Here is a 51,595-nt window from a genome sequence, read left to right on the forward strand (position 1 = left end):
CCGTGGCGAGCTTCGACGAGTCCGCCCTCGGCCGACGGAAGGTGCTGCCCGCCGAAGGGGAAGGAACGATCGAGCTGGTCGGTTGTGGACATACCGTCATGGATACCGAAATCGCCATCGTAGAACCGGAATCCGGTCGACGACTGGCCGATGACGAGATCGGCGAGATCTGGGTCAGCGGGCAGATTGTGGCACCCGGGTACTGGGATCGTCCCGAGGACAGCGAAAAGACCTTCCACGCCCGGATCACCGGCGAGAGCAGTGACCGTACTCATCTACGCACCGGCGACCTCGGTTTCCGATACGCGGGTGAACTGTACATCTGCGGCCGAGTCAAGAACCTCATGATCGTCAACGGGGTGAACTACTACCTCGAAGATATCGAGGCCACCGTGGTGTCGAGCCACGAGTCGCTGCGCGCAGGCGCGGTGATCGCATTCTCCCTGGAACGAAACGGACAGGAAAACCTGGTACTCGTCGCCGAATATCAGCCGGATCTGGCCCCGGCCGCAGAGGATCTGGTCACGGTAGTGCATCACATCGTGGCCAGGAAACACGGCATCACACCGATGGTCGTCCTGTTCATCGACCAGGGAACCATTCCGCGTACCACAAGCGGCAAACTGCGCCGCCAGCAATGCAAGATCGACTTTCTCGCGGGTTCACTCAGCGAGGTCCACCGTTGGGTGGACCTGGCTGCCAGCGAAACGTCCATCGCCGCAGACGGTTCGGCGCTTCCGGCCATGCGATCCGTGCGAGATCGCCTACAGCGGGGCCTGCTCGTGCAGGTAGACGAGTGGGTCGCGCAACACATGGCACCGGATGCACCGACAGTGGACGTCGATCGCACCCTCGCCGAGCACGGTATGGGCTCTATCGATCAGATGAATCTACATGCAAGGCTGGAAGAGTGGGTCGGAATGCGGTTCCCACCAGAACTGATGTGGGACGCGGCTTCGATAGCGGCCATGGCCTGCGCGATCGCCGAGCATCTCGAGCCCGGCGGCGGACACGCCGGCACGAACACCCAGCACGTCGGAGATTCCACCAGCATAGGGACACGATAAGATGAGAATTCGTTCCGCGGCCGCCACTCTTCCGTCTCGCACCGTCACCAACACCGATATCACCGACCTGATCGCCAAGCACAGCGCGGAAACCTTCACCGGTGACCTCGACGATACCTTGCGTAAGGTCGAATACTACTTACGCTACTCGGGTTCCGACTCGCGACAATGGCTCGATGAGGGGGAACGACCCATCGAACTGCTGCGTAGCGCCGCCGGTGTGGCCTTGACCCGAGCGGAGCTGCGACCGCGCGACATCGACCTGCTCATCTACACCGGCATCGGTCGCGGGTTCATCGAGCCCGGCGGCGCCTACCACTCGGCTGCTGCGATCGGGCTGGAGAACGCGCACTGTTTCGACATACTCGACGCCTGCATGAGCTGGACCAGGGCAGTCCAAGTCACCGAAGCATTGTTTCGTACAGGACAATTCAGCAATGCGTTGATCGTCAATGCGGAGTGCAACCTGCGGTCGGGCGGGGTCGTGTTCCCGCATCTGTTCCGCATTCCGCAACTGGACGCTCTGGAATCGATATTCCCCGCCTACACCTTGGGCGAAGCGGCCAGTGCAACCGTGCTCTCCGCCGAGGACAACGAGCCATGGGAGTTCCGGTTCGCCTCACGCCCCGATCTGGCGCCACTGTGCAATGTCACACTCGACGGCTACGAGGGCTACTGCGATCCCTCGGACAAGCTGGCTGCGAACGGTGTCGGCTTCTTCACGTCCTACGGCTTCGAGATGCACGAGGCGGGAACCGCAGAGGCCCACACGGTATTCGAACAGCTCGCGGTGCCCACCGATGAGGTCGCAGCGGTATTCACGCATGCGTCCAGTAAGCGGTACTGGCAGAGTATGGCCGACACAGTGGGTCTGGGTAAGGTCATCCACCACGTCTACGACCGCACCGGGAATATCGTCTCCGCATCGGTGCCCACCGCTATCGCCTCCGCGTACGAGCACGGTGCGTTGCGCCGCGGTGACCGCGCGGTCGGTTGGGTCGGTAGCGCCGGAATGTCTTTCGGCGCTTTCTCTTTTGTGTTCTGATGCCACATGCGGCACAGCCACACGTCTCCCGCCGGTTCCGCGATCGCCCCGACGAGCCAATAAGCCCAGCCACCACCGGACGACACTCTCGACGGAACCGTCCGGCCGGTGTGCCACACCTGCATACCCGTACGACGCCACCACCGTAGGCTCACTCTCCCGATACCACCCCGCGTCGCCGGGCACAACGGCTGGTGACCACGCCCGCGATCCTCGGGCCAGATCATCCCGGTCCGTGACAGGACATCATCCTGAATGCGGTTGGCCAGCTGGCAGGCAACGGAGTCCGATTCAACTCGGCAGCGGGGCGAGATCCCATCTCGACTCCCAGTCCGGGAATCCGCAGGCCGCCCCAACCGCCGAGCCGGTCATCGGCTCGATGTGGTCGGGGTGACAGGATTTGAACCTGCGACCACCCGCTCCCAAAGCGGGTGCGCTACCAAGCTGCGCTACACCCCGTGTTCCTTGCGGCCGGTTTGCTGCAAGGGTGGTCATCCGCCAGAGCGGGTGACGGGAATCGAACCCGCACCATCAGCTTGGAAGGCTGACATCCCGCTCATGCTTCGTGCAGTTTCACCAGGTCAGAGGGGTTTCACTGTTCCTGTGATGCCACACGGTACCTTAGCATAGGGTATAGGGATAGGGTATAGCGAATCGGGACACTGGCACTGGCGTACCACCACCTCCCGGCAAACCCTGGCATCCCACCGCTGTGTCCATGCAGCATCCAGAGTCCCCGGAGGTGACGAGGGTGGCACGTAGCCGCGAGAAGTACCGCACTCCCGGCAAGCGTCGGCGCCGCAACAAGGGATCGGGCGGGCTGTTCCAGCGTCGCGACGGCATGTGGATCGGGCGCGTGGAGATCCCGAACGAGCTCGACCCCAAGCGCTACCGCTCCGAGGTCTACTCGAGAGACAAAGCAGTCGCCTTGGAGAAGCTCGAGCAACTCAAGTTGGATATCGCCAACGGCCTCGAGCAGCTCCAGCGGGGCTGGACCGTCGAGAGCTGGACCGTGCATTGGATCGATGAGATCAAAAAACAGGAGCTGGGTCCGAATGTATGGCGGACCTATCGGTCCACGATCCGCCAGCAGATCATCCCCAGCATCGGTCCCGTCCGCCTCGCCGACCTGAATCCGGCGCACATCCGCCACCTACTGGACTACGTCCGACTGGCCACCGTGGAGAAGGAAATCGACGGACAGATCGTCGCGAAGCCGCGGTGGTCCAGCCGGACGGTACAGGTCGCCTATGACCGGATCAAAGAGGCGCTCGACGCGGCCGGACGGGAGCGCCCGCCGCTGATGCGGGAGAACGTCGCGAAACTCGTGCCGCGGCCGGCTGCCGTCTATGCCGAGATCCCGCACCACACGGCCGATCAGGCGCGCACGGTGCTCTCGACCGCGATCGAGCGCACGAACCCCTACGTGTCATTGCTCGCAGCCCGGTACCTGACTGCGATGCGCCAGGGCGAGCTGCTCGGTCTCGAGGAAGACCGGATCGACTTCGAGGCGCTCACGATCGACAAGTCCTGGCAGCTGCAGTGGCTTCCGCTACGGGAGGGCATGAAGTACAGCGATGACCCCGACCGATACGACGCGCCGAAGCACTACGAGATCCGGCCGCTGTACTTCGGAGCGGCGCTGGTTCGACCAAAGACACGCAAATCAATTCTGATTCCGATGGCGCCCGAGTTGGCGGCGATCCTGCAGGCGTACCTCGAACACCGCACCCCGAACGACTACGGCCTTATGTGGGTCTCCCCCGCCGGCAAGCCGATTCGGCCCGCCGATGACACTGCTGTGTGGACCGAGGCGTTGGAAGCCGCTGGTGTGCCGGTGATTCCAGGTCACGGCGGCCGGCACACCGCTAACAATCTGCTCGATATTCCAGAAGAGGATCGGATGCGGATTCTGGGGCAATCCTCAGTCGTCGCGAACCGCATCTACCGGAAGGTCGACCTCGAGCGCGCGCGGGAAGGCATGGGCGAATTCTCGCGGCTACTACTTCCACAAGTGATCGTGCCCACCAGGATACGCACCTAGGACGATTTGCTGTCAGAACAGTCGGAGCTTGCGTGGGAGATATCCGAGAGTTATTGTCAGCCGTCCTGCAACTTTTGAGACCACCGTGTGGGTTATACGATGGCTGATCCGCTCTTGATTCGGGGGATATTCGCCAGCCGTGGGTGTGACCCACTCATTGGGTGAATGCTGGAGGGGTGAAGCGGTGGCCCGGCGACCGTGCGCATCGGAGCACGTCAATACCAGATCACCATCCCGGACTGGCCGCACCCGATCCGGCTGTGGCCGCTGATAGAGGCCGGCCTGCCGGTGCCGCCAGCCAGCGAGGCCGCCGCCGTCCGCAACGCCGGCGGCGTGGCCCGCATCCAAACCATTACACAGGCCGACTACGACGCGGGTGTCCCGACCCCGACACCCTCTACATCATTAACGGATAGGAGACGTCATGGCAGTCGCCGCGCACTGGTACGGCCTCGGATTACGCGCGCTGGCCCGCGACGACGGCGATCAACCCCACGCCTACAGCAAATGTTCTCGGGCGCATGTCACTGGTCCCCTCATCGTGAATGAGCGGCGCAGCCGCTCGCGTGCAGCGGATCTGTTCAGTGCGCCTACAGACGCTACAGCAAGCGCCCGACCTCGGTCACAGGGTAGGGCTCTTTTCGCGTTCAACGCGGCGGCCAGTTCGCTATCGGTGCCGCGTGTGTTCACCCAGACGTTCGGCTTCTGCGAGGGCCCCGCAAGATGCCTAAAACCACACCAGCTTCGCCCACCGCCGTCGTACTCTCCTTGAGCGTGCCTACGATACCGCCGTGGTCACCGGTTCGACCCTGCCATACAGCAGCGGTCCGACCGAAGGCGTCAACACGAGGGCGAAGCTGATCAAGCTGCAAATGTATAGTCGCGCAGGCTTTCCGCCACTTCGGCACCTCCCCTCGGGTGAAACTTGATTCGCTACCACCGAATATGGGACGAACCCGGCGTGGGGCAGAGCCGCTATATGGACAGGCCCAGACTGCGCTGGTACCTTTGGGCCGAACGTACGGGGAGGGTTGCCTTGCAAGTCGACTACGGGCAAGCGCAGATCCAGGCGTTCAACGATGCCGCCGCTTCTGGGAATCTCGAGTTCGACGAGGGTGTGGTGCGGGAAGTTGTGCGACAGCTCGACACAGTGATCGACGGACTGCAGGCAGAGATCCGGACAGTGGATGCCGAATGCAGGCTCGACGGCATGGGCGGATTCCGGTCCTCACGGCAACTCGGGCAAGGATTCACATGGAAGGCCGAGCAATATCAGGAGGTATTGCAGCAGCACGTTGCGGGTGCGATGAGGCTCCAAGAAGCCTTCCTCCGCGCTGCGGGGCTGTTCGAGGAAGCCGACGGGCGGCACGCAGCCGCGTTTCGGGTGCTCGGTGATTCGATGGAGGCCACGTGAAGTGTGCGACAGTGATCATTTTCACGGTGGCGGTACTGATTTCGGCCGCCGCGTGCAGCACCGAAGAACTGGAGAGCGCAGATCCGGGAGCAGCGCCTTCGGCATCGGCGACGCTGGCGGTCTCGGTCGAACCTCCACCTCCGCAGGAAAACACGACACGTGCGGATGTCAAATTTGATCCGTGTAACGAAGTTGGCGATTCGGCAATTCTCTCAATCGGCTACGACCCGCGAACGCGTCAACGCGATGATCGAGTCGAGTGGGATCTATCGTCGATTGGCTGCACCTTCAGGATGAGGAACGAGGCGGGACGAACGGTCGAAACCCTTTCGATAACTTCGACAAACATCGGATTGGATGAATGGCGCACGAGGTATTCGGAAGTATCTCGCGAGGTTGAGATTGCCGGACGAGATGTAATCGTTTACCAGCCAGACACTCCACGGGTTTCGCAGATGTGCTTTCTGGACACGGCGTTCGATGTCGGATCACTGAGCATGTCCGTATACGTGAACGCTAACTACTCGGACTCTGATCCATGTCGCCGCGTTGTGGAGGTAGCCGAGATCCTGCTACCACAGGTCGCTGGAGCTTGAGCAGAAGCTACTCCTGAATCGATCCTGTTGTCTCGATCAGAACATTCATCAGAGCGGAGACCTGATCATCGGTGACTTGCGGGGCGCCTGCTGGCGTGGAAACGTCGATCGTTCCATGCCACCGCCCGATGATGGTCACTAATTCGACGGTGCTGAGGCCACTGTACGACAGGCGCTCTCGACGGTCCCGGATCCAGGCAGATTCCGGGTAGCCATTCAATGCTGTATATCCTGTTCGTGCCAGATCATCACCTTCGGCGTCGAGGTCGAGATCATAGTTGTACGACCACAGCCATGCACGCGCGCTGTGTTTGTTGTTCAGGCTTCCGCTGTACTTGCAGGCGACAGCATTGTCAATGGGCACATCGAGTCCACGGGTGGTGCCCTCGACGTTGCTGAGCTGGATGCCGAAATTCTTCCGCAATACTTCCTCGAAGGGGCCACAGAATATGCTGGCAGGCTGACTGCTGTGCGGCGCATCACGATCGGAAGAACCGGTATCTACAGGTACAGCTGGTCCGTCTTCAGATGCACCGCATCCAGCAATAGACCCAATGAACACTATTGCAGATGCGAAAATCCCGACCCAATACATCAGCGTTCGGCTATCGTTCCGCACTGACACGACCCGACCTCCTTCCTGTCAGGAGAGTTTTGAACTCTGGGAGCGGAAACCCTAACCTTCAACAGTCATGTCGCCGCCGTACGCCCTTCTGATACCGCTCCTCGATACTTGTCGATATCATCAACCAGCTCATCGCCGCCATATCCTTCGAGGACTGAGACGAGACTGTCAGTCAACCTGCCACCACTGGAATATGCCCCGTCGGACAACTGGTCATAACTGAGCAGTTTTCCCTCGGAGTCGAACAGTCCCGCAAAATCGCCGTCATGAGGTATCGGACCTCGGAGCATCTCAAGATTCTGGGCCATTTGATACCAACGGCGAGGATCGATGACGCTGGGTGATCCGCTGGCGTTCGGGTCCGCGCTGTCAGGGGCGTAGTAGACGCCGACGACGGCGTTTTTCACATAGGTGTTGGTAATATCGATGGCTGGGCTGGCCAGGTTGCTGGCCATATCTCCGACTGCCGGACCGATCACTGGCGTGTACTTGATTCCTGTGGTCAGGACACCTTTTATGGCATCGTATGCCGCACTCTTATCGGCATATGATTGTTTGGCATCGCTCATTTGGTCGGCAGATCTATCGTCCATTTCGATGGTTAGCCCACTGTCCACTAACCCTTCGAGGACTCCAACACTTTCGGCGAGGCTGCGCCGGGGTCCGTGTTCACCGTTCAGTGCCGAGTCGAGCCAGGCCGACTGGAGTTCGGACGCGGAAGTAAGGGCCTGCGCATTCCAGTAGGCAGCCACATCCTTGTCGGTATCCATGACCGCGAACACATTCTTCGCGTTCGTGAAATCCTGATCCCGCTTCGAGAAGTCGTCACCGAATCCCTGGGTTAATGGAGTATCGTCGTCTGGCACTGCGGCCATGTCGGGAATGTACGGGGTCAGGGATTCGGCCATGCCTTGCAAGAGAGCGGGGTTGCGTTGCCCGAGGGACTCGGTGTATTCGCCGTCGAGGTTGAGCAAGTGGTCCCTGTTACCGGCGATGTAGTCGGCGACCTCGCGCGCGGCGTGCCCGGCACGTTCGGCAGTCTCGGCATCAGGCGAGGTTGCGTCGTCACTGATCCAGGCGAACATTCCAGCGGCGGCTTGGCCATCATCATTCCACTCGTGCTCGAGCATGGGCGCGATAGTGGTGTCGAAGTCGTAGTCTTCGTTGAATTTTTGCCCGGGTTCGCCTTTGCCGAAGAGTTCGTCACCGCCCTCTCCGCTGATCAGTGCCCAGTTGGAGGTGTTGTTGCGAGTTCCGACGTCGAGCAAGTCGCGAGCAGCCTGCTCAGCGCGGCTGTCGATGATGTTGCGTTCGTTGGGGTTGACCGCGCTGCGGTACTCGCCGCTGTCGATGAGTGCGGTCTGATGGGCGGCCTGACGGGACAACTCCAGACCTAGGCGGTCGCCGGGCTGGTAGCCGTCGCCCGAGGAATTCAGGAAGTCGCCGAAGCGGTTCATGTCCCGGACGTATTCCTTGTAGGAGCCGGCCTGATTGCGGGAGTCCCAGGCGTTGTTGCGGTAGTCGTCGGGTAGCCGTGTGGTGTTGGCATCCGGGGAATCGGCACCGAGGTCTGGTCGGGTGCCGATGAGTTCTTTGACCTCGGGGCTCAGGTTATTCCAACCACCACGGTCGTCTTTGCCTGCACGATAGTCACGGCCGACGACCTGTTCGTTGGAGACGGTGAGTAGCCCATTGGCCAGACTCTCCCGCAATCGCGTGGACGTGGGGGTGTTGTCGTTGCGGAGCTGTTCGGATACGCCGATCAAGCCATCGCGGCCGGCTTTGTCGTAGAGCTCGGTGAGGTAGCTCATGGTGGATGCGGGGATGGTGACCTCTTCCCCGCGTTCGATGGCTGCAAGCTGGGTTTCAGTCAAGCCAGCAGCGGCGACGTTGGCGGCGATGCGGGCGATTTCCTCATCAGACAACTTGCCGTCGGCGATGGTTTCGCCATCCTCGCGGCCTTGCTCGGCGGTGAGCCCGGCGTCGACCTCGACCCTAGCGGAGTCGATACCGTTGCCCAGGAGGTCTCCCCGACCTCGGATCTCACCGGATGCCTCGGTGATCGCGTCGGCAGCCTCGGTGACGGCGTGAGAGAAGGAGTGGTAGGCGGAGTTGATCGCGTCTTGCCGTGCGGAGGCCTCGACCATGACCGCAGCACGCACATCCTCGGTGATCCGTCCGGCCGCACGGTAGTCGGCGGTCACGATCCATTCGTCGGACACGGTGAATACGACATCGTTCCCGTCGATCTCGAAATGCGCCTTGGCGTCGGCGACTCGATCGAGCAAGGTGGTGCGTTCCGCGGTGATCCGGTCGCCGGCGGAACGGACCGCGGCGGCGAGGTCGGCGACCTCGGCATCCAGGCGCAGGCCCTGGCCGTGTTCCTCCTCGATGCGGTCATACGCGGCGTCATGGGCAGCCCCGGCCCAAGAGCCGTGGAGGTCGGTGAAGTGGATCCGCATCCGGCCGAGTTCATGGGCGTAGGCGAGAGTGTTCGCATCAAGGACGTCAGCCCACTCACCGAGCTTCCAGGTCTGCCACTTCTGAACCTGCGGCAGAGTGACCATGAGCATGTCAATGGCCTTTCGGGAGCTGGAAGGCCATAGTGTCGAGTTGGGTCTTGAAGTCGGCGTCGGTGGCCTCGACGTCGTCGGCGCAGCGGGTAGTCAGCGTAGCGATCTGCCGAATCCGGTCGGCGACCCGCAGCCACGCGCCTTCGGTGTATTCGCCGGCGGTCAGGCACACAGCGGAGACAGGGCAGCCCGGCAGTGCCGCGGCAAGTCCCGAGGCAGCAGTACGAACATCGAGAGCATCGATCTGCTTGCCTACATCATCGAGCGTGCCGGCCAGATTGTGCATCTGCGAAATATCGGCGGACAGCATCCGCACCCCCCTGTCGTCATGATCACTTGGCTTTCCAGGATGATAGCGAGCCCGACCCCACCATCGCCACATTCTGCGCGGTGGCGGTGATCCGGAGCGCTTGGAGATCCCCTGCTGCGTGAGTAGGATTCCTCGGCAGACGAAGGGGGCATTCGACATGTACGACCGGGGCCACGACCATTCGATCGGCGCGGTGCTCATGGTGGCGGGGAGGATTCGATGACAGAGCGGCCGATCCTGTCAGGAGACGCCGCCGGACAGCGCGTCGCCGTGTCGGGGCAGCAACTGTCCCGCCACGATGCCGAGCTGATCAGCGGAGGTGTCGACGAGCCCTATGTGAACGATCCAGAAGCACCGCCGGAGACCATGACTCACCAGGACATCTGGAATTCAGCCCAAGAACTGGACCGAGCGCAGTCGGCGTTGTGGAACGCGTGCGTCTCTTGGGCGAACTCATCGATCTCGGTGACCGGCCTGTTCCAGCTGACCCGCATCGGAATACACAATGTCATGCAAGACCGGTGGGTAGGCGCCGCCGGACAAGCCGCCCTGGAAGCGACGCGCGCGTTCACCCAGAGCGGGGAACGCATGGGCGATGTGGGGAAGTCGGTGGCGATGCGCCTCGACCAAATCTACTACGCCACACAAGCCTTCGTCGCAGCTGTTCCCGAGCCTGTACATCCCGCGCCACCGGATCCAGACAACCCTGATGAATCCGTACTGCCCGGGTTGACCAACGGCGCCAAGGACCGTGCCGACTTCCAAGCTGCCGCCCGAGCTCGAGATCAAGCGATCGCCGCCGTGCGGACTACCTATCTCCCTGCTGTACCGACCTCCGGAAACGATGTTCCTGCCTTTGCACCGCCCCCGGAAACCGGTGCCGAAGCTCCCGTCATCACCAGCCCAGCAGCCTCGAGCACTCAATCGACATCGAACGAAGAACAAGGGGCAGTCGCGGACCGGGGACCGGAAGACGGATCATCGAACGACAACGGGCCACCATCCGACACGCAAGCCGCGGCAACAACAAGCACAGCCTCGACCGCGCAATCCGCGATGTCCACATCGCAGACCACCGCACCAGCCTCGACCGGCTCGGGCGCAAACCCTTCGGCCACGGCAGGCCAACCCACCGGAACACCACTGACCAGCACCGGGGCACCAGCTGGTGATCAAAACGCCAGAACCGAGGTTCGCGGAGCAGGAGGCGGTTCGGCCACTACTCCTGGCCCGCACAGACCGGTCCCCGGCTCGACCCCGGGTATCGGGCGAGTCGGCGGTCAACCCACTGCACTACGTCCGACTTCTCCAACTCTAGGAACACCAGCCACCTCTGCGGGGGCCTCAGCATCCAAGACCACAGCAAGCGGAGCAGGGCGACCAGTGGGACCAATGGCGCCCGGTAACGCACGCCGCAACGACGACACCGAACGCACCTCAGGTGTCCCCGACTACCTCAAACGCCAGCAGCCTGACCTCCTCGACCACCGCACCGTGGTATCACCGGTGGTCGGCGCGGACGACCAGCCGACCCCGACCACCACGACGAACATTCAGGCTGCACCTCCACTCGTGACGCCCCGCAACGCACTCCGGAATCTATTCTCCGAACCGGTCACCACCCCCGCACATGACAACAGCCCTCCCGACAACAGGACACCCGCCGCTCAAATAGACCAGGCTGCAAGGCATCAGGAGTCAGTATCACCAACCGGCGGTGAACGCGATACATCGCCCGCTGAGGGAAACCATCCGAATACTGGTGGTGTCGAACAAATCAGACCGGCCGCTAGGACCCACGGCGCGCCGGAACAGAATCCGCCAGCAACCGATCGGCCGTCCGTCGGCGTAGACACTGGGACTTCAACCCCGTCCGAGGCCGAACCGGCAGCATTCACCTTCTCCGGAGCCGGCCCCTGGGGCGCCAGCCCCGGTGGTACCGGACCGCGTCCGGACGATGCGCCCGAAGGGAACCGGTGAAGACTCGCAAACGATTCGCATTCACTGCCGACGAATTCTCTTGGGTTTGGGCCGAAACCGGCCTTCCCTACCCCGAACCGGTCAGTATCCGTGAAACACCCACCACTCCAACCGAGTACGCCATTCAACGCACCCGGATAGCTGACACCTATCCACACCACGGCGACCCAGACCTGTCCGGTCCTCTGAGAGTTCTCGCCAACCCTGACGTGCGGATCCTGGCTACCGGAATCGATCACCTCACCAACCACCGAATCCGCTGCCAAGCCGCAGCGATAGGCGAACTCGGTGTAATCCTTCACCAATCACCTGGTAGAACACCCGAATTCGGTGGTGACATCCGTATCGTCGTCACCCGCCGCAGCCATCTGGCTCGCTATGTCGCCGCCACGCTCCCCGAAGCGGCGCCTGGTAGCGCGGGTCCCATGACCGAATACACAGCACGAGTTCGCGGCGATGCCGAGCCCATAACCCGTATGGTGGCCCTCGACGGCCGCATCCCCGAAGACCAACGCATCCGAACCCTGCTACGTGCCCCACGTACTGCCGAAGGGCACCTCTGCATTGAACAATTCCTCCACGACCGCCGGCCTCCGCGTCCGGTCTACCTCAACTGGATCACCGTCGACCCCGCGCACCACGAGGGCGGCCGCTACCTCATCGACGTTTCCTACGACACCACCGTCACACCGGCTACCGACGACATCATCGCTGCCGAAATTACCTGCCGCGCCGAACTCGCCGATCTGGCCTAACCCGCTGGTACTCAGGTCGGTCCAGATTACGGCTCTGTCCCATATTCGGCGGTAGCGAATCAGGCAGGGGGTACCCTGTGATGCGGTGGATACCGGATCGCAGGCAAGATCTCGGACAGACCCTGCAGAGCGGAACTGCTCACCGGTACGAACGCCGATTCGGCATACTGGCGACCAGGACCCATCGCGCCACTGCACCCATCCCTGTGGCTCATCGTCCGGGGCGATCATCGGACGTACCGCTCGACGCGCTGGTCGGGCACGATCACACCCGCAGCGACAAGCGTCCCGTAGGCGTCGCGCTTGTCCGGGCAGTCACCGACGCTGCATGGGTAGTGGTATCGCATGACCTGATGGGCGATGTCGACCGTCATCCGGTCGGTGACCGGCTCTTGCGGTGGGTCTGCCTTGGCGATGACCGCCGTAGCGCGTACACGATAATGAGCAGTACGGCGACCCCGCCGGTAACAACGAGCACCGATACGTGATCCGTCATCGAAATCCCCTGCGACGTTGGATGAGTGGGCACTCACCCGGCGCCGGGGTGGTGTCACCCATCTGGCAGGTCTATTGGCCGGTAGGTGTGCCGCGTTGGGGTACGGCGTCATCCCGGCGCCGGGGTGTACTCACGGTCGCATCGGGAATGGCGGGCTGGCTGTGTCCGCTTACGGTCGTGTCACCCTGAAGGGACACAAGAATCGCTTGGGACGGGTCAGTATTCGAGGCGTATCGCGTCAGCGAGCTCGCGCATGTCGTCGGTGAGGGTGCGGCGACCGGTGATGATCTTGCCAAGGGTGTCGCGCGCGTACCGCTGTTGCGGAAGCCACTCCGGCGCTATGTCACGCACTTCGGCCAAGACCGTCATAGCCTCGGCGTACTGCCGCAGCGCGGTGTGTGCGGCGGCGACATCGAGCCGGTGTCGCAGTCGTGACGCGGCCTTGGGCGCGGTCAGCCCCGGGGGCAGGGACCTGGCTATCGCGAGAGTTCGCTCCGGGTGGCCGGCGATGACCGCGCACTCTCCGGCGACCTGCGCACACGTGACTGGGCCGAATGTGCGATTCGGGTTGGAATCACACAGCGTTTCGCGCCCGATGCGCTCGGCCGCGGCGCGGGCGAGACTCAGCGCATCCTCGGTCGCACCGGGCGCGGCGTCCCGCACGCTCGCATTGGCCACATACAGCCACAACTTTCCCCACAGTGCCAACTGGGACGATGTCGCCCTACTCAGCCGAGGTTCAATATCATCGGCCCAGCGCACAGCCAACTGGCGGGCGTTGTAGAGCTGCCCCTGCCGCAGATGTGACCAGACCAGCCCGATCACCGCCGAGGCAGCGCTACCACGGTCTGGCGCCTGATCAATCGCGCGCGCCAGAACCTCAGCAGCGGTATCGAATTGGCGATTGTGGATCAGCATGGACCCTGTGAGGCCGAGAATTTGCGCCCGGATCACCCGGCCCCCACTATCATCAAGAACCTCGGCGTCACGGATCAGATCCGGCAGATACTCGGCTATCCGCCGGTATGAGTGACCGGCGGCCAGTAAACGCAGCCCAGCGAATGCCCCGCGCACCCCGTCAATGGTCGGTGCCTCAGCGGGCTGCTCACCAGCCCCAGCCAGTGCCCGCCGCACCGGCGCCCACAGCTGCGCCGTACTGGGATCGGCCCACTCGGTGTCACTACCCCCTGAACCTTGCAGGGCAAATGTATGCACCCCGAGCGCGACAGCAAGCGTGCGTAGCGTCTCCAGCCGGCAACTCGAGCGCATACCCTGCTCGAGCTGTTTGATGAGCGAGACCGATATCCCGCTCACCTCAGCAAGATCCCGCTGCGTCAACCCACGCCGCTTGCGTACCGACGCGAGGCGCTCCCCGAGATCCGCAGCCATACCACGAGAGTACGGCCCACCGGCCGCCGACATCATGTAGATGCACCCGATTCGACACCGTTTCGGCACCCTGGCCGACAGCTGGAACGTGACGCGCGTGCAGCGCGGGGGTAGTCAGAGGTTGTTGGTGGTGGCCCGGAGAGCGGCGGCCCGCTCCTCGTCGATCAACTCCAGCTTCCCGATCGCGGCGGCGAATGTGTCGTGCTGCAACCAAGCAATTTCGATGTGCTCCTGCAACCGGCTCACAGCATTGTCGTCGGGATTGCTACCGCCGCCTACTGCTTTGTGTTCGAACTTGGTCCGGAGCGCGATTGCCGATGGCAGGCTGCCCCAGCCCGAGAGTTTTCCGAGGCGTCGGGCCTCGATCAGTAGTTGGTCCAGCCGTTCGGCATACTTCTTGGCTGCGGCACGCAGTGCTTCGCCGAGTTCAAGTTCCATGCGCAATTCGCCGGCTGTAGCCTGCTGTGCCAGGTTCGTCCAGTAGGCGTGCTGGTCCTCGATTTTCGGTGCCATTGTTCCCCCGGTTACTTCGGTAGATGCGGTTCCAGGCTCTCGGCGTAGCGAGTGATGATCTCGCACGGGTCGTCGATGTCAGGCCCATACCGGAGCGTCTGGCGCGTGTCGAGCATGAACATGCCCTGCTCTGCCTCGAACGACAGCCAACATCCTGGGTCGCCCCGCTCCTGGGAGTAGTGCCCACGGCGGCCGTTGACCGTGGTCTCCCGGAGGATGGTTACGCTCTCCTTGTTGCGTTCCTCCTCGAGCGTGTGAGAGGTAGACCAAACGCCAACCCTGTAGTTGGGTGGCCCGTATCGGTCATCCAGCGGGTCCCAGCTGCAGACGCGGAAGCTCGAGACGCCGGTCGGCGCATCGGTGAACACGCTCTTGGTGGCCGGATCCAGCCCGGCGCCCACGAGTACGTCGTCGGCAATGCCGGGGTCGCGGCAGACGTTGTAGACGATAATCTCGTCGATATTCCGCGTAGTCGGTTGCGCCGTCCCAGATGTGGAGTCACCGCACGCGGTAAGGCCCGCTACTGCCAGCCCGGCCGCCACGATCGCCGCGACGCGCTTCATCCCCGCCCCTTCCCTCGACTCAGGCGGAGCCTACCTCGAGCCAGAGCGCAACTCGCTGCCCTAGCAGTGCATTGGAATGGATGACGCATCGGATAGAAACCGCGCAGATATTGATCCTGTGGCCGTATATGCATTGCGTGGCAGGACCGCCACGCTGCCCCGCATGCGCATGGGCGTGGTCATCGCGGCGCAACGCGCCTGACACCCACTGGATCGGTGCGCTACGCGCTCAACCTGACCCAATCCAATTGGGCGGGGCAATAGTTCCGCACTCTCTGACCTGGGGTGATTCGCCGGATTTCGCGCTGGCACACTTTTCAGTACATAGGGTGCAGTTTTGGGTATAGTGCCCGAACTCCCCTGTTGTCATCGATCGCATTCGACCTGGTAGAGGCGGTATTTCATCGGAGCGGGTGACGGGAATCGAACCCGCACCATCAGCTTGGAAGGCTGAGGTTCTACCATTGAACTACACCCGCACGCAAACGACACCGATGGGATCGCCACGATGTCGCGTGCGATCCGACTCTACCGAACGTGACTCTCGAAACGCCAATCAGCCCCGTACAGCACGGTCTCGGAGGGCAACAGGTGGGCGCCGAGACCGATTGCACACGCGATGGCGACCCCGAATGCGCGACCGACTCGGTTGTTCCGACAGGAAATTTCATTGGAACTCTGGCGTGTCGGATTCCGGTGGGCGAAACTCGAGTGACAGGTTGAGGACCCCGCCGACGAGCGCGGTCCCCGCCACCGGTAACACGAGGAACGTCGCTCAGGGAGTTCCGATGAGGACCACACCGCTCGCCGGCCCGGCCCGTGCAGCGCGCCGAACGCTCGGCGGCTCGCGCGCTGTGCCGTGGGGACCCGGGAGCGCCCGACTGTCGGCATTGTTCGTCGACCGTCTTCCACCCCATCTGTCCAGCGTGTCGCCCGCGCGTCGCGGCGTCACTTTGCAGCGAACCATAATCGGGTGTATCACCGACTCAACGGATATCGACGCGTACCCGATTGCCGTTCGTGAGGTAATGAGAACCCGTTGCACAAGGCCACTTTTGGATGCCGAGTGGCTTGCTAGGATCGCTTTTGCCGGACGGGGGTATCTGGAAAGGGGGCGGTGAGCGTGCACCGAACCAGGTGGACACAGCCGCGTGGTAGTAGGAACGATCGAGGTGGCGCCGGCACCTGTGTCAGCACAGGGCACCTGGGTACCGACGTCGCCTACGCCGGGTGAGTCCGATGTCGGCCGACATCGAGCCCCCGGTCGCCGCCATGGCCCGAGCCTGGGCTCGCGCGGTGTGTGCCGAGCCCGGATCGGGCGCCGCACCCCAACAGTTGGAGCCTGCGCTGATCGAGATCATCGAGCGGCTGCTGACCTTGGCCGGATCGGAGCCGTTCCCGGTGCCGGAAGCGCGGATGCTCGGGGCCAAACTCGCCGACGCACCGTTCGAGAGGATCCGGATGCTCGCGCAGGCCACCCGTTGGTTGCTCGGTTTTCCCTCCGGAACCCCTGGTTCGCTGGTTGCCACGCGCTGGCCGTTCATCGCCAGCCAAGCCATAGACAGCTACGCGCAGGCATTGCAGGAGCGTGCACTGGCACAGCAGGAGAAGAACCTGTCGGCCAAGGTGTCGCTACGCGTCCAGGAGATTGCCGCACTCCAGCATCGGCTGCGCCATGAAGCCACCCACGACGCGCTCACCGACCTGGCCAACCGCACACTGTTGCAGGACAAAGCACGCCTGATGGCCGGCGACCCCGCCCGCGGGGTCGGGCTCCTGCTGATCGACCTGGACCGGTTCAAGCAGATCAACGACGGATACGGCCATGCCATCGGGGACGAGGTACTGGTCGAACTGGCGAGCCGGTTGCGTGAAGTCTGCCCGCCGGACACGGTGATCTGCCGGTACGGTGGCGACGAATTCGTACTCGCGACGAATCCGTACCGCAATACGCTCGGCGACCTCGCACGCCGAATCGTTGCTGCACTGCGCGATCCTGTCTGGTCCTCGGCAGGCCCTGTCCCGGTCTCGGCCAGTGTCGGCACCGCCTACAACTCGCCGGGCGCACCGTTCGATTTCATCGACCTCCTCCGCCGCGCCGACCATGCGATGTATTCGGCGAAGACGGCTGGAGGACACCGGTTCGCCATCGCGGACGAACCGGATGTGGACACCGCCGTGGCGGGTTGACAGGTACTGCCGACGCAGATCCACCCGCGCCTGCGCCATCGGCGCCGGGCGCGCTCAGTGGGCGGGGACCGCCGGCGCGACGTGGGTGGTTTCGTAGTCGGCCAGAATGTCGATGCGACGCTGGTGACGCTGCTCACCCGTCCAAGCGGCGCCGAGGAAGGCATCGACGATGGCCAACGCTTCCTCCGTCGAATGCATCCGGCCGCCGATACCGATCAATTGTGCATTGTTGTGCTCGCGGGCCAACTTCGCGGTCTCGACGCTCCAGGCCAGTGCGCACCGGGCGCCGGGCACCTTGTTCGCCGCGATCTGTTCGCCGTTGCCGCTGCCACCGAACACCAGTCCCAGACCGCGCGGATCGGCAACGGTGCGTCGGGCCGCCTCGATACAGAAGGCGGGATAGTCATCGAGCGGGTCGTATTCGAACGCGCCGCAGTCGATCACCTCGTGGCCCGACTGCTCCAAATGAGCCTTGACGTGATTCTTCAATTCGAAACCGGCATGGTCGGCACCCAGGTATACGCGCATGGCACGCATTGTGTCAGGCGACGACGCGGCGATCGGCAGCCGGGCGCACCTGGGGCCGTGACGCATCCGCCGGACACGGCGCCGGTGTTCCAGGCCACCGGACCGGAGCCGGCCGACACCGCGCCCAGCGTCCTCGACACTGAATAGAGTTCATCTCATGCAGCCGCACGAACCCCAACCGTCCTTTTCAGGATGGGATCCGGCAGCGCCCTCGAACCCCACTCCGGCGCCGAACCAGCAACACACCTATCCTGGGTACTCCAGCAGCCCGACTCCGCCCGCAACGCCACGGAACCAGCCACGCGGCCTTTCGCCGTTCGGCATGCCCGCGCGGCACAGCTGGGAGATCCCGCTGCTCGTCGTCATGGTCACGTCGACCGCATTCGCCTACTTGTTCGCACTGTTTCTGGTGGCGATGGGTAACCAGGACGTCTATGTTGTCGGGCTCGCCGCCTCCCCCGTGCTGGTGTGGTTCGGTCGCGGAATCAACTACGCCATCCAGCGGGTGAACGGTGTGAAGATGTCACCGACCCAGTTCCCCGAGGGCTATCGCATGGTGGCGGAGGCCGCCGCCCGCTTCGGAATGAGAACGGTTCCGGACGCGTACGTCGTGCTCGGCAACGGCAATATCAACGCCTTCGCCAGCGGACATGGCTTCCGACGCTATGTGGTGGTCTACAGCGATCTGTTCGAGATCGGCGGCGCCGCACGCGAACCCGACGCACTGGCATTCATCATCGGCCACGAAGTCGGGCACATCGCTGCCGGGCATACCTCGTATTGGCGGCAATTGGGGATGTTTCTCGTGCCCTTCCTGCCGATCGTGGGCAGCAGCCTGATCCGTGCGCAGGAGTACACGGCCGACAACCACGGCTACTGCAATCGGCACACCGGCGCGCCCGCCGCAATGGGCACACTGGCCGCGGGCAAATACATGAACACACTGGTCGGGTTCGATGAGATGGCCGACCGCGCGGTATTCGAGAAGGGCTTGTTCGTCTGGCTGGCCAACGCCATGTCCAGCCATCCAGTACTCACCTGGCGAATGTGGGCGTTGCGCGACCGCAGCAAGCACGGAAAACTGTTCCTGCCCCCGAGCCCGCCGTGGAGCATCGAGGCGCCACCCGGCGGCTATCCGAGCTCTTACGACCGAGCGCCGACCCCTCCGCCGAAGCCAGTGCTGTGATGCTCGCGGTGGTCGCTCCACCGCCGGTCGCGGCACACGATTCGTTCTCGCCTACCACGCCGTTTTCGGCGAGCCGCCTGCCTCGCTGCCACTAGGGTTGGCCGACAGGAGCTGGTTCCCCTCGGCGAAGGAGTCCGTGATGAGTTCTGACCAGCATTTCGTCATTGTCGGCGGCGGACTGGCCGCGGCCAAGGTCGCGGAAGCGTTGCGCAGTAGGGACTTCGACGGGCATGTGACACTGTTCGGCTCCGAGGAGTATCTGCCCTACGAGCTCCCACCCCTGTCGAAGGAGCACCTGGCCGGCAAGAAGGCACTCACCGAGTTCACCATCGCTCCGGCGCAGTGGTATCGCGATCACCATATCGAGGTGCGACTCGGTACCACTGTCACCGGGCTCGACACCGCGGCCAAAACGATCACCTTGCCCGATGGTTCCGCGGTGTCCTACGACAAACTGGCGCTCGCCACCGGCTCGACTCCGCGCACCCTGCACGTCCCGGGCGCCGACGCGTCCAATGTGTACACCTTGCGCACCATCGAAGACTCCGACGCATTGATCGCGCTGTTCGGCAATGCTCGACGGATCGTCGTCATCGGGGCGGGCTGGATCGGCCTGGAAACAGCCGCGGCAGCCCGCGCGGCAGGCGTCGAGGTAACCATCGTCGAGCTCGCGGAGCTGCCTTTGCGGACGGTGCTCGGCCCCGAGATGGGCGAGGTGTTCGCCGGTCTCCACCGGGCGAACGGAGTGAATTTCCAGTTCGGGGCACAGGTCGAGGCCATCCTCACCGAGGACGCTGTCGCGATCGCGCATGGTGTCCGGCTCGCCGACGGCAGCACGATCGACGCCGACGCCGTACTGGTCGCGGTGGGTGCGCGCCCGAATGTGCGGCTGGCCGCCGACGCCGGCCTCGCAGTGGACGATGGCGTGCTCGTCGACGAACACCTGGCCACCAGCGATCCGGATATCGTCGCGGTCGGTGACATCGCCGCCGCGCTGCACCCGACCCTGGGCCGGCGCATTCGCGTGGAGCACTGGGCGAACGCGCTCAATCAACCGGCTGTCGCGGCCGCCACCATGCTCGGAAAACCCGCCGTCTACGACCGGTTGCCCTACTTCTTCACCGACCAATACGACCTCGGCATGGAGTACATTGGACACGTCCCGACCGATGGCTATGCCAGGGTCGTGGTGCGTGGCGACGCCGCGGCGCGCGAGTTCGTCGCGTTCTGGTTGGACTCCGAGAATCGAGTGTTGGCGGGCATGAACGTGAACGTATGGGATGTCGTCGACCGGATCAAGGAACTGATCCTCGCGGGTGAACCGGTCGACCCCGATCGTCTCGCCGACACCGCAGCGTCATGGTGAGACGAACCCACCCATGAATTGTGAGGTATAACAATTCATGGGTGCCGGATCCGTGGGCTAGGTCCCGACCACAGATGTGGTCTCCGGAGGAGATCCAGGCGCACATCGACTTCCAGCGTTCGCTGGGCGCGCAGCTCGCCGAGTCGGATGAACTGGTGGATTCGCAAGGGCTGGCGGCGCCGAGCGAAGCTCGGATGGTCCATTCCGACGGCCGGTCGGCACCGGTGATCACCGATGGACCGTTTCCGGAGACCAAGTCGAGGCGGCCGTCGCGGGTCTGCACTGCCGGGCTGCTCGTTACGAGGACACGGAGTGGACCACGATCCCGGCACTGTACCACCGACTCGAGCGGGAATCGGAGCTGCTGCTCGCACCACGAACACTGCCGAACGCGACTATCTCACCATCCATATCGCACGGCTGCGGCGCAGGCGGGCGCACGATTCGCTCGAGGAGTACATGGTCGTCGACCCGAGCGAGCCGACGTCGCCGTCACGCGAGACGGACTGCACGAGTCGATGAGCCGGCCCGACCTCTCAGGGCAAACCGCCACTATTGGGAAATTCCTGCCCAAGTCCGGCCGGTGATGAGCTCGAAGGCCTCCGCATATTTCTGCCGCGTGGCCGCAACGATGTCCGCGGGAATCCGCGGGCCGGGAGGTTCCTTGTCCCAGCCGGTCGATACGGCCCAGTCGCGGACGAATTGCTTGTCGAACGAGCGCTGCGGACGCCCGGGTTCCCATTCGTCGGCGGGCCAAAAACGCGAGGAGTCCGACGTGAGGACCTCGTCGCCGAGGGTGAGGACATCACCGTCCCAGCCGAATTCGACCTTGGTGTCGGCGATGACGACACCGCGTTCTGCGGCATGAGCTGCGCCGCGCGCGTAGATCTGCAATGTCAGATCGCGCAGCCGCTCGGCGACCGCGCGGCCCTCCTGGTTCACCACGTCGGCGAATGTGATCGACTCGTCGTGTCCGACAGACGCCTTGGTGCTCGGCGTAAAGATCGGTTCGGGCAACGTGTCACCCTCGCGGAGCCCCGGGGGCAGCGCAACACCGGACACCGTGCCCGTTCGCCGATACTCGGCGAGGCCGGATCCGGTGAGGTAGCCCCGCGCGATGCACTCCACCTGCAGCATCGTCAGTGGCTTGACCCGGACACCGCGGCCGGCGAACTCGGCTGGCACATCGGTTGCCGACACCACATGATTGGGCACGTCGGTGAAGTACTCGAACCACCAGGTCGACAACTGTGTCAGCAGCGCCCCTTTGTCCGGGATCGGTGTCGGCAGCACCACGTCGTATACCGACACTCGGTCCGAGGCCACCAACAGCAGTGTGTCTGCGTCCTCGTACAGATCGCGCACCTTCCCGGCGTGCACATGCTTCAACGTCGAGCCTCCGATTCCCTGGGGTGAACCTGCGCCACAATACCGCCGGCCCGCAGGCGCGAGCGCCGCGCGTTCCGCCGATACGAGTCCACGATCCGCTCGATGGGCACGGGCCAGGTGGGTCGTGGTCGCAGTCCCGCGCCGGCCGCGCCACGATAGGTCGAGGCCGCTGGGCAAACCGCCGCGCGTCGTGCCCGCCGGAAGTGGCATTGTTGGTGGCGCCGTGCCCGTTGTTCGACCACAGAAGGAGCCTTATGTCCGCGCCCAATCTCACTCGCGACCAGGCGATCGAACGAGCCTCGACCGTGACGGTCGAGAACTATCGCATCGAGCTGGACCTCACCGATGGGGCGGGCAAACCCGGCGAGCAGACGTTCTTCTCCCGCAGCACGATGACATTCCGTGCGACCGCGGGTGCGAGCACCTTCGTCGACATCGTGGCGCGCGGCGTCCGCTCGGCGGTGCTCAACGGCGTCGCGCTGGATGTGTCCGGATACGACGAATCGACCGGAATAACCCTGACCGACCTGACCGAGCACAACGAACTGGTGGTGGAGGCCGACTGCGAATACTCGCACACCGGTGAGGGACTGCACCGATTCGTCGACCCCGCCGACGATGCGGTCTACTTGTATTCGCAGTTCGAAACCGCCGATGCCAAACGGATGTTCGCCTGCTTCGACCAACCCGACCTGAAGGCCACGTTCGACCTCGCCGTCACCGCGCCTGCCGGCTGGCGGGTGGTGTCCAACAGTCCCATCACGGAATCGGCCACGCCGACTGCGGGCACTCACATCTTCGGCACGACCCCCACCATGAGCACGTATCTGGTCGCGCTCATCGCGGGTCCGTACGCGCAGTGGACCGATGTCTACACCGACGAGCACGGCAGTATCCCGTTGGGCATCTACTGTCGCTCGTCATTGGCCGCGTACATGGATGCCGAACGTCTGTTCACCGAGACCAAGCAGGGCTTCGGCTTCTACCACCGCAACTTCGGTATCCCCTACGCCTTCGGGAAATACGATCAGCTGTTCGTACCGGAGTTCAACGCCGGCGCGATGGAAAACGCCGGCGCGGTGACCTTCCTCGAGGACTATGTCTTCCGCTCCAAGGTGACCCGCGCGGCCTACGAGCGCCGCGCCGAAACCGTGCTGCACGAGATGGCGCACATGTGGTTCGGCGACCTGGTGACCATGAAATGGTGGGATGATCTGTGGCTGAACGAGTCGTTCGCCACCTTCGCCTCGGTTCTGTGTCAATCCGAAGCCACCGAGTACACCAACGCGTGGACCACGTTCGCGAACGTGGAGAAGTCCTGGGCGTATCGACAGGACCAGCTGCCTTCCACTCACCCGATCGCTGCGGACATTCCCGATCTCGCCGCGGTGGAGGTGAATTTCGACGGCATCACCTACGCCAAGGGCGCCAGCGTCCTGAAACAGCTCGTCGCATATGTGGGGCTGGAGCCGTTCCTGGCAGGCTTGCGCGCGTACTTCCAGGAGCACGCCTACGGCAATGCCACGTTCGACGACCTGTTGTCGGCCTTGGAGGCCTCGTCCGGTCGTGACCTGTCCGGGTGGGGCGCGCAGTGGCTCAAGACCACGGGTCTGAACATCCTGCGGCCGGACTTCGAAGTGGACGCCGAGGGCAGATTCCAGTCGTTTGCAGTTGTCCAGGAAGGCGCCCGGCCGGGTGCGGGCGAGCAGCGCGTCCACCGCCTCGCAATCGGCGTCTACGACGACCAGGATGGAAAGCTGGTGCGCACCGAGCGCGTCGAGCTCGATCTCGAAGCCGCTACCCGCACCGACGTACCGGCGTTGGTCGGCGTGCCGCGCGGCCAACTCGTGTTGATCAACGACGACGATCTCACCTATTGCTCGGTTCGTCTGGATGCCCGGTCGCTCGATGTCCTGGTCGATCGCGTTGTCGACATCGCCGAGCCGCTGCCCCGTACGCTGGCTTGGTCCGCGGCCTGGGAGATGACCCGCCAAGCGGAATTCCGCGCCCGCGATTTCGTGGCTCTGGTTGCTCGTGGCGTTGGCGCCGAGACCGAAATCGGGGTCGTGCAGAGGTTGCTGATGCAGGCCAATACTGCGCTCAACAGCTACGCTGCGCCGCAGTGGGCCGAAACCACCGGCTGGCCCGATTATGCGAACCGTCTGCTGGAGCTGGCCCGCGAGGCCGAGCCGGGCTCGGACCACCAGCTGGCTTTCGTCAATGCACTGACCGGAGCGAAGTTGTCGGCCTGGCACACCGAGGTGCTGCGCGAGCTGCTCGACGGCGATCCCGCGACGGTCGGGCTGGCTGGACTGGTGGTCGACACCGACCTGCGGTGGCGGATCGTGTCCGCACTCGCGGCGGCAGGCGAGGTCGATGCCGATGGTCCGGACACTCCGGTGATCGATCAGGAGCTGGCCACCGATCCCACCGCAGCGGGCAAGCGCCACGCCGCTGCCGCGGCAGCGGCCCGACCGATCGCCGAGGTGAAGGACCGAGCATGGCGCACAGTGGTCGGCGACGATTCGGTGCCCAACATCACCGCCCGTTCGATCGTCGGCGGCTTCGCACCTGCCGGACAGGGTGAGTTGCTCGCTCCGTACCTGGAGCGGTATTTCGCGGATATTCCAGGCGTCTGGGAGCGCCGTTCCAGCGAGGTCGCGCAAACCGTAGTGGTCGGACTGTACCCCAGCTGGGCGATCAGTGAGGACGCGGTGGCCGTCGCCGACAAGTTCCTCGCCGCCGACCACCCGCCCGCCCTGCGCCGACTGGTCAGCGAAGGAAAAGCGGGCATCGAGCGCGCGCTGCGAGCGCGCGCGTTCGACACACAGCAGTAGCCTGCAACGGACCGCCATGTGGGATTGCACCACTGGTGCGCGGATCCGCGCCGCCGCGGCGCAGATCCGCGCTGCGGCGGCGCACCCGGTGTGGATGTCGGCCGGTGTGGATGTCGGCTATGCCGACCCCGCAGACTTTGGTGCCGACCGAGCGACTCCAGTCGGCGCGTGCAAGCCCACGTGGCGGTGAAGAAAATCGATCTGGTCGGCGACAACAGAGTCATGCTCTGGACCGTCGTAGATGTCGAAGTGATCGACGCCGGGGTAGGTGCGCACTTCACCACGCGGCGCATTCCTAGCGGCCCTGATCGCCGGACCGGGCGCCGCGACCCGGTCTTGTTCGCCGACGCAGACCAGCCATGGACAGTGCAGCCCCCGTGCCGCGCGTACAGGCCGGAAAGGCCGCCCAAGCAGCCACCGGGCACTGACCCGGTTGCGCCACCGAGAGTCCTCGCCGAGTGCGACGACACGTCGCCAGCCGCCCTCACTGTAGGGAGCATTGATGAATGCCGCCTCGTGCGGCTGGCCGACGGCAGGCAGATATCCGCCCCGAGCGGCGGCCACGAGCATGTGCAGGCGTACCGACAGCGGGCTTCGATACGCCTGCGAAAAGATGTCCAGAACCGGCACCTGGCTGATCGCGGCTGCGACCTGTAGGTCTTCGGCCGCAGCGGCCAGCGCATTTCCGCCTCCCAGCGAGGAGCCGAAGGTGACCACCCTGTCGGCGTCGACCTCGGGGCGCGCACGGACATACGCGATCGCCGCCCGCCAGTCTTCGAGTTGACGTGCCGGTTGGAACAGGTCCGGTTCGCCAGCACTGTCACCGAACCCCCGATGGTCGAACACCAAGGCGGCGAACCCGGCGGCGGCGAAGCGTTCGGCGAACGCCCCGAGCCGATCACGGCGGGTCCCGGTCAGACCGTGCGCCATCACCACTACGGGACCGGGTCTCGGCGCGTCGCCGGCCCGATACCACCATGCGGCGCACCGGTCCACACCCGATACGAATGTCGAGTCCTCGCGTGCTTTCATGGCATTCATCCTGGCAACGGTCACGCGACGCCGCCGGCAGGAATCGGACGTGGGGTCGAGGGAGTATCGCCCTGTCGTGTCGCCCTATCGCCCTATCGCAGCGGCCATCACCCGCACTGCCGAGACCAAGCCATCGATCAGCTGGCCCTGGCGGAACGAACTCGACGCGGCAGTGAGGCCGAGTTGGCAGACATGACCGTTCGCGCGGTCGGCGATGGCTCGACCGGACCGTACTTCGACGGCCTTCTCATTGGGCGCGACGGCGATGAGCACCGAACGCTCCGACTCGGGCATGTGCGGGAACAGCGCATCCGCACCCGCGGTCGGGTCCTGTCCCAGATCGCCGATGTAGACGGTGAAACGCACCTTGGTCGCACGAGTCGCCTCGGTGAGCACGTTGTCCATCGCGAGCCGCTCCTCGTCGTCGAACGGCGCCTCTTTGAACACGTCGCCCGCCTCGTGCACACCCGACACGCGACCACTGCTGGTGACGACGTATCCGTGCGGCAGATCGGCTTCGACCACCGCGGGCCATTCAGAACCTGCCACTTGCGCGTCCTCCGATCAGCTCCACCTGAGTGGACTCGATTGCCGCACGCTGCGGCGATGTCTCCGCGATGGGATGACCCGGAATGGTCACCTCGTCGGTGGCAGTCCAGAGCACCGGTGGTTGGGTCCACTTCTGACCGAGGGCGAAATGAACCGGCTTCTCACCAGGCAGTGGCTTACCGAGAAACGACAATCCGGCGATCACACCGTAGATCACCAGTGGTATGCCGACGAAGATCAGCACTGTCTCGAGAATGCTCACGAATCAAAGGTAGACGATCGTGTGTAGTAGCTGTGCGCCCGGTCTGCCGGACAACATCCCAATGGCCGTGAACTGCGGTTTCCACTGTCAGACCAGCCACGTCGGGTACGACCCGATGCTTCCCACACCGGGTCCCGCAGCACCTCGTTTACGTTGCTTTCAACACATCAGGCAACCCGGCAACCCCAACTCGGCGCCGTTGTAGACGAACACCACGCCGGGCAACGCCAACGCCACCAGGATCATCGCCCGAGCGAGGGCAACGCCGACGGGGTCCCCGCCATACCGGGTCACCTCGCGCTCGATGTCGTGGTTGGATAGTGTCCAGGTGGGCACGGCCGAGACCGGCTCGACGGCCGCAAGCGAGTTTCTCGATCGCGGCGCGCAGTTCCTCGGCGACGAAGCCCGCTTGGGCCAAGCGAGGTCGGGCAAGCCGTCCGGCTTGGCCATACCGTGCGCGACGAGGCGGAAGCCATCCACGCCCCGATCGAGCCAGAACCGCAGCGTCTGCTCGAAATCCACAACCACTTCGGGATGTGCCCAGTTCAGGTCGGGCTGGCCCGGCGCGAACAGGTGTAGGTACCACTGACCGGGCTTTCCGTCGGGTTCGGTGACTCTGGTCCAGGCCGGCCCGCCGAAGACACTTGGCCAAGCAGTTCGAGGTAGCCGAGTCTGTCGCACACGCCCCAGAGGTCTCCGATTCCGTCACCGCTGGCATCGGCGAAAGATCGCGGATACACCTGATAGAAGACCGCCGACCGCCACCAGGGTGGGGAGTGGTCGACCGACGCCGTCGCTGCTGGTGCTCAGATCGGAGAATTCATCAACGAGTCGGCCGCCATCGTCAGGTAGTCGAGCAGCTGCTTACGGTGCTGGTCGTCCAGGACTTCGGGTTCGATCTCCGCAACCGCGACGTGCATGCACCGCAACCATGCGTCGCGCTCGATCGGTCCGATGGTGAACGGCATGTGCCGCATCCGCAGGCGCGGATGACCACGCTGCTCGGAGTAGGTACGCGGGCCACCCCAATACTGCTCGAGAAACATCCGCAGGCGGTCCTCGGCGGGTCCGAGATCTTCCTCTGGATAGAGCGGACGCAACACCTCGTCGGCCGCCACCTCACGGTAAAAGGTTCCGATGATCCGCCGAAACGTCTCCGCCCCGCCGACCGCCGCATAGAACGACGTCGTTGTCTTCTCTCCCGAAGTCATAGACCCTCTCGATTCACCGACTGTGCCGCACGTCCATTGTGCCCTGCCGCCGGCATGCTGCTCTTGCACTGCCACTGCGCGCCCGTCGGGGGCGGCCAACGGCTCTTCAGCCGCCGTTTACCGGACATTGTTGGAAATCACCGTGCAATGCCGCACATTCCATGGTCAACTGGTTGGCAGTCTCTGCTCCGCAGATACCACATGATCCTGCCAATCATGAAATCGAGGTCGAGATGAAGCAGCGGCACGCCGGCCGGTCACACGAAACACGAGCGCACCGACAACTCCAGCCCGCCGACGTCCACAATCGTGGGTCGGGGGCTACTCCGCTGCACATCGTGTCCGAAAACCATCCGGGCGGGCATCGTGATCATCACGAATTTCGCCCCCGTCCCGCGGCACCCACCACCGGCGCGAGCTGGCTGGACGCCAGGGTGCTGCTATTGAACGCCACCTACGAGCCGCTCACCGCATTGCCCGCACGCCGAGCGATCGTCCTGCTCGTCTGCGACAAGGCCGACACGGTCCATCAGAACACCGACGAACCTGCGGTGCGCTCGGCCGAGACCTCGGTGAGGGTGCCTTCTGTGATCCGCCTGCGCAACTACGTTCGCGTGCCCTACCGCGCCCGCGTTCCCATGACCCGAGCCGCCCTCATGCACCGCGACCGCTATCGGTGCGGTTACTGCGGCGGCAAAGCCGAGACCATCGACCACGTCATCCCGCGCAGCCGGGGTGGGGAGCATTCCTGGGAGAACTGTGTCGCCAGCTGCGCGCCCTGCAACCACCGCAAGGCCGACAAACTGCTCAGCGAGCTGGGCTGGACCCTGATGTCCCCGCTGATTTCACCCAAGGGTCCGCACTGGCGCCTGCTGTCGAGCGCCACGGAGCTCGACCCGACCTGGTTGCAATATCTCGGCGAAGGCGCCGCGTGAGGGATCAGACGTATTCCATCACCAACAGCGCCCAGGTCGGCGATACCAGCGCCTCGAACACGTGCGGCTCGTCACCGCGGTAGGTGATGTAGTCGCCGGGCAGTAGTTCGACGGGCGCAGCAAGGGGACCGACCAGTGCCCTTCCCTCGGCGAGCAGCATGTGCTCCACCACTCCCGTGATATGCGGGTCCGATGTCCGGGCATGTCCGGGCTCCGCAGTGATCCGAAACAGGTCACGGCGGGTATGCGCGGGATCTGCGGCCAGCAGAGTCGCCCGATACTCCGACCGCTCGGCGGCGACCACCGGGCCGTCCCCCGCACGAATCACGTGCACGGTGGGTCGTGGTGGATCGAGCAGTCGGGAAAACGGCATGTCGAGCGCGACGCACAACGCCCACAACGTTTCCAGGCTCGGATTCCCGGTCCCGGATTCCAGCTGTGACAGCGTAGACTTCGCGATGCCCGCTCGATTGGCGACTTCGCTCAACGACAACCTGGCGCGCGTCCGCTCGCGGCGCAATGCGGCGGCAATCGCCGCCTGAGGTGTTGTCGGCGCATCTGGCTGCGTCATTCCCGCTCCCGTTCAGTCGAAGGCCGCACAACAGAAAACCATATTGACGAAGCACTGAGCGCATGTTCATTATAAGCAACATGCGTTCGATATGGCGAACACTCGACCGGGACACCGTGGCGGGCATCGTCACCGTATGCCTCGCCATCGGGATGATCGGGGTCTCCTATGGGGCGACAGCCGTCGGCGCAGGCTTCCCGATCTGGCTGCCGATCCTCCTCGGCTACGCGGTGCTCGCCGCCGGCTCGGAGTTCCTGTTCATCGGAATCATCGCCGCCGGGGGCAGTCCGGTCACTGCGGTGCTGGCCGGACTGCTGGTGAACGCCCGGCACCTGCCCTACGGGTTGTCGGCTCCCGATGTAGTGGGCAGCGGCTGGCGCCGGTGGCTCGGGGTCCATCTCATGAACGACGAGTCCGTGGCATTGGCGCTCGCACAGAGCGACGCCAGGCGGCGAACGGCGGCCTACTGGGCGGCAGGCTTGGGAGTAATGCTCGTCTGGCCCGGTGGCGCGGCCATCGGCGCACTGATCGGGACCGTGATCTCCGATACCGCAGCGCTCGGGCTGGACGCGATCTTTCCCACCGTATTGCTCACGCTGGTATTGCCGTCCCTGCGCGATCGCCTCACGCTCGCCGCCGCGGGCACGGGCGCGGTCGTCGCGCTCATCGCGACGTCGTTCCTCCCCGCTGGCGCTCCGATACTGCTCGCCCTGTTCGGAATCTTGGTCGCAGTGCGCGAACGGCCCGGACCCGTCACCACATCGGGAGGGCGGTAGTGCTGGTCGCGATCCTCGTACTCGCGGCGGGAACCTACGCCTTCCGCTGGGCAGGTCCAGCGCTACGAAACCGGATTCGTCCTCCGGCTCGCGTTGTGCGGTTGCTCGAAATCAGCACTGTCGTGCTGCTCACAGCGCTCATAGCCGTCTCCACGCTGCCACTGGGCACTGGAGCGCTCGGGCCAGCGGTGCCCGCCGGCGTTCTCGTCGGCGGGGTACTCGCATGGAAGAAGTGCCCTCTGCTGGTGGTGATCATCGCCGCCGCGGCAACAACTGCACTGGTTCGCCTGGCTGGCTTCTCCTGAGCGACGCCTCAGCGCGGCGCCAGCGGGATGCCGCCGGCGAGGCGGCGAGCAACCGAGCCGTACCGAGCGTCCAAGCGCAGCCAGGTCCTGGAGGCGCGGACCCGCACGATCTCGGTGCGCGGAATCTCACTCGGAGCGAACTTCGCTGATGGATGGGGGATGAAGTCCATCGCGGTGAGCGCGAAAAGCACCCGCATCGGCACTGGCACCTGCATGTCCGCCCCGGACACGGTCAGTACGGTCTGATCCAGCAAAGAGGCAGGGGGGCCGTGGCCGTTGCCGTACTCCTTCGCCAGGTCTGCTCCCTGTTCGGCGAGCTCGATCATCGTGCGCGCGGGCACATCGTCGATGTGCGCGAACCCGTGCGCGGGCGGCAGAGCCCCCCGCCATGCGGAGTCCATCGAGTATCCGAGGTCGATCGAATCACCGTTCGACAATCCTGCCAGGACGAACTCGGCGCCGACGGTGACGTCGTCGACCCCGAGTTCGGCGACCACGGTACGCACCGCCAGCGCCTCGAAACCGGTTGCCACCCAACTGGAGACATGTCGCTGCTCGCGCCGGCGCAGCCGGACCACTGCCGCCGGATCCAGTCGAAGCGCTCTGGTCAGGAAGGCCGCGAGATCATCGCGGTGCGCCGGGTCGGGCACCCGGAGTACTCGATGCTCAGCCATCGGGGCCACTCCGGCGCGACCGACTGCTCGGCAACGCCGCTCAGTCCATCCACTCGGACAGGTACCCGGCCTCTGGTCCGGTGAGCCGACGCAGCCGCTGAGTCTGCATATCGAACGCCGCGATCTGCGTGGATGCGATCACCGCCGGCGCCGAGTCGGGCTCGGCCGCCGCCGCACGCACCTCGTAACCGATGGTGAAGTCGACCGCACGCAGCTGCTGGATCCACATGGCGATATCGAGCGGTGTGTCCTCATGGCGCAGCTGGCCGCGGTAGCGCACCCGAAGATCGGCGAGAACGCAGCCCTCCCGCAACGCGGCGGTCGGTCGGCCGTCCTCGAACAGCCACGGGATCCGCGCCTCCTCCAGCAATGTGACCATCCGGGCGTGGTTGACGTGCTGGAACACGTCCATGTCCGACCACCTGATGTCCACCATGGCATGGAAGCGTCGAGGCAACGCCGGACCGTAAGGCGCCTTCCCGTTTGTTTTCACCGAACTCGTCAACGTGGTACCTCCGACTGTGCGCCCACGCCGCTCACCATACTGCGCACTTGACGCGCCGCCACCGACAATGTGGCGAGATCGTGGACTCCGGATTCGAACAATTCCGAAAGTGCCGCCCTGGCTCGGCCGAGGCGAGACTGATTCTTCGACTCCCAGTATGCAATCTTCTCATCCGCTGTCTCTTCGGGGTCTCCACCGGAGAGCACGTCGAGAGTGAGCGAACGCAGCGACCCGTACATGTCGTCGCGCAATGCCAGCCTGGCCAACGAATGCCAGCGGTCGCCGCGTTCGAGGTGGCCGACCGCCTGCAACAGCCAGTCGATCTTGAGGTGATCGTTGAGCGCGTAATACAGCAAACCGACCTCGTCGCCATCGCGGTCGGTGATGTCGGCGATATCGACCACGTCCAGCAGAGAGAACAGATTCAGCAAGCCGAACACCTCGGTGGCCAAGTCGATCGGTGCGCCCTGCGCAATCAACTCCGCGGACTGGTCGGTGAGCGTGGATACGTGATGTCCGCGCAACCACCCCGGCACGCTCGGCGCGAGCCGGCGCACATCGTCTCGGTATCGGTTGATTTCAGCACCGACCGCAATCGGCTGTGGCCGGTTGCTCAGCAGCCACCGCGACGCCCGGTCCAACGTTCGCTTGGTTTCCAACTCGAGCAGGTCGCGCACCGGTGTGGGCGCGTCGGCTGCCCGGATCCGCGCCCACATCTGGTGCAGATCGAAGATTCCGCTGGCGGCGGCGAATGCTCGCGCAGCGTCGGTGGTGGTGGCGCCGATCTCTTCGCTGAGCCGGTGCGCGTAGGTGATTCCGCCGTGGTCGACCATCTCGTTGACGATCATGGTGGTGACGATCTGCCTGCGCAGCCGGTGGCGCTTGATCGCGCCGCCGAAACGGTCGCGCACCGGCGTCGGGAAGTAGCTCGGCAGGCGTGCAGCGAAGTACTGGCTGTCGGGTAGGTCGGATTCGAGCAGGTCGGCCTTGAGCGCGAGCTTCACGTGCGCCATCAAGTTGGCCAGCTCGGGCGAGACCAAACCCGTGCCGTCATCGAGTCGACGCTGCATGTCCTCGTCGGAGGGCAACGCCTCGAGTTCTCGATCCAACCCGCGGCGCCGCTCGAGATCGTCGATGAGCCGCATCTGCACATTGAGCATGTGCGGCCCTTCGGTACGGGACAGGCCCATGAGGAAGTTTTGCTCCACATTGTCGTGCAAGACCATGCGACTGACTTCGTCGGTCATCGAGGCGAGTAGTGGATTGCGCTCGCCGGCGGACAACTGGTTGTTGGAGACGACGGCATCGAGCAGGATCTTGATATTGACTTCGTGGTCGGAGCAATCGACTCCGGCGGAGTTGTCGAGTGCATCGGTGTTGATCTTGCCGCCGAAGCGGGCGAACTCGATCCGACCGCGAGCGGTTGCCCCGAGGTTGCCTCCCTCGCCGATCACCGTGACGCGCAACTGGTCGGCATCGACGCGGATCACGTCGTTGGATTTGTCGCCGACGTCGGCGTTGGTCTCGGTGCTGGCCTTGACGTAAGTGCCGATACCGCCGTTCCACAGCAGATCCACCGGGGCGAGCAGGATCGCGCGGATCAACTCCGGCGGCGACAGCGATTCGACCTCGTCGGCCAGTCCGAGCGCCGCGCGGACCGGCCGAGTGATCGGTACTGCTTTCACGGTGCGGTCGTACACTCCGCCGCCGGCACTGATCAGCGCACGGTCGTAGTCGGCCCACGACGAGCGGGGCAGCGCGAACATCCGCTGTCGCTCCTGGAAGGAGCTGGCAGCATCGGGCGTCGGATCCAGGAAGACGTGGCGATGATCGAATGCTGCGACCAGCCGAATGTGTTCCGACAGCAACATTCCGTTGCCGAACACGTCACCACTCATGTCGCCGATACCGACCGCAGTGAACTCGTGTTTCTGGGTGTCGATACCCAGTTCCTGGAAATGTCGCTTCACGCTTTCCCATGCGCCCTTGGCGGTGATCCCCATCGCCTTGTGGTCATAGCCGGCCGAACCACCGGACGCGAACGCATCACCGAGCCAGAATCCATAGCTGGCGGCGACATCGTTGGCGATGTCGGAGAATGTGGCTGTGCCCTTGTCGGCGGCCACCACCAGATACGTGTCGTCCGCATCGCGGCGAATCACACGCGCCGGCGGCAACACCACCCCTGCTGCGCGGTCCACGTTGTCGGTGACATCCAACAGGCCCGAAATGAACGTGCGGTAGCAGCTGATCGCCTCGGCGTTCGCTGCTTGCCGGTCCACCGCCGGGTCTCCCGAAGCCAGTGGTGGCTGTTTGACCACGAAGCCACCCTTGGCGCCCACCGGCACGATCACCGCGTTCTTGACCGCCTGCGCCTTCACCAAACCCAACACCTCGGTGCGGAAGTCCTCCAGCCGATCCGACCAGCGCAAACCACCACGCGCCACCGAACCGAATCGCAGATGCACCCCTTCTATCCGTGGGGAGTACACGAAGATCTCGAACAACGGCCGCGGTTTCGGCAACTCCGCGATCTCGCGCGGGTTCAACTTCACCGACACGAACTCCCGCGCCGCACCGCCGGAATCGGTCACGTAGAAGTTCGTGCGCAGCGTTGCCTTGATCAACCCCATGATCGCCCGCAGAATACGGTCGGAATCCAAACTGACGACGTCATCGATCCGCCTGCGCATCTGCCGCTCCACCTCGGCAGCACGCTCACCGGAGCACGAGTCGGGATCGAAATGTGCTTCGAACAGGTCGACCAGCGCTCGCGCGATATCCGGGTAAGCGAGCAATACACGACAGATATTGGCCTGGCTGTAGGGGAAACCGGCCTGCTGTAGATATTTTGCGTAGGTACGCAGCATCGAGACCGCTCGCCAGGGCAGCAGCGCACGCAGGACCAATTCGTTCAGACCATCCGCCTCGGCGCGACCGAACCACATCGCCGCGAATGCTTCCGTGAACCGCACACGCAACCCACGCGCCTGATCGTCCGGCGCCTCGGCCGGGGCAGAGGCTTCGAGCAGATCGGCATCCAGGTCCTGGTCGAGTGAACTACGCAGCAATTCGGGGCGAACGAGCAGGCCGAAGTCGTATATCCACGATTCACCGGCGGCGGTATCGGTCGCCTTCTCCAGCCCGATGCGATACGGCCGCTCGTCGACCACCTCGATCCCGAGGCTTTGCAGGACCGGCAACACCTGGCTCAGTGAGATGCCGCTGCCACCGATATAGAGGGTGAAGCGCCATGAACCCGGAGCCGAATCGGGGGTGCGGTAGAGGTACTGATCGATGCCACCCTCGCACAGCCGCTCCAAGCGCACGATGTCGGTGAGCGCGCGGGCCGGGGAAAAGTCCTGCTTGTAGCCTTCTGGAAAGGCGTGTGCGTAGCGTCGTACCACCGCCGGAGCGACCAATGTGGACGAGTTCACCTCGTCGTTCAGGTCGTCGTCCCAGGTGCGGCTCGCTGCTGCGAGCAGGTTCTGCAAGCGCACCCGACTGGCCTCGGACGTGGCGGTGGGTGGGAGCGGATGACGGGGAACGCCGAACTCGGCTCCCGGCATGCGCACCGTGAAGTACACCCGCGCCAGGTCGCTTTCGCCGACCCTCGCGGAGTAGTCGATGGACACCCCACCCAATTCGCGGACCAGGATCTCCTGCATCTCCAACCGCACTCGGGTGGTGTAGCGGTCGCGGGGCAGGTAGACCAGACATGCGACGTAGCGGCCATAACTGTCGGCTCGCAGGAACAGCCGCACCTGACGACGCACGCTCACATTCAGGACAGCGATCGCGGTGCGTCGTAGTGCCTCGGCGTCCGAGGAGAACAATTCGGTGCGGGGAAAGGACTGGATGACCTCGAGCATCGCCTGACCGGAGAACGAATCGAGTTCGAATCCGCTCTGCTCGATCGCAGCCCGCACGCGGCGTTCGATCACCGGAATGTCCAGGACGTTCTCGTGCACCGCCGTCACGGTGAAGATTCCGATGAACACATGCTCGCCGCGGACGGTTCCGCTGGCGTCGACGTCGGCGATCCCCACGAAGTAGGGGTAGACCGAGCGGTGCACGATGGCCGGAACCAAGCCTTGTGTGAGGGTCAGCAAGGGCCGGTCACCGCCATCGACCGGAACCTGGAAGTCGGTGCCGACGTCTGGTCGCAGAACACCGAGACGCGTCCCGGGTACGACCGCGGAACTCTCGCGCCCCTGATCGGCGCCCAGCCGGTAGCGGGCATAGCCGAGGACAGTGAAGTTTCCGTGTGCCAGCCACCGCAGCAGATTCGCAGTGTCGACCAGGTCCGATGTGCTGAACCGCCCCACCCCGGATCGTGCGATCAGCTCCAGGTTCGTGGCGAGTTCGCTCTGTACCACCTTGATGGCCTCGGTGTCGCCGATCACGCGACGTACGTCGTCGACCACCGTCGGCATGGCGGCCTCGATCTCGTCCAGCCGTGCAGGCTCGGTCGCCGGGTGCAACTGCACGTGCATCCAGGATTCCCGCAGAACGGTCGTGCCGGCGCCGTTCTTCTCCTGGGCGACACCATGCGTCAACCGTCCACTCGCATCCCGCGCGACCTCGAAAATCGGGTGAATGATCTCGCTGATGCTGACACCGATGCGGCTCAGCGACGAGCTGATGGTCTCTACCAGCAACGGCATATCGTCGGTGACGATCTGGACCGCCGCGCCGATTCCGCTTCCGTCTTCCGGGTGATAGACCTGCACAGACGTCTTCCCTGGATGACGAATCAGCGCCAACTCCAGATGTCGGCGAAAGATCTGAGTCGTGGCGGTGATCGCACAGTCCACATCGCCCGCATCGACGTGGCGGAAGTATGCCTCCTCGAGGGTCGCGAGTTCGCCGCGCAACGACTGCGGCACACTCGCGACCCACGCCGCGTTGGACAATTCGGACGAGACGGTCATTTCGCCAACTCCCTCGGATATCGGTTCCGTAACAAAGTGACGCCGGTCCGACAGTAGCCGTATGCCGAAGAGTCGTGGACGTTTTCACGTGCCAGACCTGGGTGTCGCGCCCCGAACCCGGGTGTTCACCACGACCGCGATATCCCGCGGCGGCACCGGGTCGACCAGATGACCCCGAGGGCAGTACAGAATCGGACCCCGGGACGTCAGGTGAGCGCTAAAGGTCGTCTCCACGGCAACAACGGCGCCGTACCAGTACCTCGGGTCAGCTCGCCGACGGATGCGACCACCGGTTGCTCGAACTGCGCCTGCGCATTCACGCTTCCACCCTAGCGAGCTACGCACCAGTAGGTGTCGGCCTTGTTCCGTTTGTCGGACACAGTTCGGAGCAACACCGACGGCAGATCGACTCGGCTGGTGGAACTACCCTGGAGACAGCCGAATCCTTCGGCCCGCCGATCGGCAATCGAACGCGCCCGGCCGGGTCGGAAGTGGGACGGTCCGAAGTCGTTTCGTCGACACAATTTTCGCTGCACCACGTTCTGTCGGCGTCGAATGGACGCAACACCGGCGTCCGATGAGCGCAACGCCGGCGCAGGATGCCCGAGCGTCGAGCCGGGCCTCCCGTGCTGGTGGGCGCAGACCGGATCGCCCACCCTGGCAGGCGACGAATTCAGCCGCGGGTCAGCTTGCGGTGCGTAACCCGATGTGGGCGCGCGGCTTCCGGGCCGAGACGGGCGACCTTGTTCGCTTCGTACGCTTCGAAGTTGCCTTCGAACCAGAACCATTTGGCCTCGTTGTCCGCATCGCCCTCCCACGCGAGGATATGAGTGCAGGTTCGGTCGAGAAACCAGCGATCGTGGGAGATGACGACGGCGCAGCCCGGGAACTTCTCGAGCGCGTTCTCCAGCGAGCCCAGGGTCTCCACATCGAGGTCGTTGGTCGGTTCGTCCAGCAGGATGAGGTTGCCGCCCTGCTTGAGGGTCAACGCCAAGTTCAGCCGATTACGTTCACCACCGGAGAGCACACCTGCAGGTTTCTGCTGGTCGGGACCTTTGAAGCCGAAAGCGCTGACATACGCGCGCGACGGCATCTCTTGCTGGCCCACCTCGATGTAGTCCAGACCGTCGGACACTACCTGCCAGACCGTCTTCTTCGGATCGATGCCAGTTCGATTCTGGTCGACGTAGCTCAGCTGGACCGTGTCGCCGACCTTCACTTGACCGCTGTCGGGCTGCTCGAGTCCCACGATGGTCTTGAACAAGGTGGTCTTGCCGACACCATTCGGCCCGATGACGCCCACGATGCCATTGCGCGGCAGGGTGAACGACAGATCTTTGATCAGCTGCCGGTCACCGAAGCCCTTGTCCAGGTTCTCGACCTCCACCACGACACTGCCGAGGCGAGGTCCGGCGGGAATTTGGATCTCCTCGAAGTCCAGCTTGCGAGTCTTCTCCGCCTCGGCCGCCATCTCTTCGTACCGGCCCAGGCGCGCCTTGTTCTTGGCCTGCCGGGCTTTGGCCCCCGAACGTACCCAGGCGAGCTCTTCTTTGAGCCGCTTCTGCAGCTTCTGGTCCTTTTTACCCTGTACTGCCAGACGCTCGGCCTTCTTCTCCAAGTATGCGGAGTAGTTGCCTTCGTAGGCGTAGGCGCGACCGCGATCCAATTCGAGGATCCACTGCGCGACGTTGTCCAGGAAGTACCGATCGTGGGTGACCGCCAGCACGGCACCCTGGTATTGGGCCAGATGTTGTTCGAGCCAGTTCACACTTTCGGCGTCCAAATGGTTCGTCGGCTCGTCGAGCAAGAGCAGATCGGGTTTGCTCAGCAGCAGTTTGCACAGCGCGACCCGGCGGCGCTCGCCCCCGGAAAGCGTGGTGACCGGCTCTTCCGGTGGCGGGCAGCGCAGTGCGTCCATCGCTTGTTCGAGCTGCGAGTCCAGATCCCAGGCGTCGGCATGGTCCAACTCCTCCTGCAGCTTGCCCATTTCCTCCATGAGTTCGTCGGAGTAGTCGGTGGCCATCAGCTCGGCGATCTGATTGAAGCGGTCGAGCTTCACCTTGATTTCGCCGAGGCCCTCTTCGACATTGCCGCGGACGGTCTTCTCCTCGTTGAGCGGCGGCTCCTGCTGCAGAATGCCGACCGTAGCGCCGGGGGCGAGAAACGCATCACCATTGTTCGGCTGATCCAGTCCGGCCATGATCTTCAGCACGCTGGACTTTCCCGCGCCGTTCGGGCCGACGACGCCGATCTTGGCGCCGGGAAGGAAGTTCAAGGTGACATCGTCGAGCACGACTTTGTCACCGTGCGCCTTGCGAACCTTCTTCATCTGGTAAATGAACTCAGCCATAGGTAGGCAGCCTATCGGTGTCGCGAAACAGCCGACCAAGCAGCGCCACCACGACGGCATGCGCGTGGCACGGCTGTGGCTCGACCTCGAGGCCACTGAGATCAGAACACGGAAATATCGGTGTTTGCCCCGCTCAGAACTACGATCGGTCGCTCGTTCGTGGCGGGAACATATGCGCCGCTGTGGATCGCAGCCAGCGACGCGGCGCTGGACAGCTCGACCAAGAGGTGGAACTCGCGCCACAGGTATTCGCGCGCCGCACCGATCGCGTCCTCGTCGATCGGCAACGACCGCACGCCGTGGCGGCGGGCGATGTCGAAAGCGATGTCACCGACCCTGCAGGGCCCCAGAGAATCCACGATGCTCTCGCACCGGGCGACATTCACCGGACCGTCGGCTGTGAGCGCTGCTCGCAGGATGGCCACCTGCTCGGGTTCGACCCCGATCACCTGCTGACGACGTCCGATCGCGGCGGCGATCCCCGCGACCAGATTGCCCCCGCTCACCGGGGCCAACACCGGCGGGCGCCCGCGCACCTGCTCTTCGAGCTCCAACCCGACCACCCCGGCGCCGGCGATGCTGGCCGGCAGGTCATAGGCGTGCAGCAACACGGCGCCACGATCTGCGGCGAGGTCGTTCGCGTGGAGCAGAGCCGCGGAATAGGTGGCTCCATACCACAAGACCTCTGCGCCGTAGGACCACATGGCCGCGACCTTGGTGTGCGGCGCGGTCTCCGGTGCGACCACGGTGCAGGTCTTGCCGAGCCGCGCTGCGGCCAGCGCCGCGGCGATCCCCGCATTGCCGCCGGATGCGATCACCACCTCGTCGGCGTCCTGACCCGACTCGAGCAACGCATTCGCGCTACCTCGCACCTCGTAGGTCCCGCCGTGCTGAAGATGTTCCAGCTTGATGGTCACCGGCACCGGACCGGACGGGCTGGAGACCGAAGTGTGGAAGACGGGTGTCTTGCGAATGTGCCCGGCCGTTCGCCGGCGCGCGGCTCGCACAGTCGATCGTTCCACCCGGGCCACCGTGCGGTGCGGGAAGGCCGTGGTGGCGCATTCACTCACTGACGCTGTTCTCCATCTCGCTTGGCCAACTCGGCGAACATCGCGTTGTGTGCAGCGAGAGCGGCGTCGTTGTCGCGGTCGGCGGCTCGGTCGGTGCGCTTGGCGAGCCGCTGATCGCTGCGCGACCATTGGACCAGCAACGCCATCATGACCACCACCAGAGGAATCTCCCCGCTTGCCCACGCCAGGCTGCTGCCCACACGTTGATCGTCGAGCAGATCATAGTTCCAACCGAGGTCGAGGCCACGGTAGAACCAGCCGCCGAGCACCGTGGTCATGCTCATGAGGGTGACACCGAAGAATGCGTGAAACGGCAGGGAACCGAATACCATGCCGAGCTTGGTCAACGGTTCGACCGGCCGTGGTTTGGGATCGATCCCGATCACGACCCAATAGAACAGATAGCCGCTGATCAAGAAGTGCAGATTCATGAACAGGTGCGCTGCATGGGAATCGACGTATGTGTCGAAGATTCCGCCCAGGTAGAGCGCGTAGAAGCCGGCAATGAAGATCACCGAGGCGACGACCGGGTGGGTCAAGGTGCGCGACACCGGATTGTGCACCGCGACCAATAGCCACTCTCGTGGTCCCGGCGGCCCGTGACCCGCTGCTGGCAGGACTCGCAGCGCGAGAGTCACCGCGCCGCCGAGCGCGAGCAGAATCGGCACGAGCATCGACAGCGCCATGTGCGCTCCCATGTGCACGCTGAACATCGCCGGCGAATACCGACCGACCCCGGACGAGGTCGTGAACAGCAGGATCGCGCAGCCCGACAGCCAGGCGAGCGTCCGCCCCGCCGGCCAGGCGTCTCCCCGGGCCCGCAGTCGGCGCACCCCGATCACGTACAGCACCGCAAGCACGATCGCCCCCGTGCCGAAGATCAGATCGAACCGCCAGTCGAACAGTATCCGCGCGAGAGTGGGCGGTCCGGCCAGGTTGTAGCCGATCTCTACTTCGGTGATCGTCGGAATCGAGGTGGGCGCAGGCGGAGGTGTGCGCCCGAGACCCACCGCGAGACCCGCGGTCGCGGCGAAGATCAGCACCTCGACTCCGGCATAACGGATCAACGCCATCCGACTGCCGGGGTTGGCCGCGAGTGCGGGCAACGCCGACCGGCGCTGCAGATAGCCCAGCACACCGAGCACTGCCAGCGCGGCGGCCTTCGCCAGCAACAGCCTGCCGTATGTACTGTTCACCAGCTCGTAGCCCAACCGCTCGTCCAGCGGCATGCGCACCAATGAGTTGATCACGCCGCTGATCGCGATCACGACGAACGCAACGGTTGCGATCCACGAGAAGCGCCGAGCAGCCAGGCCGATATGCGCTCCACCACGCAGAGCATGCGCCAGCACGGCGAATAGACCACCGACCCAGACCGCGAAGGACACCACGTGCAAGATCAAACTGTTGGTGGCGAGATCGTGTGAGCCGCCGGAGGACGAATGCCCGGTCAATGCCAGCGGCATCATCGTCAGTATCGAGGCGCCCAGCAGCAGCGGCATCCATTCCCACCGCAGCGCGAGTCGACATCCGACCGCGACGATCAATGCGAACAACACGGTGGTCCGCCATGCGCCGGCCACTTCGATCTGGTCGACTGCCCGCCACAGGGCGCGAGGATCGAGAACATCGCCGATTGGCTGGCCTGTGGTGTCCGATACGGTCAGTGGCACGAGCAGTGCGGCACAACAGGCCCACACCAGCGCGAAATTCGACGCCCGACGCACCGCACGGTACCCGCCGACATCCACCAATCCGCTCGACTGCGGCGGTGTCAGGAATGTGGCGAACAGCAGAGAACCCACCGTCAGCGCCGCCGACAAATCGGCCAATGCCCGCACCGCGGGCAGACCGTAGGTTGTCATCGGCCCCGGATCCGGGATGCCCAGCAGAGTCAACGCTTCGGCTGCCGATAGCCCCACCACGAGCGCGGCGACCACCGCCGACGCCGCGCCGGCCAGCGCAGTGAGCATCGCGAACGCCGCCCCGTTCCGAGCGACCTCGGCATCGAGAGCTATGGGCGGGGCCTCGGTTGACGACATACGACCGAGCGTAGTTCGGCGAGTATTCCGTAGCCCGGTCGGGTTTGGGTGGATATTGTGGGCTACGAATCACCGAATGCGGGTCGATGATCGGAGGGGATGACCGAAACGGGTGGCTGGAACGCCGCCGATGCCGCGAACCGGACAACCTGGACGGTCGCTATACTTGCTCCGCTGGACAGCACGGTCGATGTCGACCATCGTGGACTCCGACCATCAGGGATCTCACTGCCTCCGTAGCTCAGTTGGATAGAGCAAGGGCCTTCTAATCCCTAGGTCGCAGGTTCGATTCCTGCCGGGGGCACAAACCCCTGTGGCCTGCATCGATAGCAGGTCACAGGGGGCTCTACACCTCCAGCGGACGATGACCGACCATGTCGACGGGATCGACGCCTCACTGCCACGAGCAATGGCCTGCGATACTGCGGCCGGGACGCGCGTGGTCGTGGGCCTCCGCAGATCTGGCATCGCCTCGTCATCGAGATGTGACGTTGCTGCAGGAATGCTGTTTCCCTGAGAAACGGGGAAGTAGTCGTAGAATCGCTGGCAGTCGAGTGAATCCGATTCGGGTTCGGACGGTATGTCGAACAGTGCAATCGAGTGGCGCCGGCCGGCCGCTGAGCGGTCGCGACCGAGGGCCACGATGACGATCGGTAGGTGTGCTGCGATGCGATCTGAAGGTGACGTGTGGGATATCGTCAGCAGCGTCGGGCGCACCGCCTTGGGGGTTGCGACGTTTCGGGCGTTGGAAACGTCCGTGCTCGACCCGCTGATCCGCGATGATTTCGCGCCGTGGTTCGTCGAGGCCGCCGGCGAGCCGTTTTTCACCGAGTTGCTGGCCGATCCTTCCGAGCTCATCGACACTCCGTTCGTCCCGGGTTTCGTGGGTGTGCGGACGAAATTCTTCGACGAGTTCTTTCTCTCGGCCGCAGCGACAGGAGTCCGACAAGCGGTGATCGTGGCCGCTGGACTGGACGCCCGCGCGTATCGCCTCGACTGGCCTCCGAACACCACAGTATTCGAGATCGATCAACCCAAGGTTCTGGAATTCAAGCAGGCGGTGCTCACCGAGCACCATGCACAACCCACGTCCGATCGGCGACCGGTGACCGCCGACCTGCGAGATGACTGGCCCACTGCACTCCGCTCGGCGGGATTCGACCCCGCCCAACCTGCTGCGTGGTCGATCGAAGGGCTACTGGGCTATCTCCCCGGCGCTGCGCAAGACGAACTGTTCGAGCGGGTCGACGAACTGTCCACGCCCGGAAGCCGACTCGGTGTGGAACTCTTCGTAACGATCGAGGATTTCAAACGCGCCACAGCCTACGCAATTCAGCTGATCGGCAAGAGCCCATTCGGCGACTCCGATCCGTCCGAGCTCTTCTATGACGACGATCGGGCCGATCCTGCGCGGTGGTTGACCGACAAAGGCTGGACTGTAGACAAGTTCACACTCGAGGGACTGACGACTGCATATGGGCGCCCGATTCCAGAGGTGCCCGATGAACTCGCCCGAATGGCGAAGCAAACCCGATACCTCGCGGCAACACGTTGAGCCAGGCCGAAGTCGACCTGGCTCACGCCGTATGGCTTCGCTGAATATCATTGGCAGATAACAATTTAGCCACCGCTATCGACATACCCTGTCGATGACGAATCTCACGGCAATACGCACCATCACACTGCGGACTGCGACAGTCGTGCTCGCCACCGCACTGTCGGTGGCGACACTCGGCGGCACGACAGCGGCAGCACCGCACAAACCCTCCACGATTTCCTCCATCACCAAGGAAGGCCGCACCTGGCACCTGAAGGTGTACTCGGCGGCAATGGACAAAGACATCACGGTCGAGGTGCAGCGACCGATCGACGAGTCCATTCCCGCGCCGAACATCTACATGCTGAACGGGCTCGACGGTGGGGAGGGCACCGCCAATTGGAAAGCGCGGACCGACGCACTGGACTGGTTGGCCGACAAGCAGGTCAACGTGGTTCAGCCGATCGGCGGTTACGGCAGCTACTACACCGACTGGCAGAAGCCGGACCCGGTACTCGGCGTCAACAAGTGGAGAACCTTCTTCACCGAAGAACTACCCCCGCTGCTCGACGAAGCATTGCAGTCGACCGGTCGCAATGCGCTGACCGGTCTGTCGACCTCGGGTACCTCGGTACTGCAGATGGCCGAGGCCAAGCCCGGGCTGTTCGAAGCCGTTGCCGCATACAGCGGATGCGCACAGATTGCCGATCCGGTGGGACAGCAGTACGTCAAACTCACCGTCGGCCGTGCCGGCGGTGACACCGCCAACATGTACGGTCCCGACGACGATCCACAGTGGGCCGAGAACGACCCCGTCATTCACGCGGAGAAACTGCGCGGCACGCTGCTCTCCATCTCCACCGGAAGTGGCGTCCCCTTGCTCGAGGACGTCCAGTACTACCTGGAGGACGCACCCGGGGTCAACGGAGCGATCAACCTCTCGCTCGGCGTCGCGATCGAGGCGGCCGTCCACGGCTGCACGGTCGATCTGAAGAACAAACTCGAATCTCTCTCCATCCCAGCGACTTACCAGTTCAATCCCGTGGGTACGCACTACTGGCCGTACTGGGATCAGGCACTACGCGACTCCTGGCCGTTGCTGGCGCAGGGCATGGGCCTACGGGGGCTGACTCCGGTGCGATCCGCTCGACCACGACAACACGCAGGGCTTCCCATGCAATCTTCCACAAGCTGCGCCGTGCAGAAACCATCCTGATAGTGCCAACATCCGGGAAACAGCGGAGCACTACTTTCCGCCGGGCAGTGATGGCATATAGCCACCGAGCAACTGCAGAGCGAGCCAGTGGGCACCATCAATGTGTTCGGGGGTGTCGGGGTCGGTATGCAAGGTGTAGGACCCAGCCCTTCGCTGGACCGATTTCCCCGCCACAGCACCGTTCTCGGTGGCTAGGACGGCGACTACCTCGGCGCTTTGATGCGGCCGCGCAGGTGTCACCCAAGTACAGACGAATTCGTGCTCTTGGTCGCCAATACGCACTGGCGGATCGAGCTTCCAGCAGCGTGCGGGCGACACATGTCCGCCGACGTTGTCTTTGTGCAAAGTTGCAGTAGCCATGTCTGGTTCCTTACTTGAAATACTCGATGAGGACGACGACGCCGTCGGCCCCGCTCGCGCCTGCACCGCCGCCACCACAGGGGTAGCCGCCGGTATTGCCCGAGTCGCCACCACCACCGGACTGGCACCACTGCCAGAAGATCGGGTGAGACGTGTTGCCAGGAACGCGGCCCGATCCACCGCCGCCGGAGCCGGACCCGCCTCCGCCACCGCCGGCGGCGAGGAGGCGAACGACTCCGGAGGTAGTGGTCGCACCGGGCTGGCCAGACACACCGCCGGCGCCACCGGGTATGAATGTCAGACCACCCGCTCCCCCGTTGATTCCCCCACTACCGCCAGGAGCGGCCAGCAGATCGCCGAACGCGGACTCTGTGCCGTCGCCGCCGCCTGATCCTCCGACCCCGACAATGACGGGGACCGTATCCGGCAGATCCGTCAGCACAATCCGAGCGGCCGTGCTGATGACCGCCGCTCCTCCTCCGCCACCACTCGATGAGCTGCCGCCACCTCCTCCTGCACGGACCATGACATCGATCGCTGTGAGGCGTTCAGGTCTATTCCACGTTGTGTTCGAGTCGAATACGAGGAGGTTCGGCAGGTCCGGCATCAGATCCCCCGCTCGATCACGTAGAGGACGCCATCAGCACCTTTGCCACCAAATGTCGCACCGACCCCGCTGCATGCGCTGCCACCGCCACCGCCACCTGGGTACCCACCGGGGCCACCACCCGCATTTCCGCTCGCACCGCCACCACCACCGCCACCGCCTGTCGCGACTATCTCCGACGGAGACTTACCAGGAGCGCCAGGAACGCCGGGCGCGCCTCCCGGAGAGATCCCCCCGCCGCCGCCGGGAGTAGCCGCGCCGTAAGCTGTCGCTGCCCCACGGCCACCACCGCCACCGCCACCATGCAAGTCGAACGGGCTACTGCTCGTGCCTGGGCCGGTAGCCGGGCTATCCCGACCGAGTCCACTTGCGCCGTCGCCACCGGGCACCATTCCGACGCCACCCAGCGCGACAGGGCCATTGTTGCCCCACATCCCTCCTTGGCCGCCTCCACCGAGTAGCCAGGACTGACCTGCCACCCCGACTTGAGGCCCGAAGTGGGTGTGCCCACCGCCTGCGCCGAAGTTGGAGTCGACACTGGCTCCAGCGCCGCCAGCGCCGATGATGATCTGGATCGGCTTGTAGCTGCCATCCGCATTCACCGGTAGCAAGCTGGCCGGAATGGAGGTGTGTGTCTCGCCGCCGCCTCCTCCGCCGCCGCCACTCCTAGTACCATGGACGAAGATATCGTAGGAGCCGGAGCTACCGCCGCCACCCGCTCCGATCAGGATCACGTCCACAGCAACGATTCCCGGGCTTGGTGTGTATGTGTCATTGTCGTAGAACACGAGCGCCGAGCCTTGGAGGACGAGTTTCTCGACTGCCTCGGTGAGATCCACAAGCTGCTGGGAATGATCATCGATCACATTGTTGTAGGTGCTGTGCGCTACACCTTGGGCGTTCTCGAACGACGACACCACTCCGCCCTTCATCATCACCTTTGCCGATTCTTCGGTGATGTCCTGGCCGAACCTGCTGCCGACCACAAATGCGCCATCAGGCGCGTTTTGTCCTGGGGTGGTCACCGTCCCTCCTCCACGTTGCCAGATTCGGGCATGGCTTGCCGCTCGGATTCAGCGCCGCGCTCGACCAGTTGGCGCAGACTCGTCGTCTGCGCGGTGCTGATATTCGGTTCGGGGTCGCGGATACGGCCGAGCTGTTTGAGCTGATTGATCACGTGTTCCTGCTCGTGCACGGTCATCGCCGACATATCGGGCAGGACTACGGGTTCCGGGTCCTCCGCGTCGGCCGGGACCCAGCGGGCGGATCCGTTCAGCGTGTGCTGTTGGCCGCGATAAGGCAATTGCAGCTTCTTCTGTTGCAATTCGGGATGATGTCGGAACCCGCACTCGTACAGGTGCTTGGAGATGACCCTGGCGATGGATTCCTGCAAGAGCATCGGCTGGTTGCGAGACATGGGAATCTGCGCGAGCGCCCAGAGCAGATGCTGTTCGGGATCTTCCGGATCACAGTGGTTTTGGGTGGGAAAGCGCACGACTACGCGACTCCTAGCTCATGAGCGATGCCGAACAGTTCTTGAATCATTTCCATGGATTGGGTTACCGGATCCTCCGGTTCGCGATACCCGAGAGTGATGGACCATATCGGATGCTGTTCACGGCTCCACGACAACGACGCTTCGGAGACGCGGTCGACGTAGATCTTGCCTTTCGGGGTGCCCGCGACCGTGGACCCGATCCGGTCCCCGACGTAGAAATGCCCCTTGCCACGTTGCCCGACCAACCATGGGGCGCCGTCGGCGATCTGCAGCCGGTGAGCGAACTGCTCTCGAGTGGCCCACAACTTGGCGCGCAGGGTGATCAATGCCGAAAGCGTGTATGCGCTATCGGATGCGCTGGCCAATCCTTCGTGGTAGTGCGACCAGCCGAGCTGTTGCGCCCGTGCGGGTGACTTCCAGGCCATCCACGCCAGGATGGTGTCGGTGTACAGCGGCTTCAGTATCGCGTCGGCCGCACCACCCACCGGCGGAATCCCGACCATGGCGGCGATCAGATCGCCAGCCATCTGAATCGAGGCGCTGATGACCTCGTTCACGCCCATCATGCTGTGGCCGCCGGTCACCACCTGCACATCGGTCGCCGGGCGGCCGATGAATCCGGAGGAGACTATGCCATTGCGTTTGGTTTCCCGGTAGACGATGGCCGGTGCGGAAGGCAACGTGCCCTTCCACCCTGGCTGGTAGTACTCGTCGGGAAACCCGGGATCCTCGATGATGTCCACGCCTTCGGTGAGACCGTCGGAGGCGATATTCGTCACTGCACGCACCAGTCCGGTGAAGAAGTTTCCGCCGAAGGAGGTTTCGGTGGTCCATCCAGACTTGTCCTCGATATCGATGACCAGGCATCCGTGCCTCAGCTGCGCACCCGGCCACGGTGGTTCGTCGCCGTCGAGATAGCGACGGAAAGTCGGCGTGAGCTGCCCATCGGCCAGGAGGCGCTTCGCGACGGTGTGGAAGTCCTTGAACCGCGAATGCACCACCGCGAAAGGAGAATTGTCGTCGGCGATTCTCAGTGGCTTCACCACCATGGACCAGGTGGACTGGTCGAAGTTGAACCACTGCTCAGGATCCAGTGGATCGTCCGGCAGCATCCACAGCGATGATTCCAGCCGCATGATGTTCGCCAGTAGGGTGAATTTCAGTGCCCACTTCGCTGGGCCGAACAGCAGCCACAGCCGCGGAAACTGGACCTCGGCGAGGAGGAATGGGTTGCTCCAGCAGATGATGTGCTTGAGTTCTTCGTAGTCGTGCTTGAACAGCACCCGTACCAGCGTATTCCCTTCGGAGGTCTTCTCGATCTCGTAGGAATCCATCCGGCCCGACCAGCGCACCCCATCCTTGTCGACCGTGACGTGGACATTCTTGGTCGGCCGACCTTCATGGTCGATGATCCACCGGGAGAGGTAGTAGTCCAACGGCATCTCGATCTTGCCGACGCCGGTCTCCGAGTCGATCTCCTGAAACGACCCGGAATACATGTGCGCGACCTGCCCACGCAGAATCCAGTCACCGTCCCACAACCGCACCTGCGGTGGGCGCAGCCGCCTGATCCGGTTCGCTTCCAACCGTTCGGCGATCGCGGAGTATTCGTAGTCGAAATCGATGGTCTCCATCATGTTCCTCGTCACCCCCCTCGGCTCATTCCAGCCCCCACGGCCGGGTCCACGGCCGTGGGCACCGCACCTGTACCCCAGCGCCGGCCGGTGCACCGGTCACCGAGACCGGCAACTGGGTCTCTGGTGTGTACGGCGGTATCGGATACAAGAACATCTTGCCGTTCATCCGCTGGTACACCGCAGTGTCCAGCGAGGAATTGACCTGGCCTTCCATTCCCATCTCATCGGTGTCCACTCGCACGTGCTCACCGACCAGCAGCGCCGGCATCGCGATCATCCGGTCGGCGTCCTGGTAGGCGCGGTCGAAACGGTCGTCGCCGAACGAGAAATCGGGCAGCGTCCACTGGATACCGTCGGCGCCCTGAATCATCCACTTCAACCAGATCTCGGTATCCGTCGGATTCGACACGGTCACCGAACCCATCTCCGAACCTCCACCAGTGGTATCGGTCGTCGTCACGAACTGGTCGGTGGCATCGGCCTCCATCCAGCGGGGATAGGCCGCCGCCAAGGGCACCAATACGAGCCCGTATTCCTGACCGTTGGGATCGAAGCCCGCTTTCAGCCGGGGGTTGGCCACCAACTGGACATCGAGCCACCGCCGCGAATCATCCACCTGCACCCACAGCTTGGAGCGCTGCTCGTAGGAGAAGGCTTTGCGCAACGCGGAATCATTGTGGCGCCATGGATTTCCTCCTGCTTCCATGACATGGAAGGCCAGAGTGAACTCGTATTTGTCCTCGCGCATACCGCCGTAACTGGCTCCGAGCTGAAAGGCCGTCGAATTCCAGATCGTCGACACCGGTGCGTCGTAGAGGCCGTCGAATTCGGTGCCGTCGCTCTCCGGAGCGAGATGGACACCGCGGTCGCCGGCGCCGGCACCGGACACGGTGAACCACTCACCGTTGTGTCCTTCCAACTGGAAAATTGTGTCAGACATTAACTTTCGTCCTTCGAGTACAAACAGTGGTCATCGACGCACGAATCCCAGCGACCGTTCCTTCTGGATGAGGTTCAGCTCACGACGCAGCTCCGCGGCCGTCATCCCGGTATGCAGGTTCTCGATAGTGATCGAGTTGTCGCTGTTGCCGCCAGGCTGGACCAGTTCCGACAACTGCTCCCACTGACGCGGGTTGAATACCGGCTCCGGGCGACCGGTCTTGTTCTCCACCAGAGTCAGCCCCGGCGCCAACCAGCCGCCGTTGTCGTAGCGCTGCGGCACCAGTCGTGCCATGAACGCATTCGCCAACCGCCCTGGTAGATCAAGGAACTGATCCGGACCGCGGTTCGGATCGTAAATGATCGGGGCATCCAAACCCGCAGGAGCCCGGCCGTGCTCTTGCTCCCAGGCCACCTGTTCGGCCTGGTAGTTCTCGAACTCCTCGACCGCCTTGTCGAAGGGTTCGTTCGCGCGGCCCAGGATGGTGTCCTCCAGTTTGGGCGCGCCGAATACTTTGCGGATGTCGTCGGCGTGTCCTGTGGCAAAGGCGTCGCCAGCGGACTGGAAATTCGACACGATGCTGTCGAACAACGCATCTTCGCGCCGTTGCATTGGAGAACGATCATCCTCGGGCGCGGCCGGGCTGGTCTCGACCGGACTCTGGTTGTCGACCGAACCGCCTCCTTCGGCCGAATCGCTGTTCGCACTCGGCGTCTGCGCGAGTGGCTGCGGGACGGGTTGGAAGACGAAGTGGGCGTGGTCGGAATACGACGCGTCTGCGGCACCGGTCGCCGTGCCGCCATATTGGCCGTTGCCTCGGGCGCCACCCATCTCGAAGTTCAGCCCGTTGGGCAAGGTCGCCGAGGTGTGGCCACCGTACGGTCCACCGTTGTACCAGCCGATCTGCAAGCTCCCCGCCGGACCGAGGCCGGTTCGGAAGCCTCGCTTGGCCAGCTCCGACCCCTCGTTTCCGGTCCAGAACCGGGTGTCGAACGGCGGGAGCCCAGCCACGAAATTTGCCAGCGCCGCCACCGCGCCCGAGCAATCGCCCCAGTTGGTGCCACCGAATACGTAGGGTGCGCCCTCGACGTCTTTGGCGAACTCGACCAGCTTGTCGGAAGTCACCAACCCCCCGTCCGCGTAGCCGGGTAGCGACCCGCTGTTGATCGACTCCAACAGGCCCCGATGCTGTCGGGTGGCCCTGGCGTTCACCACGAATTCACCATTGGACAGCCGTGCCATGATCGAGTCACTGGTCCCGCTCCCCGGTCCGGTGATGTATCCGCCGTCTGCTTTGCCCTCACCACCGAAGACACTCACGACACCGCCAGTGATGTCACCGAGGAATTCGAAAGGCTTGGAGATGATGTCCTTGACCTTGTTCCATGCCTCCAAGATCTTGTCCACGACCGAAGAGATCGTGTCGCGCAAATCCTCGAACCATTCCTTACCGGTATCGATTGCGCCCTTGATCACGTCCCAGCCGGTCTGGAAGCCGGATTGGAAGTTCTCCCATGCCGGCCTGATGAAGTTTTCCCACATGCCGCGGAACACGTCGCCGAGGGTGGTCAGAGCGTTCCTGAAGCCATCCCACACAGGCTGGATAATGGTGTTCCACACAGTAGAGATCGCATCACCGATCCACATCATCACCGGCTGAACGACACCCTCCCACAGCCACATCAACGCATTACCGGCATTGGACAGAGCGAACTGGA

Annotated in this window: 43 protein-coding genes, 3 tRNA genes and 2 pseudogenes; 17 read left to right on the forward strand and 31 right to left on the reverse strand. The window is 64.0% G+C overall.

The features are described from left to right. A partial coding sequence (locus K940_RS0117940) for a non-ribosomal peptide synthetase (RefSeq protein WP_028478667.1) occupies nt 1–1,067 on the forward strand: 1,067 nt, incomplete at its 5' end. 1 nt (nt 1,068) lies between these two features. Continuing rightward, nucleotides 1,069–2,112 (forward strand): 3-oxoacyl-[acyl-carrier-protein] synthase III C-terminal domain-containing protein, encoded by a 1,044-nt coding sequence (locus K940_RS0117945; RefSeq protein ID WP_028478668.1) that lies wholly within the window; start codon nt 1,069–1,071, stop codon nt 2,110–2,112. A 382-nt stretch (nt 2,113–2,494) separates the two neighbouring features. Here K940_RS0117945 and K940_RS0117950 read toward each other — a convergent pair. Further along, nucleotides 2,495–2,571, reverse strand: a tRNA-Pro gene (locus K940_RS0117950). 292 nt (nt 2,572–2,863) lie between these two features. On the opposite strand from K940_RS0117950, the gene K940_RS0117955 reads away from it, so the two are divergent. The 3 genes from K940_RS0117955 to K940_RS0117965 all read left to right on the forward strand — a co-directional run bounded on the left by K940_RS0117955 (nt 2,864) and on the right by K940_RS0117965 (nt 6,166). Beyond that, complete coding sequence (locus K940_RS0117955; protein ID WP_028478669.1) at nt 2,864–4,156, forward strand: site-specific integrase; 1,293 nt, start codon at nt 2,864–2,866, stop codon at nt 4,154–4,156. 979 nt (nt 4,157–5,135) lie between these two features. Continuing rightward, nucleotides 5,136–5,570 (forward strand): hypothetical protein, encoded by a 435-nt coding sequence (locus K940_RS30930; protein ID WP_155980939.1) that lies wholly within the window; start codon nt 5,136–5,138, stop codon nt 5,568–5,570. An 11-nt stretch (nt 5,571–5,581) separates the two neighbouring features. Beyond that, the gene (locus K940_RS0117965; RefSeq protein ID WP_196812255.1) at nt 5,582–6,166 is read left to right on the forward strand and encodes a DUF3558 domain-containing protein; all 585 of its coding nucleotides are present in this window, start codon (nt 5,582–5,584) and stop codon (nt 6,164–6,166) included. A 7-nt stretch (nt 6,167–6,173) separates the two neighbouring features. Here K940_RS0117965 and K940_RS0117970 read toward each other — a convergent pair whose 3' ends face one another. Further along, complete coding sequence (locus K940_RS0117970) at nt 6,174–6,791, reverse strand: hypothetical protein (protein WP_155980940.1); 618 nt, start codon at nt 6,789–6,791, stop codon at nt 6,174–6,176. 65 nt (nt 6,792–6,856) lie between these two features. After that, nucleotides 6,857–9,013, reverse strand: a complete 2,157-nt coding sequence (locus K940_RS0117975; RefSeq protein ID WP_196812256.1) for a hypothetical protein — start codon at nt 9,011–9,013, stop codon at nt 6,857–6,859. 33 nt (nt 9,014–9,046) lie between these two features. Here K940_RS0117975 and K940_RS32415 point away from each other — a divergent pair, with 33 nt between their 5' ends. After that, nucleotides 9,047–9,397 (forward strand): hypothetical protein, encoded by a 351-nt coding sequence (locus K940_RS32415; RefSeq protein ID WP_155980942.1) that lies wholly within the window; start codon nt 9,047–9,049, stop codon nt 9,395–9,397. On the opposite strand, the gene K940_RS0117980 is transcribed toward K940_RS32415, so the two are convergent. Together K940_RS0117980 and K940_RS33945 are read right to left on the reverse strand one after the other, a co-directional pair. Beyond that, nucleotides 9,366–9,674 carry a hypothetical protein gene (locus K940_RS0117980; protein ID WP_051407327.1) on the reverse strand — a complete coding sequence of 103 codons (309 nt, stop codon included), beginning with the start codon at nt 9,672–9,674 and terminating at the stop codon, nt 9,366–9,368. The two genes, K940_RS32415 and K940_RS0117980, sit on opposite strands and share 32 nt — an antisense overlap. A 240-nt stretch (nt 9,675–9,914) precedes the next feature. Then, on the reverse strand, nt 9,915–10,049 hold the full coding sequence (locus tag K940_RS33945) for a hypothetical protein (protein ID WP_255342606.1): 135 nt from the start codon (nt 10,047–10,049) through the stop codon (nt 9,915–9,917). A 1,601-nt stretch (nt 10,050–11,650) separates the two neighbouring features. Here K940_RS33945 and K940_RS0117990 point away from each other — a divergent pair. Further along, nucleotides 11,651–12,409 (forward strand): ESX secretion-associated protein EspG, encoded by a 759-nt coding sequence (locus K940_RS0117990; RefSeq protein WP_028478675.1) that lies wholly within the window; start codon nt 11,651–11,653, stop codon nt 12,407–12,409. 227 nt (nt 12,410–12,636) lie between these two features. On the opposite strand, the gene K940_RS32420 is transcribed toward K940_RS0117990, so the two are convergent. From K940_RS32420 to K940_RS0118015, 5 genes are all read right to left on the reverse strand, one after another. After that, nucleotides 12,637–12,942: a hypothetical protein gene (locus K940_RS32420; RefSeq protein WP_196812259.1), complete on the reverse strand. Its 306-nt coding sequence runs from the start codon at nt 12,940–12,942 to the stop codon at nt 12,637–12,639. A gap of 179 nt (nt 12,943–13,121) precedes the next feature. Then, on the reverse strand, nt 13,122–14,294 hold the full coding sequence (locus tag K940_RS0118000; protein WP_028478676.1) for a helix-turn-helix domain-containing protein: 1,173 nt from the start codon (nt 14,292–14,294) through the stop codon (nt 13,122–13,124). Between the two features lie 114 nt (nt 14,295–14,408). Further along, a complete protein-coding gene (locus tag K940_RS0118005; protein WP_036529126.1) occupies nt 14,409–14,807 on the reverse strand; it encodes a hypothetical protein in 399 nt (132 codons plus the stop codon). Between the two features lie 11 nt (nt 14,808–14,818). After that, the gene (locus tag K940_RS0118010) at nt 14,819–15,370 is read right to left on the reverse strand and encodes a DUF3558 domain-containing protein (protein ID WP_028478678.1); all 552 of its coding nucleotides are present in this window, start codon (nt 15,368–15,370) and stop codon (nt 14,819–14,821) included. A 408-nt stretch (nt 15,371–15,778) separates the two neighbouring features. Then, a tRNA-Gly gene (locus K940_RS0118015) sits at nt 15,779–15,849 on the reverse strand. Between the two features lie 760 nt (nt 15,850–16,609). On the opposite strand from K940_RS0118015, the gene K940_RS0118025 reads away from it, so the two are divergent. Beyond that, nucleotides 16,610–17,560: a GGDEF domain-containing protein gene (locus K940_RS0118025; protein WP_028478679.1), complete on the forward strand. Its 951-nt coding sequence runs from the start codon at nt 16,610–16,612 to the stop codon at nt 17,558–17,560. Nucleotides 17,561–17,614: 54 nt separating this feature from the next. Here the strand turns inward: K940_RS0118025 and K940_RS0118030 are convergent, their stop codons facing one another. After that, nucleotides 17,615–18,088, reverse strand: a complete 474-nt coding sequence (locus K940_RS0118030) for a ribose-5-phosphate isomerase (RefSeq protein ID WP_028478680.1) — start codon at nt 18,086–18,088, stop codon at nt 17,615–17,617. 157 nt (nt 18,089–18,245) lie between these two features. On the opposite strand from K940_RS0118030, the gene K940_RS28995 reads away from it, so the two are divergent. Together K940_RS28995 and K940_RS0118045 are read left to right on the forward strand one after the other, a co-directional pair. Further along, nucleotides 18,246–19,274: a M48 family metallopeptidase gene (locus tag K940_RS28995; protein WP_036529129.1), complete on the forward strand. Its 1,029-nt coding sequence runs from the start codon at nt 18,246–18,248 to the stop codon at nt 19,272–19,274. 139 nt (nt 19,275–19,413) lie between these two features. Beyond that, nucleotides 19,414–20,640, forward strand: coding sequence for an NAD(P)/FAD-dependent oxidoreductase (locus K940_RS0118045; protein ID WP_028478681.1), 1,227 nt, complete (start codon nt 19,414–19,416; stop codon nt 20,638–20,640). 552 nt (nt 20,641–21,192) lie between these two features. On the opposite strand, the gene K940_RS0118055 is transcribed toward K940_RS0118045, so the two are convergent. Then, a complete protein-coding gene (locus K940_RS0118055) occupies nt 21,193–22,029 on the reverse strand; it encodes a phosphoribosylaminoimidazolesuccinocarboxamide synthase (RefSeq protein ID WP_028478683.1) in 837 nt (278 codons plus the stop codon). Nucleotides 22,030–22,283: 254 nt separating this feature from the next. On the opposite strand from K940_RS0118055, the gene pepN reads away from it, so the two are divergent. After that, nucleotides 22,284–24,866 carry an aminopeptidase N gene (gene pepN, locus K940_RS0118060; protein WP_028478684.1) on the forward strand — a complete coding sequence of 861 codons (2,583 nt, stop codon included), beginning with the start codon at nt 22,284–22,286 and terminating at the stop codon, nt 24,864–24,866. Between the two features lie 117 nt (nt 24,867–24,983). Here the strand turns inward: pepN and K940_RS0118065 are convergent, their stop codons facing one another. From K940_RS0118065 to K940_RS0118085, 5 genes and pseudogenes are all read right to left on the reverse strand, one after another. Then, nucleotides 24,984–25,898, reverse strand: a complete 915-nt coding sequence (locus tag K940_RS0118065) for an alpha/beta hydrolase (RefSeq protein ID WP_036529152.1) — start codon at nt 25,896–25,898, stop codon at nt 24,984–24,986. Between the two features lie 84 nt (nt 25,899–25,982). Beyond that, on the reverse strand, nt 25,983–26,447 hold the full coding sequence (locus tag K940_RS0118070; RefSeq protein WP_036529132.1) for a DUF5130 domain-containing protein: 465 nt from the start codon (nt 26,445–26,447) through the stop codon (nt 25,983–25,985). Next, nucleotides 26,434–26,709, reverse strand: coding sequence for a hypothetical protein (locus tag K940_RS0118075; protein WP_028478687.1), 276 nt, complete (start codon nt 26,707–26,709; stop codon nt 26,434–26,436). The genes K940_RS0118070 and K940_RS0118075 overlap by 14 nt, the downstream gene beginning before the upstream one ends. A 95-nt stretch (nt 26,710–26,804) precedes the next feature. Then, nucleotides 26,805–27,449: pseudogene (locus K940_RS29000) on the reverse strand (alpha-amylase family glycosyl hydrolase); the annotation flags it as partial. Nucleotides 27,450–27,515: 66 nt separating this feature from the next. Further along, nucleotides 27,516–27,920: a globin gene (locus K940_RS0118085; protein WP_028478689.1), complete on the reverse strand. Its 405-nt coding sequence runs from the start codon at nt 27,918–27,920 to the stop codon at nt 27,516–27,518. A gap of 233 nt (nt 27,921–28,153) precedes the next feature. On the opposite strand from K940_RS0118085, the gene K940_RS0118090 reads away from it, so the two are divergent. Beyond that, the gene (locus K940_RS0118090; protein WP_231390421.1) at nt 28,154–28,855 is read left to right on the forward strand and encodes an HNH endonuclease; all 702 of its coding nucleotides are present in this window, start codon (nt 28,154–28,156) and stop codon (nt 28,853–28,855) included. A 4-nt stretch (nt 28,856–28,859) separates the two neighbouring features. Here the strand turns inward: K940_RS0118090 and K940_RS0118095 are convergent, their stop codons facing one another. Beyond that, on the reverse strand, nt 28,860–29,426 hold the full coding sequence (locus K940_RS0118095) for a helix-turn-helix domain-containing protein (protein WP_028478691.1): 567 nt from the start codon (nt 29,424–29,426) through the stop codon (nt 28,860–28,862). 80 nt (nt 29,427–29,506) lie between these two features. Here K940_RS0118095 and K940_RS0118100 point away from each other — a divergent pair, with 80 nt between their 5' ends. Together K940_RS0118100 and K940_RS0118105 are read left to right on the forward strand one after the other, a co-directional pair. Next, the gene (locus tag K940_RS0118100; protein WP_036529135.1) at nt 29,507–30,202 is read left to right on the forward strand and encodes an AzlC family ABC transporter permease; all 696 of its coding nucleotides are present in this window, start codon (nt 29,507–29,509) and stop codon (nt 30,200–30,202) included. After that, the gene (locus K940_RS0118105) at nt 30,202–30,507 is read left to right on the forward strand and encodes an AzlD domain-containing protein (RefSeq protein WP_231390422.1); all 306 of its coding nucleotides are present in this window, start codon (nt 30,202–30,204) and stop codon (nt 30,505–30,507) included. Before K940_RS0118100 ends, K940_RS0118105 begins: the two co-directional genes overlap by 1 nt. A gap of 8 nt (nt 30,508–30,515) precedes the next feature. Here the strand turns inward: K940_RS0118105 and K940_RS0118110 are convergent, their stop codons facing one another. From K940_RS0118110 to K940_RS0118140, 6 genes are all read right to left on the reverse strand, one after another. After that, on the reverse strand, nt 30,516–31,181 hold the full coding sequence (locus K940_RS0118110) for a hypothetical protein (RefSeq protein ID WP_028478693.1): 666 nt from the start codon (nt 31,179–31,181) through the stop codon (nt 30,516–30,518). Nucleotides 31,182–31,221: 40 nt separating this feature from the next. Further along, nucleotides 31,222–31,617: a thioesterase family protein gene (locus K940_RS0118115; protein ID WP_196812257.1), complete on the reverse strand. Its 396-nt coding sequence runs from the start codon at nt 31,615–31,617 to the stop codon at nt 31,222–31,224. Between the two features lie 65 nt (nt 31,618–31,682). Next, nucleotides 31,683–36,620, reverse strand: a complete 4,938-nt coding sequence (locus K940_RS0118120; RefSeq protein WP_028478695.1) for an NAD-glutamate dehydrogenase — start codon at nt 36,618–36,620, stop codon at nt 31,683–31,685. A gap of 673 nt (nt 36,621–37,293) precedes the next feature. Then, nucleotides 37,294–38,970 (reverse strand): energy-dependent translational throttle protein EttA, encoded by a 1,677-nt coding sequence (ettA, locus tag K940_RS0118130; protein WP_028478697.1) that lies wholly within the window; start codon nt 38,968–38,970, stop codon nt 37,294–37,296. A 101-nt stretch (nt 38,971–39,071) separates the two neighbouring features. Next, the gene (locus K940_RS0118135; RefSeq protein WP_051407329.1) at nt 39,072–40,040 is read right to left on the reverse strand and encodes a serine/threonine dehydratase; all 969 of its coding nucleotides are present in this window, start codon (nt 40,038–40,040) and stop codon (nt 39,072–39,074) included. Beyond that, nucleotides 40,037–42,082, reverse strand: a complete 2,046-nt coding sequence (locus K940_RS0118140) for a cytochrome c oxidase assembly protein (protein WP_028478699.1) — start codon at nt 42,080–42,082, stop codon at nt 40,037–40,039. The genes K940_RS0118135 and K940_RS0118140 overlap by 4 nt, the downstream gene beginning before the upstream one ends. A 230-nt stretch (nt 42,083–42,312) precedes the next feature. Between K940_RS0118140 and K940_RS0118150 the strand changes: the two genes are divergently transcribed. The 3 genes from K940_RS0118150 (at nt 42,313) to K940_RS29005 (ending at nt 44,835) form a co-directional block, all read left to right on the forward strand. Beyond that, a tRNA-Arg gene (locus K940_RS0118150) sits at nt 42,313–42,386 on the forward strand. Between the two features lie 363 nt (nt 42,387–42,749). After that, the gene (locus K940_RS0118155; protein WP_036529158.1) at nt 42,750–43,637 is read left to right on the forward strand and encodes a class I SAM-dependent methyltransferase; all 888 of its coding nucleotides are present in this window, start codon (nt 42,750–42,752) and stop codon (nt 43,635–43,637) included. A 94-nt stretch (nt 43,638–43,731) separates the two neighbouring features. After that, nucleotides 43,732–44,835 carry an alpha/beta hydrolase family protein gene (locus K940_RS29005; protein ID WP_196812258.1) on the forward strand — a complete coding sequence of 368 codons (1,104 nt, stop codon included), beginning with the start codon at nt 43,732–43,734 and terminating at the stop codon, nt 44,833–44,835. 30 nt (nt 44,836–44,865) lie between these two features. Here the strand turns inward: K940_RS29005 and K940_RS0118165 are convergent, their stop codons facing one another. The 7 genes and pseudogenes from K940_RS0118165 to K940_RS33090 form a co-directional block, all read right to left on the reverse strand. After that, nucleotides 44,866–45,195 (reverse strand): hypothetical protein, encoded by a 330-nt coding sequence (locus K940_RS0118165; protein WP_028478701.1) that lies wholly within the window; start codon nt 45,193–45,195, stop codon nt 44,866–44,868. Between the two features lie 10 nt (nt 45,196–45,205). After that, nucleotides 45,206–45,637 carry a hypothetical protein gene (locus K940_RS30935; protein WP_155980944.1) on the reverse strand — a complete coding sequence of 144 codons (432 nt, stop codon included), beginning with the start codon at nt 45,635–45,637 and terminating at the stop codon, nt 45,206–45,208. A 164-nt stretch (nt 45,638–45,801) separates the two neighbouring features. Next, entirely contained in the window at nt 45,802–46,827 is a 1,026-nt protein-coding gene (locus K940_RS32425; RefSeq protein WP_028478703.1) for a hypothetical protein, read from the reverse strand. Continuing rightward, nucleotides 46,824–47,297 carry a DUF2744 domain-containing protein gene (locus K940_RS29020; protein WP_051407330.1) on the reverse strand — a complete coding sequence of 158 codons (474 nt, stop codon included), beginning with the start codon at nt 47,295–47,297 and terminating at the stop codon, nt 46,824–46,826. The genes K940_RS32425 and K940_RS29020 overlap by 4 nt, the downstream gene beginning before the upstream one ends. A gap of 2 nt (nt 47,298–47,299) precedes the next feature. Then, nucleotides 47,300–48,937, reverse strand: coding sequence for a hypothetical protein (locus K940_RS0118185; protein WP_051407331.1), 1,638 nt, complete (start codon nt 48,935–48,937; stop codon nt 47,300–47,302). 22 nt (nt 48,938–48,959) lie between these two features. Next, complete coding sequence (locus K940_RS29025) at nt 48,960–49,877, reverse strand: hypothetical protein (RefSeq protein ID WP_036529139.1); 918 nt, start codon at nt 49,875–49,877, stop codon at nt 48,960–48,962. 30 nt (nt 49,878–49,907) lie between these two features. Next, nucleotides 49,908–51,595 (reverse strand): annotated as a pseudogene (locus K940_RS33090) (hypothetical protein); the annotation flags it as partial.

Origin of the sequence: Nocardia sp. CNY236 (assembly GCF_000482385.1) — a bacterium.
Lineage (GTDB): Bacteria > Actinomycetota > Actinomycetes > Mycobacteriales > Mycobacteriaceae > Nocardia.

Excerpts from the sequence above, each read along its gene's own strand:
- K940_RS0118010 (WP_028478678.1), bottom strand. The coding sequence starts at position 15,370 with ATGAAGCGCGTCGCGGCGATCGTGGCGGCCGGGCTGGCAGTAGCGGGC.
- K940_RS0118110 (WP_028478693.1), bottom strand. The coding sequence starts at position 31,181 with ATGGCTGAGCATCGAGTACTCCGGGTGCCCGACCCGGCGCACCGCGAT.
- K940_RS0118045 (WP_028478681.1), top strand. The coding sequence starts at position 19,414 with ATGAGTTCTGACCAGCATTTCGTCATTGTCGGCGGCGGACTGGCCGCG.
- K940_RS0118065 (WP_036529152.1), bottom strand. The coding sequence starts at position 25,898 with ATGAAAGCACGCGAGGACTCGACATTCGTATCGGGTGTGGACCGGTGC.
- K940_RS0118185 (WP_051407331.1), bottom strand. The coding sequence starts at position 48,937 with ATGATGGAGACCATCGATTTCGACTACGAATACTCCGCGATCGCCGAA.
- pepN (WP_028478684.1), top strand. The coding sequence starts at position 22,284 with ATGTCCGCGCCCAATCTCACTCGCGACCAGGCGATCGAACGAGCCTCG.
- K940_RS32415 (WP_155980942.1), top strand. The coding sequence starts at position 9,047 with ATGCGCCTTGGCGTCGGCGACTCGATCGAGCAAGGTGGTGCGTTCCGC.
- K940_RS0117980 (WP_051407327.1), bottom strand. The coding sequence starts at position 9,674 with ATGCTGTCCGCCGATATTTCGCAGATGCACAATCTGGCCGGCACGCTC.
- K940_RS0118120 (WP_028478695.1), bottom strand. The coding sequence starts at position 36,620 with ATGACCGTCTCGTCCGAATTGTCCAACGCGGCGTGGGTCGCGAGTGTG.
- K940_RS0118095 (WP_028478691.1), bottom strand. The coding sequence starts at position 29,426 with ATGACGCAGCCAGATGCGCCGACAACACCTCAGGCGGCGATTGCCGCC.
- K940_RS0118005 (WP_036529126.1), bottom strand. The coding sequence starts at position 14,807 with ATGGCACCGAAAATCGAGGACCAGCACGCCTACTGGACGAACCTGGCA.
- K940_RS0118115 (WP_196812257.1), bottom strand. The coding sequence starts at position 31,617 with ATGGTGGACATCAGGTGGTCGGACATGGACGTGTTCCAGCACGTCAAC.
- K940_RS0118000 (WP_028478676.1), bottom strand. The coding sequence starts at position 14,294 with ATGGCTGCGGATCTCGGGGAGCGCCTCGCGTCGGTACGCAAGCGGCGT.
- K940_RS0118030 (WP_028478680.1), bottom strand. The coding sequence starts at position 18,088 with ATGCGCGTATACCTGGGTGCCGACCATGCCGGTTTCGAATTGAAGAAT.
- K940_RS0118140 (WP_028478699.1), bottom strand. The coding sequence starts at position 42,082 with ATGTCGTCAACCGAGGCCCCGCCCATAGCTCTCGATGCCGAGGTCGCT.
- K940_RS0118100 (WP_036529135.1), top strand. The coding sequence starts at position 29,507 with ATGCGTTCGATATGGCGAACACTCGACCGGGACACCGTGGCGGGCATC.
- K940_RS29025 (WP_036529139.1), bottom strand. The coding sequence starts at position 49,877 with ATGTCTGACACAATTTTCCAGTTGGAAGGACACAACGGTGAGTGGTTC.
- ettA (WP_028478697.1), bottom strand. The coding sequence starts at position 38,970 with ATGGCTGAGTTCATTTACCAGATGAAGAAGGTTCGCAAGGCGCACGGT.
- K940_RS28995 (WP_036529129.1), top strand. The coding sequence starts at position 18,246 with ATGCAGCCGCACGAACCCCAACCGTCCTTTTCAGGATGGGATCCGGCA.
- K940_RS0118085 (WP_028478689.1), bottom strand. The coding sequence starts at position 27,920 with ATGACTTCGGGAGAGAAGACAACGACGTCGTTCTATGCGGCGGTCGGC.
- K940_RS0118155 (WP_036529158.1), top strand. The coding sequence starts at position 42,750 with ATGCGATCTGAAGGTGACGTGTGGGATATCGTCAGCAGCGTCGGGCGC.
- K940_RS30930 (WP_155980939.1), top strand. The coding sequence starts at position 5,136 with ATGGACAGGCCCAGACTGCGCTGGTACCTTTGGGCCGAACGTACGGGG.
- K940_RS0118090 (WP_231390421.1), top strand. The coding sequence starts at position 28,154 with ATGAAGCAGCGGCACGCCGGCCGGTCACACGAAACACGAGCGCACCGA.
- K940_RS0118165 (WP_028478701.1), bottom strand. The coding sequence starts at position 45,195 with ATGGCTACTGCAACTTTGCACAAAGACAACGTCGGCGGACATGTGTCG.
- K940_RS0118025 (WP_028478679.1), top strand. The coding sequence starts at position 16,610 with ATGTCGGCCGACATCGAGCCCCCGGTCGCCGCCATGGCCCGAGCCTGG.
- K940_RS0117945 (WP_028478668.1), top strand. The coding sequence starts at position 1,069 with ATGAGAATTCGTTCCGCGGCCGCCACTCTTCCGTCTCGCACCGTCACC.
- K940_RS29005 (WP_196812258.1), top strand. The coding sequence starts at position 43,732 with ATGACGAATCTCACGGCAATACGCACCATCACACTGCGGACTGCGACA.